This window comes from Flavobacterium chungangensis (genome assembly GCF_042654045.1).
GTDB lineage: Bacteria > Bacteroidota > Bacteroidia > Flavobacteriales > Flavobacteriaceae > Flavobacterium > Flavobacterium chungangensis.
This window is the reverse complement of the sequence record NZ_JBHSFY010000010.1, coordinates 173,015-222,673: the sequence shown is the minus strand read 5'-3', so window position 1 is coordinate 222,673 and position 49,659 is coordinate 173,015. Positions and strand designations below refer to the sequence as shown.

The following is a 49,659-nucleotide window of genomic DNA, read 5'->3' as shown; positions in this document are numbered from 1 at the left end:
AATAATTCATACAGCCAAAGAAAGACAATCCTGCCTTAACTTAAACAATCTTTTAAAATCCTGCATAAATTTTGTAAATTTATATATCAGTTTAATGCGATGGATCAATTGAGTTTTTACAATTTTTGCATCAATCCTACTCAGGACATCCGAACCAATTTTTTAACGCCAATGAAAGACAGACATTACATATAGAAAGCCAATCTCTTCAAATCATCCAAAAATGATGTTGAAATTTGTCCTGTCCCTGTCACTCTTAAAGAAACGTTAAAACATTAGTTTTAGCGTTTTTTTTTGCCTTTTGATAGAATTTAATCCACTATAACTAATAAATCTGAGCGGTTTTTAAATCCTGTACAGTTAACTCTACAAAACACAAACCTTACTTAGAACTCTGTAAACATTAAGCTCAAAGAAATTTAATTATCATTATATTAAAAAATAATTTATGCTCACGGAAAACTGCTTTGAATTTAGGTTCAGTATCGGCGCATCTAGATTTAACACCAACTTAAAACCGCAACAAAACCATTTAAATGCTTAGGCTCTAAACATTACTAGCTTGTAACCCACATATCAAAAAATGAAAGTAAACTTGGTCAGTAAGAAAATTTAAAAGCCAAAAGCCTTTAAACATCACTGTTTAAAGGCTTTTTCTTTTAGGGAAATCTTAAAAAAAATACATACTTTCACAAAGGATAGTTACCTATTTTTATTATATTATGGTAGGTCTTAATTTAACGGAAAACCTCAAATTAAAACTTATTTTATAATAATTTGCCGAAAATATATTTCCAGCATCAAATATCAACGGACTAAAGGATATACTTGGATGCAGCGATCTTAATTTTATCTCAGCAGCAAATTTCACAACAATTATTTAATTCTGTTCTCCGCTTGCAATGGCAGCACTAAATTCATATTGTTTTTTATGTTAAGGTCAAAAATAGTGCGTAGTTTCTTTAGTATTTCTCCATTCCCACCGATCGTGGCTTTGCCACCGGATATTAACTTATCCAACTCCACTTTTCCAGTCATAAGAGAAAGCAAATCACTCTTGGAAATTTCAAGTGTCGCCATCGGATTTTTACTTTGGTAATCTGATACACTATTCAACACACCATTATGCAATTCCAAACCGAATTTGGCTTCTCCTTTTATTATAAGGTTAATATTTAAATTGCCAAGTGCTAAAGCCTTTTTTGGATCAACTGCCATACTCAAATAAGAAATAAGCAGTTCTGGCGGTAATGCCCCGACAACCTCAGGCGAAATTGTACTAAGATCATTCGGCACATTCCCACCAATCCTTAGTTCATAAGCACAAGAAAGATAAAGGTTTCGATAAAGCGCATTTTCTTCCTGATAACCAAGCTGTTCCAAAGCATCAGCCATCAAATAATTTGCTTCTGTATTGCCACCATTGTATGCGACAATATTATTTAGCAAATCAATAGTAAAGCGATAGTCGCCTAGGTTAAATGATTTAAACGCAGCATCCACCACTTTTTTCTCTCCCCCCATTACTTCTACATAACGCTTCCCTCTTGCATCATCAGGGTAGGTAGCAAGCTTGGCTGCATTTCCGTCAAACCACCCAAGATTAAGAATATATGTTGCCTTTAGGTTATTTTTGAGATGACCATAGTATGGGCGATTATACCAACTATTCGATACCGGATCGGGTAACTTTGCTTCTTCAGCAATTTCATCCGGACCATAACCATAATTGGCGTAGCGTAATACTGTATTATAAATAGATTGATACAAATCTCTTTGAGTTTTCATATATTCTATCACATTTTTATTATCCCAAACTGGCCAGGTGTGTGGTCCAAAGTTTACCTCCACATCATCTCCCCATCGAGCAATAACCTCGCCTAAGTAATGTGCCCACAAGTTTGCATCTCTTGATTTTGCACCACGCAAGGTGTAGATGTTGTGTTGCAGATGGTTAAGATCCTCGGCCATGGACAGCGCTTTCCATTTTCTGATAAAAAACACCATTTCCGCTGGAGCCTCCGCATGGGGCGTTAAAAAGAATTCAAAATTCACCCCATCAATATCGACAGTTTCCCAATTCTTTTTAATCAGCTTATTAGGAATCGGAAGCCCAGAAGCTCCATCTGCCAAAACTACTCCAAGAGCAGCGGTAACCTTGCCTTTTGGCCCAGATTCAAGGATATTACCATATTGATAACCTGCTCTACGAGCCATCACATTACCAGCCATTACGTTTTCGCTTACAGCTTCCTCTACAAAATTTTCAGGTGCTATCAATGGAATGCGACCACTGGAAAAGTCTTCGGGAGTAGCAAGTCCTGCTTTAAATATACCGTCAATTCCTCCAAAATGGTCTGCATGGCTGTGGGAAATGATAACAGCTTTTAGCGGTCGTTTCCCTCGATTTTTTTCATAAAGTTCGATTGACTTTGCCAAAGTCTCCGGGGAATACTCAATATCAAATAGGATAATTCCATTGTTAGTCTCAATTATTGAAAGATTAACCAAGTCCTGCCCCCTCACCTGATAAATATTGTCAATTACCTTGTACAAACCACCTCGATTTACCAATTGGGCATGACGCCATAAGCTAGGATTAACCGTAGCAGGTGCTTCCTTATTTTGCATAAAGTTCATCTTGGTTGCACTGATTACGTCTTTAATATCTCCATTGTTAATTAAAGGGGCAATAAATCCTCTATCAACATCCTTAAAAGCGGATTTATCATCAAACGCTAACTGCTTATATACAGCCTCATTAAGTTCTTTCGTAAATTTGGATGCCTCTTTTTGATTGGCATCTGTTAAATACTTTTCACTTCCTTTTTTAGTATTTTGACAAATAGCTGTTATTGTAAAACTTGCTGCTGCCATTAAAATTAGTCTTTTCATATTTTATTATCATTATATGGTTAATATTCATTTTTTTTAACTATCTAATAGATCTCTCAGAACAAGAAAAAAATCTAATTGCTTACTATTTTTTGAATCCGAATAGTAAAAAACGCAACACTATTTCGAAATTTTATCCTCTTTTTTTAGCAATTATCTTTAAAGTTTTCTATATACTTCAAAGAAAACTTGTTCTCTCATTTTTGCTTTAAAAGTTTGTGGTATTAGTAAGGGTGAGGTTTCTCATGGAGACATTCCACAAAATTTTTAAACGTTTCTAAAAATCATGAAAATTTCCAAATCTGATTTCAGATAATAGTTAATTTGGCTCTTATTTAGTTTAAGTCAAATATCAAAAATGTTTGCATCTCTTGTTTGGTAAAAGCTTTAAGAAATTAACTTAAGCATTAACATAAGAATACCGATTAATAAGTTAGAATTCCTACGCTAGCTAAAATAAAAATTTGTTTATCCAACTCAAGAATATTAGGGTCGGTTTAATGTTCCAAATTGTAAAATGAAACAAAGTTGTAGAAAATGAAACGAAATCAAATGGACGCCCACCATATACTTAGCTTAACTAAAACAATTAATGGAGTTAAAACCTTATACATTTTAATAAATTTAAATATTAACATGTTTTAACATTTTTTAACGTTTAACCCTTACAATACATACAAACCGCTTACAAATGAAAATGCAAAATAATTATCTTACAAATTCAATTGAAAATAAGCCAATTTCTTTAAATCATTCATAAAATGGTTTGTAAATTGTTCAGTAAGGGTCACTTAAAAGGATTTGCGAATCATTTTCTTATTGTATGGTAAAACTTTGTTCTTGTTGAAAAGACATAAACGAACTATCTTTAAAAAAGATAAGTCCTTTACTTATTAGCGGCAAGAGGACTCGAACCAGCACCAAACAAATCAAATTAAATTATTCGCAATTTGACAACTATCAAATACATCTGATAGTAAAATCAACCACACTCTTTTCGCAACTCCACAATCGCCGGTCAAAACAAAAATAAAATAAACACAAAGCTAACTAACTAACTAACTAACTAACTAACTAACTAACTAACTAACTAACTAACTAACTAACTAACTAACTAACTAACTAACTAACTAACTAACTATAGCTATTTCTGCCAAATCTGCTTTATTATCAGCAATGTAAAACCTGCAGTGCTATTTATTATTTTCACACTCTATAGCACTAGTGCATCATTTAATTTTAATTTTAATTTAAGATGAAAAGAGTGAAAACTACTATCAGACCTTTTATTACAGTACACAATGCAGCCCCTGGTGAAGCAATAATAAAGAGCGAGGGACATTATTGTACGGATCTCCAAAATGGCTTTAGAGCTTTCCCAGCTTATCAGCTTGCATTTGAATAACAATGCCTGCAGCATTTTGTTTTGCAATGCTGCATCTATCTGCCTGTCTGTGTGATAGCTATTTTATAAATCGAATCCATTATTCTGTAAAAAAAAAACTGCCTATCCTCTTTACTTTTGTTAAAGGAGAAATAAAACGACAAAAAGCCGCGGAACAACTGGTGAACGGTCGCTTATTGAAAACGACATTGAAAAGTCAATTTAAAAATATAAAATGATGAAGGCAGATAAACATGAAAATTACGGTCAGGATGACAAGAATTTTCAAAATACAGACCCAGGCAAGCAGCTGCAGAAAGCTTCCCTCTCTTCAGCGAATCCCATTGCAGACAATACTGAACCGGCTGACGCAGATGATCTGAGCACCAGTGAGATCAGCAACCCTTATGATTCAGAGAATCTTGACAACGAATCGGACAGTGAATCCAAAGACATTACCGAGAAGGACATTGAAGAGGATCTTATAGAAAATGATCCCTCTGAAGGTTTTGAAACTGACATTGGCACTGCTGGAAACAAGGAGCGTGAAAACGGCGCCTTTCAAACAATTGAGCCTGATCTTGATAATCCCATAAACAGGGAATTCGAAATCGGGCAGCTTGGAAATGAAGAGCTTAAAGAAGACGAAATCATCAGAAATGCAACAGGTAATGGCGCGCCCGGCAGGAACAAACCTTCGCAGCGAAAATTTTAAAACCTTGATAACGTTTTTTTTTATGCAGTCCTGGGAATAATCCGCTTTACCGCGGTGCAATAATTCGCACAACCGCGTTAAGCCGCCTCCTCCAATGACAGGCAAGCGCACCTGCCCATTTTCTTCTTGAAGAAATTTCATCCTGTAATTTGAATTCAAAAGCAAATGCCTTAAAAATTTATATTACATACTAAATAAAATGCTGCATCAAAATATGCGCATTATATAGTTGTGGCAGTCAATGACTTTTAAGCTGACCCGTAAACATACATACATAGATAAAAGCGCCCGCTATCGCGAAAAGCATCTTTTTTAAATGCATCCCAATCAATACGCAAACTACATGAAAATAGCTACTTATAATGTAAACGGGGTTAATGGGAGGCTTAATGTCCTTCTCCGTTGGCTGGAGGAAACAGCTCCCGATGTTGTTTGCCTGCAGGAGCTCAAGGCACCGCAGGGCAAATTCCCGCTAAAAGCCATTAATGATGCAGGCTACAATGCCGTCTGGCACGGGCAGAAGCAATGGAATGGCGTGGCCATACTGGCACGTAACATGGAAATTGAGGAAATAACACGAACGCTTCCAGGAGATGAGGACGACAGCCAGAGCAGGTATATAGAAGTGCTGATAGGCGGCATTGTAATTGCCTGTCTTTACCTGCCCAACGGCAATCCGGCGCCTGGCCCTAAACTCGAATATAAAATGCTGTGGTTTAAGAGGCTGGCCAAGCGGGCCGCTATACTGTTGAGTTTAAACACCCCGGTCATACTTGCGGGAGATTTCAATGTGATGCCCGCAGAGCTTGATGTTTATAAGCCCGAACGCTGGGTAAAAGATGCGCTTTTCCTGCCCGAGGTCCGAAAATCATTTGCTGAGCTTGCCGCACAGGGATGGACTGATGCCATCCGCAGCTTATATCCCGATGAGGTCATCTACACCTTCTGGGACTATTTCAGAAATGCCTACACCCGCAATGCAGGGCTTCGGATCGACCATTTCCTCTTGAGCCCTCAAGTAGCTAAAAAACTGAAATCAGCCTCGGTGGACCGCCACGTGCGCGGATGGGAAAAAACCAGTGACCACGCTCCGGTATGGATTGAAATTGATCCTCTGTAAGAGAGATTACTGAAACTAAAAAGTAACCTTTTACCATAAGAAACAAATCCTATGGAAGATTTAATAAAGCAGTTCGAAAAAGATCTGAAAGCGCACATGGAATGTGCATATAACGCTTCCACAGAGCCTGATGATATCAAAAGGCTGGACCAGACCGAAAAAACAGTTTTGGATTACGTGGATAATTATCTTTTGGAATCTCCCCTGATCGCAAGGGATGCGGAACGTTCTACCCAGGATATGCTGGATGAATTTGCCCGATCCAAAATAAAAGGCATTGACTAGCAGCTCCCGGTTATTGGCTGCTCTATTTATTACGTGAAAACAACTCGTGGCCCCATCCAGCCTATCCATTGAAAATGCAATTATTGCAGGCACTGGCGTGGCGGATCCATACAGAAAATACAGAGCAGCGGCAGATTGCATCATTTAAATTCTTATCCCTTGTATTCGCTGGATCCCAACTGATTGGGCAACAGGCTTACCAGCCGCCATGACGGCAAAAATGGCAAAATTAGCGTCGACACGGACTACTTTTACGCAAAGGCCTAAAAAAAAAAAACCTGCACCATAAGAAAACGGTACAGGTTCCTTAAAAAAGCAAATCTAATCTTGGAATTGCAATTTGAAATTATTTTTGATCTTCTTCTTTAGCATCGAAGTTGATCGTATTATAAGCAGCTTCCGTCAGTGTCACATCCGCCTGTTTTTCTTCAGACAAGGTTTTCTCCAGCAGCAGCACCGCATCATCCTCTCCCAGCGTTGCAGCAAAGGCAGCCAGCGTGCCGTAGCTCGCAATTTCGTAATGCTCAATTTTTTGTGATGCGGCAATAATTCCGGCATCTCTTACGGGTCCTTTTTCAGTTTCCTCCATAATGCTTTCTCCCTCTTTGATAAGTCCTTCCATGGCGTCGCACTTTTTAGCCGCCGCCTTCTCGCCTACCGATGTAAAAACTTTTTCAAGTCTTGCAACCTGCTCCTGAGTTACCAATAGATGCTCATTGATAGCGCTGATCAGATTTTCAGAAGTCGCATTTTTGGCCATTTTAGGAAGTGCTTTAACCAGCGCCTTTTCAGCCCAGTAAATATCTTTCAGAGAATCCACAAATAATTCTCTGAGGCCTTCTGCAGCAGAAGATTTGGCTTTTACAGTTCCTTTTGAAGACGTCTTAGCGGCGGTGGATTTAGCCGATGCGGCTCCGGTTTTGCTTTTTGAGTCAGCTGTTTTTTTTATTGCAGTTTTCATAATTATTTTTTTTAGTTAATAAGCCAAATTTACAATGAGCGTGCCAACGATGCCTTACAGCTTTCCAACCAATTCTTACAGCATTTAAATATTGAAATGCAGGAAATTGCGATGATGAAGCGCATAACTTTTATGCGTTACCGCATGTGAGCGCATGAAATGCTGCTCACGAATTTTTATTCACTGCCTTGGCAAACTGTTTAGAAAAAACGGCTATAATATGATTAACTTTTTCATGCAGTGCGGAAAATCTATAAAAACTTGTATAAATTATATAAGAAAAAATGGCGGCATTTTGCAGAAATTTGCTGTAAATCAATCTGATGACAGAGGAATCTTTACAAAAATACGGCTTATTCATTTATTTGCTTCCGCTCTGGCTGGGAAAAGCAGCAAAGAGTGTAATACTCTTGAGCAAAAGCCTAATCCCATATAGGCTGTGGAATTGCAGCCACATCGTCCATAAATTATCAACTGGCTTTTGTATAAATTAAAAATGATCATAATGAATACAATTACACCTTGGAGCGCAACTGCACACGCAGATATTGAAAATAGTGAAATACTTTTAGAAAGAAAAGTTCTTGCCTACACCTATCAATTTTACAACACGGGCGATTCGCTTTGGATTGTGGCGGTTCTTCCTGGCAGCGGGCAGATAGCCTTCAGGGCTGCGTTTGCCATGAACAGCTGTTTTGAAGTTTCCAATCTTTTTGATGATCAGGACAGCGTTATTATTTTGTTGAATTCAAGGCTTGGGAATTACGAAGTGCGTGTGGATTTTCCCGATACAGTAACTCCAGTCTTACATTATACGACCTCTTTTACAGCAAACGTTCCGCTGATGATGCCGTTTTGGCCGCGTGATATAATTCCGCTGACACAGAATGGAAATATAGCCAATACTGCCGGCAAAATTCACATGGAACAATTCGGATCCCGTTCAGGACTGCTGTTTTCAAGCATAACAAAACCGCAGACAGGCTCATTTTTTTATTTTCAAAACCTTACCTCCTTATCCGACTACTGTGAATCCACGAAAACAGAATCCAAAAATACAGTCGGGGGAAACTGGCCAGAAATCGGTTTTCAGCTTCCAATAACTGATAAGCTTCCTCTGCCGCCGGACAGGGCTTTCATCATTTCAGATGCTTATATTATTTTTCATGCTGAGATATTTGAAGAAGCAGCCACAATTTGTGAGTACTTTTTAAACAATCTCGTAAAAATTTATAAAGTCCTGCATCAGCCCATAATTGAATATAATCACTGGCCTGATATTGCCCAAAAAGTTATAGCAGATCTAACCCAAAATAAAGGTGCATGGACGCAAAAAGATGGCCTTTCGTATTTAAATGCCTATTTATGCGATTATGAAACGCCGCCAGAAAGCATGGTACAGCTTGCAGTACTGGCTCCATTGAAAGAATATGAAAAATGGAGCGGGGAAAAACAGCCTGTCTGCGAAGATCTAATAAAGGGGCTTTCTGCATTCTATGATAAAAAAATAAACTGCATTAACCGCTGGCTTCCCTCAATGACCGACAAGCTGGACGAATCAGAAGAGCAGAAAAAAGAAATGGTGATGGATTCCTGGTATCTGCACCATCCATTGATGAATCTGGCAAGACTTGCTTTACAGGGCGACAAAACTGCAGAGAAACTGGTGCTGGATTCAATCGAATATGTTATAAAGACGGCACATCATTTTAATTATGAGTGGCCGGTATTTTATAATATGGAAACCCTTGAGGTCATCAAAAAAGAAACGGCTCCCGGAGCCGGCGGAGAAAGGGATGTTCCTGGTGCATACGCGCACTTGATGCTGCTGCTTTTTAAGATAACCAAGGAAAAATGCTACCTGAATGAAGCAGAAAAAGCAGCAAAGAAACTGGAAGACCTTGGATTGAACATTCTATATCAGGCCAATAATACTGCTTTTGCAGCCGGCGCTTTATTGGAATTGTTCAAAATCACCAATAAAAAGCTATATCTCGATTTAAGTTATGTCTGTCTGGCGGGATTGTTTAAAAACATTCAGCTTTATGACTGCAGATACGGGTTTGGCAAAAATTACACCAATTTCTTCTCCATATTTCCTTTAAATGATGCGCCATATACGGCTGCCTATGAAGAATTGGAAGTCTATGCCGCTTTATCAGAATATCTGATTCAGGCACGAGATGTGGCAATTTTACCAGCTGTAAAAACATTGATTGCCGAATTCGTCAAATACGCTATCGGCAGAATTGCCTTTTATTATCCCCCGCTGCTGCCAAAAGAAATGCTGTCGGAACAAGTCAAAACAGGAGAAATACAGGCAGATTTGTGGGTTCCTTTAGAAGATTTATATAACGGCTGGGAGAAAAGCGGCCAAGTAGGCCAGGAAGTCTATGGCGCCGGAATGGCCTTTGGTGTCGTGCCAAGACAGTACATCAAAATTGGCGGTGAGTTTCTGCTTTTTGTTGATTATCCCATTATTCACCAAAGTAAAAGGGGAAATACAGTCACCATAAAATTAGATGGTGATAAAGACTTGAACTGCAATTTGAAAATTATAAAAATTAAAAACAGCAGCATTAAAATGGAGGTCTTTCAGGATAAGCAAACACAAAAACCTTTTACAGCAGATGCGAATATACACGAGTATAAAATTTCAGGTCGGGGTACCATAAAAATTCAGTGGTAATTCTTGATCCTGCAGTTTAAAGGCTCAGAATGTGGAAAATGAACATAAAGATCTACAGGAAAGGATGATCGCAAATACGGTTTTTTTTTTAATATGCGCATCTGCCTATAGTAAAATGGCATAGATAATACCAGATTTGCGGACTAATTTTCATACTAAGACACTGTATTACCGTGACATTTCAATTTGGTATGCGGACAGAATAGGAAATAATAACTATAAAAAAAAAAAACATGGAAAAATTAACAAATTACTTTGGGCAGAACATCAAGGATAAAAAAATAGTTATAACGGGGGGAACAACCGGAATAGGAAAAGCAATTGCCGACGTCTTGGTTTCTCTCGGCGGGCGCGTACTTATTTTTGGAAGGGACAAGGAAGATTTTGAAAAAGCCGTTGCAGATATAAAAAAGCAGTTCCCGGACAGTGAACTTTACGGCACTCCCGCCGATGTTACCAAAAAGGAGGACATTGACAAAATACTTTCAATAGCAGATACCAAGCTCGGTGGAATAGACATCCTAATCAATAATGCGGCCGTTGCAGCCCCGGGACTAACAGAGGAAACTTATGAGGATTACAAATACGCGATTGATACCAACATTACCGGTTATCTTGCCTTTGCCCAGGCAGCTGCTGCACGAATGAAAAAACACAAATCAGGACATATCATCAATATCGGGTCAATGAGCGCGGAGAGCCGCACGGCGGAAAGCACCATTTATGTAGCCACAAAAACAGCCATTCGCGGATTCAGCACCTCACTGCGAAAGGAACTTAATCCACTGGGCATCAAGGTTACCCTTATTGAACCGGGCGCTGTGTCAAGCGACATGCAAACCGATCCGAAGAAAGTACAGCACGAGAAAGTCGAAAAACTGGAGATGCTGGAAGCTTACGATATTGCAATGAGCACTTTGTTTTGTCTCTCGCAGCCAAAAAGATGCGATATCGTTACGATGCAGATCCGTCCGCACCTGCAGATCATTTAATAGAAATACATTTATTCAAGCTTTTGATAAAGATCCGTAAATATATATTTTATGGATACAGATACAGTTTTTTAATAAGTACTAGAATACTGGAGTTGCCTCCAGAAGTGCCACAAAAATCTAAGGCGAGTTTAATAGATTTTTTTCCTTCTTAAGTTTTGTGGCATAATCATGGCACAAGAAATTTTGAACAATCAAGAATCCAGTAAAATCAAAATCTAAGATGTAAAACTATATTGAAGGCTGTTTTTATTTTATTTTATTCATTCAATTTCGTTATCAGGTTCGAGTCCCGTTCCCGCTACTAAAAAAATATAAAACCTGAGAAATCTATATTTCTCAGGTTTTTTTGTGGTTCGATTCTAGCAACTTCAATTTTGCAGAATATATAAATTACAGTGTTTGCAGCAGAACAAGGTTCGAATCCCGTTATGGTAAAATGCCTTTTGCTTTTTAATTTACTCGACAATTATTTTTCTAACAACAGCATAACCTTCACTTTCTAAATACACTAAAAAAATTCCTTTTGGGAATCCTGATAAATTGATGCTGTTAGTGTTTGAGCCATTAGCAAATTTGACAGTTTTTACCAACTTTCCTGATGTTTCGTACACATTTGCCTTTTCTAGCACAATGTTGTCAATATGTAATTCTCCTTTGGTCGGATTAGGATAAATGGCGATTTTGTCAAAAATTAAATCTTCGATTCCTAAAGTGCAAGTTGTTTTCGAATAAATTGCTAATGCATCTTTGGCTGTTGACCAATTGGCATTAGCATAAGCAACATCATCTACCTGAATACAAGATAGTAAAGCATTTGTTTTGAAATTGACAGTAGCTAGTTTGCTATTTTTTCCATTGTTTAAATTCAAAGAGATCAATTTATTATTGGAACAATTCACATCTGTAAGAAGAGTATTCTGAGAAAGGTCTAAACTTACTATTAGATTGTTAGAACAACTCAATTTAGTCAACCATACATTTTTAGAAACATCTAAGGCCGTTAGTTGATTAGAAACGCTGGTTTTGGCATTGATTTTTTTATTGGTTGTTACCATACCATCACAATACAGTTCTGTAAGCTGGGTGTTTTTAGAAACATCTAAAATCGATAGTGGATTCTTTGAACAATCTAAATATTTCAGTGCCATGTTAGAAGATACATCTATTGAAGTCAATAAATTTCCTTGACAGTTTAAGGTTTCCAGGTTTGAAAAATATTGGATACCTGATAAACTGGTAATACCGGAATTGGAAATATCTAAACTGGTTACATTTTTTATGCTGGACAATAAAACCGAACCGTCTTTAATAGTATCAATCCCTAAAGCGATTAACTTGTTCTCGAACTCACCATTAACTTCAATAACGGCAGGGCAACTATGCGAATAACTTGCAGTAGCATCTTTGGCTGTAGCCCAATTTGCGGTAGAATAACTAGCATTATCCACCTGAATGCAGGTTAAATCAGGGTTGTTTGTAAAGTTATTGGTGCTTACAAACCAAGCATTCTTTCCATTCTGCATATTTAGACTTCTTAATTTATTATTATAGCAATAAAAAGTTCCTAAGCTGGTATTCTTAGAAACATCTAAAGCCGTTAATTGATTATCATAACAATCTAACTTTGTTAATCTAATATTTTTTGAAACATCTAAAGCCGTTAATTGATTAGAATAACAAACTAAATATACTAAACCGGCATTCTTTGAAACATCTAAAGCCGTTATTTGATTCTGATGACAATATAATTCTACCAAAGCAAAACTATTAGCAATATACAAACTCGTTAATTGATTATTTTCACAATGTAAAGTCTGTAAATTTCTAAAATCTTGAATTCCGGTTAAATCACTAATAGAACTGGAGGAAACATCCAAGTCGTTTAACCAATAAACGTTGGATGTTAACACTTTTCCGTCAGGAGTTCCAAAATCAATTCCTAATGAGATTAACTTCTTTTCAAAATTCACATCAGGAATAACGGTGTATACTGAGCAATCTCTGCTATAACTTGCAGAAGCGTCCTTATATGACTTCCAAGTGTTATTCGAATAATAATCGCTATCTGCCTGAATGCATCCTAAATCAGGGTTACTTTTAAAGTTTTTGGTATTGAGATATTCATTGCGTCCATTCTTCAAATTTAAACTCATTAACTGATTCGAACTGCAGTCTATATTTCTTAAACCCATATTCTTAGAAACATCTAAATCTGTTAATTGATTAGAATAGCAATACAGGTCGGTTAAAGCAGTATTCTTAGAAACATCTAAAGTTTTTAGTTGGTTGGAATAACAATATAATTTGGTTAAAACACTGCTTTTAGAAACATCAAAACTTATTAATTGATTATTATGGCATCTTAGTTCTGTCAGCGAAACATTTTGCGAAACATTTAAGCTTGCCAATTGATTGGAATAACAGTATAATTCTATTAAAGCCGTATTCTTAGAAACATCCAAAGCCGTTAATTGATTAGAATAACAATACAGCAATGTCAGAGCTAAACTATTCGAAACATCTAAAGCTGTTAATTTGTTGGAATAGCACGTTAATTGCTCTAAAGCGGTATTCTTAGAAACATTTAAACTCGTTAATTGATTCGATTCACAATATAATCTTGTTAAAGCAATATTCTTGGACACATCTAAAGACGTTAATTGATTGCCATTACAATTTAAAAACTGTAAAGCCGTAAAATCTTGAATTCCAGCTAAATTAGTAATAGAACTGCTTGAGACATCTAAAGAAGTTAATGCAGCAATCTTAGCTGTTGGCACTTTTCCATCAACTGCTCCAAAATCAATTCCTAAATAAATCAGCTTCTTCTCAAAATTCACATCAGGAATAAGGGTATATTGAACAAAAGCTGAGCAGTCTAAACTATAACTTGCCTCAGCATCTTTGGCTGTCCAATTGGCAGTAGAATAAGCCACATTATCTACCTGAATACAGCTTAAGCTATTACTATCAAAGGCACTATTGGTCGATAATTTAGAATTATTTCCATTTTTCAAATTAAGACTTACCAATTGATTATCAGAACAATCTAGATATGTCAAAGCAGTATTCTTGGAAAGATCTAAGTTCTTTAGTTGATTATTATAACAATGTAAAATTGTTAAAGAAGTATTCTTAGAAACATCTAAAACTGTTAGTAGGTTATGATAACAACGTAACTCTGTTAAAGCAGTATTCTTGGAAACGTCTATAGTTGTTAAGTAATTGCTTCCAAAACTCAAGTAGGTTAAAGCGGTATTCTTGGAAACATCTAAAGACGTTAATTGATTGCTATCACAAAACAAAGATTTTAAAGCAGTGAAATCCTGAATACCGGTTAAATCGGCAATGAAACCGACTCCCCTAACATTCAAGGTAGTCAGGGTGTTTATTTTTGAAGTTAAAACTTTACCATCTGGTGTGCCTGAATCAATTCCCTGACGGATTAGTTCTGCTTCAAAATATGCATCGGGAATCAGGGTGTATTGTTGAGCAAAAGAAGATACGCTGACAAAGAATATTAAATAAAGTAGTTTTATTTTCATAGGTAATGTTTTGTTAATATTAAAGCTCCTCAAATATATAGAATATTAACTACTATCTTACATAGACTGTTAAAGAAATCAAAAAATGTTTTAATCAAAAAAAACTCTACAAGTATATTTTTAAAAATTTCAAAGGAGATTATCCCAGATATTTAGAACCAGAAAATTTAGTATCAGTGATTTTTATTTTCTTCAAATCATCAAGAAAATGATTCGAGAATTGTCCTGTTAGGGCTACTATAAAAAAGGTAAAGTCTGAGAAATCTAGATTTCTTAGGCTTTTTTTGTGGTTCGAAAAATCTCGTTTCATTTTTTTTAAATAAAAACCACCAGTGTTTTCAGGGAAAATTGGTTCGAGTCCTGTTTAGTCAAATAAAAGACTCAAATTCAAATCCAAAAATAAATCTTCAAAACAGCAGTAAAAACAGCTAAACTTCTGCTAAAACAGATTGTACGTCTGTTGAGCCTTTTCAGATGTGTTCTCAGTGTCAGATTCTTTCTTTCAATATGATTTGTCCCGAAACGTTTTACTGAATGCATTTTCTTATCAATCAAATACCTGTAGTTTTTAAGCCTGTCCGTAAATATCTTTTTTGCTTCTGCCAATTTCAGAGTTTCCAAAACACGATTCAGAGTTTTATTGGTTCGTTTGCCAACATTAAAACTAACCACATTTTTAGAATTCTTTTCCAAAGCATAAACCAGCCAGATATAATTTTTCTTGTGTCTGATATAAGTGCACAGTTCATCTACTTCGTAAGTTTTGCCTCTGCTGACAATTGGTCTTGTTATATTCCTCGCAATGCAGACAATTCTTTTCAATAAGGTTGTCGTTGATATTTTCAGTATTCTTGCCGTGCTCCTTATTCCCAAACCTTCTTTGGTCAACAGCACTATTTCCTGATTGATATCTCCTTTGTAAGCGTTATATCTATAGGTAATCTGCTGTCGTTTTTGACAAATAGTACATTTATAACGCTGATTACCGTTAGATTGAAATCCATTCTTTATGCATTTACCATTGCAAAAATTACATTTTATTTTCATGACCTAATTTGAAACACTAAGGTAAGGCAAAAGCATTTTGAAGCTTATTAAAAGACAAAAAACGAAAGAGACGACCTGCTGGCCGTCTCTTTTCTATTCAATAATTTAATTTCAATATTCTTTTTCAGTTAGTTACACGCGTATGTTATCAAAACACCTAATCTGTAACACTACCGGCGCATTACCAGCTTGCCGAAAAAAATAAAAAACCTGCTGAGGTCTATTGCGAGACCGGATTTGAGAATTTATCGCATTTTTCATTTGCCTTCAAAAAACAATTCGGCTATCCGCCAACCGAATTGCTGAAAATAGACAAGAACTGCTAAAGAGAATGCATTAGTGCTTTCTTTTAAGCGGGCTATTGCCATATCGGGAAGACGGCCCTACAATTTTAAAAATTGGCATTTGATCTGCTTTGGATTCCTCTGGCCAGTTTTAAACATTCTGAAGGCGTCTGTCCCGCAAGTTTTATAAACGCCCTCCAGCAGGTAGCTCTGGATTTAAATCCGCAGGCCGCTGTCATTTTTTCGAGCGTTAAGTCTTTCCACTCATAATCATTTAACCTTTCTTTGAAATGCCTGATTCTCCATAAATGCATATAATCGCTGAAACTGAGCCCCCTTTCCGAATTAATCAGATAGGAAAGATTGTGGAGCTTTATTCCCGTTTCTTCCGCAAGATCAGCGAGAGAAAAATTGCTTTTCAAATAAAGCCTTCTCGAAGTTAGAGCTCTTTCTATATCTGCCAAATAAGCCTGTTTCTGCTCTGGCGCCAGTTTTTTAAAATCCATGTTTTTTTTGAATTGCAGTAATATGAAAATCAGTAAAGCAAAATGATACGCTAAAGGATGGCAGCGCTGTGCTGGCCCATCCGAAAAGCAGAAGGCCGAAAACAGAAGCATAAATTTAGAAATTATTTTAAAAGAAAGCTTATTTTAAGCAAAAAAATAAGCAGTTCTCCATCTGCGATGGAATTCTATTTAATTTCTATACAAAATTTCAAGTAAAGCTTAATATCACGCCGCTGCATGCCAATAGCATACTTGCTTTGCGGCTCCGGAAGCAATTATTTGGAAGACTGCTGCCTGGAAAATCTGCAACCGGATCATCTGGCCCAAAACCTCAGCGCTTCATCACAACCAGATGCTTCAATGCAGGATCATGGAGCAGCCTGTCCATTTCGGTATGGATGATATCCTGCACATCGCGTTTGATCTGCATGTAGTTCTGCTGGACCATTGCATGATCCAGCGTTCTAACAGGCGGTATTTCCCTATAGCTTTCCTCCTCTTTTCGAAGCGCCTCATGATCGTTTAAAATCTCAGAATGAAATATTTTAAGCTTGATTCTGCACTGCGGATCATCGGCTGCCAACCCGACAAATTCCCCCGAGCTCAATGATGAGATCTTCGATGGGGGAACGGCCGCTTCAAGCTGTCTGGAACGGCTGATGGAGGTATCGGCACTGCTAATCGAAATGCTTTCCCGATCCTGCATGATCTTCCCGAAACGCTCCGAGAGCTGCTTGGCCGTATCTCCTGTGACCTGTCCGGAAATGATATTTCCGGTGATGTTCATAATCACATCGGCCTGCTCGCGCCCATAGTCTTTGCGCAGCTGGCTGAAGTCCTGAACCCCCAGGCAGGTGCTCACCCTGTTGCTTCTGGCCGTCGCAATCAGGCCGTCCATATTATTGAGGTAGATGGTCGGAAACTCATCGAAAATGAGGCTGGATTTGAGCTTTCCCTTTTTGTTGACCAGCTTCACCAGACGGTTCACATACAGCGACAATACGGCTCCGTAAATCTGCATCTTCTGCGGATTGTTTCCCATGCAGACTATCTTGGGCTCCACAGGATTATTGATGTCAAGCGTAAAATCATTTCCCGACAGCACATAATAGAGCTGGGGAGAAGACAGCCTCGCCATGGCTATTTTTGCCGAGGCAATCTGCCCTTCGAGCTGCTCCATGGCATCATTGAGATAGGCATTGACAAAAGGGTTGATGAGCACCTCGATTTCCCTGTCGGTGCGCAGCAGGGTGAAGAGGCTGTCGTAGTCTGCCTGCATGAGCTCAATGACATGCGGCAGGGTGCAGAATTCCCCTTCTTTATACCTTCTGAGATACCAGATCACCGCCGACAGAAAGTTGATCGGAGACTCCACAAAAAAGTCCCCCTGCCTTCTGATCCACTCGCGGTTGAGCCCTAGTAAAATGGTGCGAGCCGATTCCGAAGCGTCCGTAATGTCTTCCATGCTCTGCGGATCCAGAGGATTGCATCGGTGCATGATGCTGTCAAAATTAATGAAGTAGCATTTCGGCATCACCTCATATGCATGCTTATATTTTTCAAAGGTATTGTAGACCATTTTGGAAAGGTCATCGTACTTGAAATCATAGACAAACATGCTGAATCCTTTGGCGATGTGCTGGGTGATGACATGGCGTATCACAAAGTAGGATTTGCCGGAACCCGGGCTGCCTAAAACCAGCAGTCCGCGGAAGGGATTGATGATGTTGATCCAGCTGCTGCGCAGCTTATCCTTCAGATAATACTTCGCAGGAAGATTGATCGAATATTCATTTTCCAGCAGCCGCTCCTCCTGCGGGAAGGTCTCGTTTTCATTGTTGAAAATATCGGCCACGGCCAGCCTGTTTCTAATGATGCGGGACAGCAGCGTGCCTCCCGAAAGCACCAGCAGAAATCCCAGAACCGTAACCGCCATATAGAGCATGGCATACGTTGAATCCGCACCTCCACAATGCAGCAGCAGGCCGCTCAGAAAATAGGCCGCAAGCCCTGAAGCCATAAAATAAAGCGCCGTTTTAAGCCGCAGCTTCTCCTCCTTTCTCCCCTTTGCTCCCAACAGCGAAATCAGCAGAAGTCCAAGCGCTAAAATCTTGGACATATGAAAACTTTCAAACAGTCCCGTCCTGTAAACCGCTGCTAAAATTTTATCCCCAAAAGCCCCCGTAAGCTCCCAAAAACGGAATGCCCCATAGCAGCAATAATAAAAATGCAGCATCAGCGCCATGATGCCCATCAGTCTTGTCATATCGAGTATTTTTCTCAGCGCCTGTTCGTTTTCTCCTGTCTGCATAGCTGTAGTTTTTCCCGTTAATGATCTGGATCAGTTCAGATCCGAACGCCCTTTTCTTTTTCTCTTTTTCCTTCTTCCCTTAAACTTTGCACTCGCATAATCGCCCTGCCATTCGGGTTTCATAAGCCCCTCCAGCACTTTTGCATTCATGCCTTCAGATGCCTCTTCTGAGGACTGATGGCTGCCGCCAGCCATACGCTTCTGAAGGGCCTCTTCAGGCGATGCCGGCTGCTGCTGCTCTGCTGGTTTCCCGCAGCGTTCCAGTACCGCTTTGGCGCTGTAATTTCTTCCCAGCGAACTGCCGTTAAACACGCATCTGGTCACATGATCCACATAGGTCACACCATACGCCAGACCTGCATCGCTCTTTCGCATCACGGCATTGATTCCCTTCTTTTCGAGCAGCAGAACCAGCCTGTCCAAAGTCAGATTCCTTCCGAAAAAAGCGCTGTCCAAAGCACTGCGGATCCTCTTTTTTTCAAAAGCCCTTTCGGCATTGTTCACAGCAAATTTTCTTTCCAGAAAAGCCAGTGTGGGACGCATCGGAAAGTCGCTTGCCTTTATGGGAACGCCTATCGGTTTTCCCTTCTCATCCACTATGCGGTACAGCAGCCCTCCTGAGGTGAACACGCGCGAGTTTTGGCTTCCCCTGTCCGCCTTAATATTGTAGAGCCCCAGCACCGCGTTGAGCTCGGCCAGCGATGTGTATTTGTAGGATGGCAGCACCGAATGCAGCACTGCGGAAATGGCTTTTTTGGCTTCCATTTTCCCGTACTGCGCTTTAGCGGCGGGCACCGGCTTCAGGGAAGAAAACAGCTCCCTTTTTGCATCCTCGGCCCGCACCAGTCCGAAGCCTTTCTCAATCTCTTTCCTTGCCTTTTCCGACTGGTTTCTTCCGATGTTCTGCATGTCGATCCTCGAGCCGTCTGGCCTCACTTTTATCGACACCAGATGAATGTGCGGATGTCCCGCATCGTGATGCCGGTAGACCAGATAGGGCTGCTCTGCAAAACCTATTTTCTCCATATAGGCATGGGCGATTTCCATGAGCCTTTCCGGGGAGTAATTCTCGGACGGGTGAAAGTTTAAGGAGATGTGCACGCTGCCTCTTTTCACATTCCCGTTAAGGGCATTCTGACGCAGCAGCCTGCCCAATTTCATCGCAGGATTCATGCGCGAAACATCCATCGGATAATTGCCCTCTCCGATGCACTCCGCCGCCCCTTCTCTGACCTTGTTTTCATTGTAATTGAAAATGCTCCGCACCGAATGCCCCGTGTTTATGACTGCAACCATTTCCCGGCTGTTTTTTCCATGACCTTCTGGATTTCTTCCACCTTTTCCAGCAGGGCTGCACGCTGGGCTTCACTCTGCATGATCCAGTCCCTGAACTCCTGAATCTGCCTGAGGGCATGGAGCTTTTTAACCGCCTGGTTAAAGTTGTTTGCAAGGGCGTTGAGCTCTTTGCGCAGGCGGATGGTTTCCAGCATCATCTCATCAAGGGATGCATTGCGGTATTTGACGGTAATAGGCATTCCCAGAATGCATTTTCTGAGATATTCGCTCATCTGCCGGCAGTCGGTCCCCTTAAGCCTTTTCACTAGTCTGCCGTATTCTTCAGCGGTAAAGCGCACCGCGGCAATGCGGTTTCTGTTCAAACTCTTTTTCTCCATCTTCTCTCCTTTTCATTTTTAAACTTCATTATAGCCAGATCGCCTTTGAGAATCACTGCCGCGAGTTCCGAGCATAAGGCAGCCGGATGCGTTTGTTAAACAAACGGACATCTGGCCGACTGCAGGAACGGGGCAGTCCGCTTGAACCCTTAAAGCCATGCAGCATTAAAAAGCATCCTGCAGCGATTCTTCAGCTAATGTAGAAAAGCAGGATGGATGCCGCCTATCCCCGCCATATTTTGAACGGGGTGTTTTCAGCGCTTCACCGTATCTTTGAGAGAATCAATTATTAATTTAAAACGCGGGAATTATGCTGACGGAAAATGATGCGGTGAGGGTGTTCGATACGATTATGAGCAGCCCCGGAATGAATGAGATGGTGAGAATGGATCTGAAGATTTCGCGAAAAAATGTGCTGCTGCTCCACCATGCGATTGGGCGCGGCATTGCGGAAAATGGCGGCAGCCTTTCGGCGCTGCTCCAGAGCACTTCCAAGGAAAATGCCCAAGAGCTCAAACAGCTCTCCGAGGAGTGCCTGCAGCGCGCCGGACTTACCGAACTGAACCAGAAGCTCTCTGAATTGGGAGCGGGCAAGAAACAGTAGGGGAACAAAAAAAGCCGCTGGCGCACTCATGCTGGCGGCTTTGCCATTTATGGGTCTCTCTTTTTCAACCAGGCTTTAATTATTCTCTTTTTACAGGGGTCGGAAAAACTGCCCCATAAAAGCCTAATTTAAATCCAGCCCAGCTAATCCGCACAAAAAAGCCCCTTAAGATTAAGGGGCTTCTTGGCAGCCGGCGGGTGCCTGAAAAGGTATGCGGCAATTAACTAAATCATTGTACAGAACCTTCAGACGAACCCCGCCGGTCCCCTGTTTTTTTTTCTGCCTGACTATAAGTTTTACCGTACCATAATAAAGCAAAATTACGCAATGCAGCCCATCAGACCCTTACAGCATATGATCCAAAAATTACAGATTTTTAAGCTCAGCGGCAGAAGCCTATCCGAATCGCAGCGCCAGATTAAAATTTATCAGGGCATAAAGGCATTCTTACCGCATAAAGCTTTATAAAGAGCTCAAAAACTGTATCCCCGTAAGCCCGTTCCCGCACAGTCTATTTCTTCTTTCTGAAGAGAATCAGAAAAGAAAGAAAGAATAATGAAATAGAAAAGGCGCTATAAAGCGCCTTCATCCGCAAAGGAGTAATAGCTTTCCTCTGTAATGATCAGATGGTCCAGCAGCTTGATATCGAGCAGCTCGCCTGCCTTTGCAATTTTTGCGGTAATGCACCTGTCAGGATTTGAAGGCAGCAGAGATCCCGATGGATGGTTGTGGGCGATGACCAGTCCTACTGCGCCTGCTTTAAGCGCAGCGGCAAACAGCAGCCTGATATCTACGACGGTTCCCGTAATTCCTCCTGAGGAGGCTTCATAAATGCCCAGCACTTTATTGGACTGGTTGAGCAGCAGCACTTTGAACTGCTCCAGAAATCCGATCTTTCCGGGATCCCAGCAGCCCTTCAAAAGCGTAAAGGCATATGATGAGGATGCAATATGCGGCCTTTCTGAATTCTTAACTTTTGTCTTATAGATCAGATCGATTTCTGAAACGATTTTCCAATTGCTGTTTTCTGCTGTTTCCATGATGCTAAATATTTAAGATTAATTTTAGCACCGCCTTCGGGCAGAAGGGAGCAAGCGCAGAAAGCAACGCAATAAAGCAGGGCGCATGCCCTGCATTTATGGGGGAATTTTGTGCGGCGCCCCGAACCGCTGTGCCCGACCTTTGTGATGGAATTAAACGGTATTTACATCCCCTCTATTTCCCTCATCCGTGAGGAAAAAAGAATCGGGGAAGACCGAAAAAGCCGCATCGCAGAAGAGCCTCCGCATTAAATGCTGCAGTTAAGGTGCCGGCACATATCTGGTTCCCAGCACGGTGATAAAACACTATGGAAAATGAAGTGTTAAATATGCGGTAAAACCAATGCCTGCCTTGCCTGATGTGGTGTTTTGAATTATTTTTGCAGCATGAATTATGAAGATATAAAACGCCATTTTGAGAACACCCCCCCTCCGAAAGAAGTCGTGTGGACAGAATGGGCAAAGATCACCGATACGCAGGTTTTCCTTAAGAGCTGCTATATCGGCATCAGAAACTTTAACGGTCCTCCAGACCGCTGTCCGGCATGGTGGCATCTGAGGGATTTCTATCTTCTCATGAAAAAAACTGCCCAGCAGACTGCCGCCAGTGAAAGTGCTGGGGAAAACGCCGCCGGAGAAAATAGGAATGAAGAAAATGATGGGCAAGCTGCTGCCGAACACACTGCAGCGGGAGCCCATTCCGGAGCAGAAAGCCAACTTTAAAAAGCATCCATTCTTCTGCGGGACAGGAGAAATTTTGATCGGTCTGCCGTGCCTCTGCTTCCGCCTTCTTCCAGTATCTGCTGCAGGAGATCTTTAAGATCCTGAAAAAGGCCCGGCTTAACCGCATAAAAGTCCGCTCCCAGCTTACGGGACATTTCAATATGAATGCTGCTGCTGCTGGTGGAAAGCATAATCACCTGCACGTCATCAAAACAGCTGGCGCTTCTAATTTCTTTAAGACATTCAAATCCATTTTTGCAGGGCATATTAATGTCAAGAAATATGATTTCAGGCTTGCCGCAATCCGTTTTATCGAGGTTATCTAAAAGCTGCTGTCCGTCTTCGGATACTTTCACAGCAATTTCAGGATGGATTTCCCTTAAAGCTTCCATAAATAAAATTCTGTCATCCTCATCATCTTCTGCCAGATAGATAGTCTTACGGGAGTTCTGTTCTTCTTGTGCCATAGCTTAAAAAAATTATGCAGGTTGATAGAAATTTTAAAAATCCGCAAAAATTTATACCCGAGAAAATATAAGCTTTTGTAAAAGCTGCAGAAAACGAAGGAATGTTTCTCTGCAGCACTATAAATGTAAGAAAAATTTCTTGTGAAAAATACCAGAAAATCAAGAAATCAGTCTGCAGACTGTTGGACAAACAAAACTCCTCAGGAAAAATGCATCCGTTTTCGCCCATAAAAGCCTCTGCGAAATTTCTGAATAAAGATTAAAAATGTAAGACAGCTGCTGTCAGAATCCCTGAAAAATAAGGACACTTAAATTTTGCTGCTATTTGTAACATATGATTCTTTTAAAATTGTTCTTATCTGCACTAATTTTGTCAGATAGAAAATGAAAAAACAATAAGCTGTGCGCTTGCAGCCATAAGCCCGTTTCAGTTCTCTGCTAAAGTATGCCCCGTTCGCAGCATAATTGCACGCCGCACGGCTAATCCAAGGAGACAGAAAATTAAACCGCGAGGACACAAAATGGGATCCGGCCGCTTCTGAAAGCCTTTTATAAATAAATGCAAAGCAGAGCCACAAGCTAAAATATGTAAAGAAATGATTCTTTTTGATGACACTGAAATTTTTTCATCAGGAAATGGCGGCAGAAAAATATTTGACGCCCCTGATGCCGATCTGCTGCTGATTGACAACTTTTTCAGCAAGCAGGAATCCGATCATTATTACAATGTTTTATACCAAGGCACCCAGTGGAGGGAATATGAAATGCCCATGTATGACAAGGTGGTTACGGCTCCCCGCATGATCTCGTGGTACGGGGACAGCAGCAGGCCTGAGCGCAAATCCAATCCGGATTGGCCTTTGGAACTGCTGCAGATCAGGGAGCGTGTGGAAAACGAAACCCGAATAAACTTTAACGGCGTGCTGCTCAATCTCTACAGGGACGGTACTGACGGTGTGGGATGGCACAGCGACAAGACCTCATCAAGCAATAAGAATATGAACATTGCTTCTGTGACTTTCGGGGAAACGCGTCTGTTCCGTCTCCGCCATAAAGTGCTCAAAGGTATTGCGCCAATTGAAATTCCGCTGCACCACGGAACCTTTCTTCTCATGGCAGGAAGCACCAATACCTACTGGGAGCATCAAGTGCCTAAGACAGCCCGTCCCGTTCTGCCCAGGATCAACCTTACCTTCCGTCAGGTCAGGGAAATATAAAATGGAGATTCCTTTTTAATTTATTGAAAACCATAGCAATCCTATAATAATCCTGTTTTATAATATAACAGCTTTGTTTTATGTCACAGTAACTTTGGGAATAGCTATAAAAATTTAAAAATCATGGAAAATGTGCATAACAACGGAAAAGAGCAAAGCGCTCATATCGATATTTCGCAGCAGGCTGAAATCCAGCAGTGGGCTGAAAAGTTAAATGTCCCAGAGGAGATATTAAAAGATGCCGTAAGGGCGGCGGGCACTACTGTAGAAGAAGTAACTGAGCACCTGAATGAAACTCCTCCTTCCAGAGAAAGCGCCTCAGAAACCGTTCGTTTGAAAGACGGTCCCTGGCATGATGAAAAGGAGAATAGTGGGCAGCACAATCCGCAGGGAAAGAGCATTGAAGAGGCAACAGACCCTTCAAAACTATCACAGCTTTAAGTTTCAAAAAACCCATTATCATCCATATTAATAACTGCTTTTTTATAATTGTTTTATAAAAAGGGAAAACGAAAATATGGAAAAAATCCTGAAGGGCATTTTTTTGATTAAACAATCAAATGATTTTCTTCAGGATTTTATTTTAAGATAGCCGCCGGCCGCATTAACGACAGGTAAAGCATCCTAAATATAACAATTGCTTCTTACCCTTCTTTTGAGTTAATTGCATAAATTTGTGCTGCAGACTCTTTGATCTGCCCCTGTGCTTTAAAAAATAAATAGAGATCAAAAACATTCCGTTTTAAAAATGAACGATCCAATTCTAGAGAACCTTAATCCCAGCCAGCTCCAAGCCGTGAAAACCACGGAAGGTTATGTCCGTGTCATTGCCGGTGCCGGCTCAGGAAAAACAAAGGCCCTTACCTCCCGCTTTGCCTACATCGTGGACAGGCTCGGCATCAATTCGTCCAACATCCTCTGCGTTACCTTTACCAATAAAGCGGCGCAGGAAATGAAAAGGCGCGTCAAGGCGCTGATTGGAGATCTTTTTGATGTGAGCTTCATTACCACCTACCACGGGTTCTGCGTGAGGTTTCTTCGTGAAGAGATCAACAAGATCCACTACCCTAAGAACTTTATCATACTGGATGCCGAGGACCAGAAAACCATTTTAAGGGAGGTATTCAATGAGCTGGACATCAATTCGAAAAACCTGACTTTCAAACAGGTGCTCCGCTTTATTTCCAAACAGAAGAGCACGTCTGATTATCTGGGATATATGCTGGATAACAAAAGCTTCGACCCTGACGAGAAGGACTCGCTTTCCAGCCGCGTGTACCAGAAATACCTCGACAAGCAGAAACGCAACTATGCGCTGGATTTCGATGACCTGATCCATTTTACGGCTTTCATACTCGACAGCAGTCCCGATGTGCTTGCCAAATGGCAGGAAATGCTGCATTACATACAGGTCGATGAGGCGCAGGACAGCTCCGACAGCCAGTTCCATCTGGTGGAAATGCTCTCGCGTGTGCACCAGAACCTGTTTCTGGTAGGCGATCCCGACCAGACCATCTATGAATGGCGCGGCGCAAAACCGGAATATCTGGTGGAATTCGACAGGATGTTCCCTGACACGCAGACCATCATCATGAACCAGAACTACCGCTCTACGCCAAATATTCTCAAAGTCGGCAACCATATCATTAAAAACAATAAGGTAAGGGTGGACAAGGATATGGTCACCGAAAATCCCGAGGGTGTTGAAGTGGTGCATTTCCATGGCAAAAATGATTACGAAGAAACGTTATGGGTGGCTTCGGAAATCAAGGAAATCCTTAAAACGGAAAATGCCTCCTATTCCGATATCACTATTCTTTACCGCTCCAACCATCTGTCACGAAATATTGAACAGGCGCTCATCAAAGAAAATATTCCCTATGCCATATTTGGAGGCGTGCGCTTTTTTGAACGAAAGGAAATCAAAGATGTGCTATCCTTTTTAAGGCTTATCGTTCAGGGGGATAATTTCTCTTTTCTGCGCCTGCACAACCATCCGTCAAAAGGGCTCGGTAAAAAATTCCTCGAAAGGCTGAGCCTTCTGGCAGGAGAACAGAACCTGTCGCTGCTTCAGGCTTTGGAAAAGAATATGGAAGATAAAGAGCTGAATAAAAAAGGAGCCGCTGATTTCCTTGCTCTGGTAGCTGCACTGAAAATAGAGGCCGAAACAAATTCGATTTCCGATCTGGTTAAAATCATACTCGATAAAAGCGGGCTTTCCGAGCTCTACCGAAAAGATGGCGATGAAGACAGGCTGGAAAATATAAAAGAGCTCGTAAGCTCCATGCTGCTGCTGGAAAAAGAAAACAACGGCCCTGTAAATATCGCTGAATACCTTCAGGAAGTGGCGCTTTACACCGATCTTGACAAAGACACGGAAAACCAGGACAAGGTGCGCCTGATGACCATCCATATCTCCAAAGGCCTTGAATTCCCCTACGTATTCCTTTGCGGTTTTACCGAAGGGGTGCTGCCAAGCGCGCTTTCGATTAAAGAAAGGAGAAAACGGGCCATAGAGGAAGAAAGAAGGCTGATGTACGTGGCAGTCACGCGCGCCGAGAAAAGGTTTTACATGACCGATTCGGAAGGCTTCAATTTTACCACGGGTCTTAATAAATACCCCTCAAGGTTTCTCTTTGAAATCAAGGAGGAGTTTTACGTTCGCAAAGGGAAACTCTCTCCGGAAATCCTCCAGGCTGCGCAGTCATCTGCAGCAGCTTCAAAAAATAGCGGAGATACTGCTTTTAGCGAGGGAGACCTTGTGCAGCATCCGGTCTGGAACAGAGGAAAAGTGGTTGCTGTGGACAGCGGGAAAAACCAGTACATCGTGCATTTTTTCGAGATGGGAAAAGAAAAGCCCATTGATTTTGCTTTCCGCCTTCTCACTGCCGCATCAGATTCCCCAGAAGAGGGCTCTTCTCCTGCCGATCTCTTAAATCTCCACGAAAACCTAAAAAACGCCCCTGATCCATTTTCGGATGAAATAGAAAAGGCTGGCCCGGAGGCCAATATAAATCAGAGCATTTTTAATGGCAAAGGCATAGATCCGGAGCAGGAAGAATGGTAAGGCTCCTGCACTAAAATGGATGCCGCCATACCCTTCAATTAAAAAACTTAATTCGCCTGCTTTACTGCAAAAGCCCACTGTTCAATTGAAGCAATGGGCTTTATCCTGTATCGGCATATAATCAAGGAATCCTTAAGCTTTTCAGCATCGGCATCCGGTCTATTGGAGTGTACTTATGCTATAACGCCGTAAAACGTCATTTTAGCGTGCAGCATAAGAGCCTATTCTTTCGGATTCTCCATGCTGCTGATAATTCTCCCCACCTCAGCTTCGGTCGCTTTCAGCCTGCTCTGGCAGAATTCAATGAGCTCTGATGCCCTTTTTACTTTTGATGCCAGCTCGTCCACCGAAATGGTTTCATTTTCAATTTCTTTCGAAATGGCGGTCAGTTCGGCAAAAGCCTTTTCATAAGTCTGGTTCTCTTCCATCGTATTGTATTTTTTCTTTAACGGTGCTTATCAGTCTGGCATCTTTCAGAATAACTTCAATATCATCACCCTGACGTATGCTTTCGGCGCTGCTGGCAATGGCATCTTTTACCCTGATAATGGCATAGCCTTTTCTCAGGATATTCTGCGGAGACATCATTTGTATGGTTTTATGGTGATGTTCCAGCGTAAGCTCCTGTCTGCAAAGATAAGCATTAGCGAATGTTTTAACGGCATTTCTTAACTGGAGCAGCTCGCCCTTCCGCTCCACCAGCAGCATCGCGGGGCGCTGAAGAGCCTTCTGGCTGGCAACGAGCAGCCTTTTCTGATTGTCATGCAGCAACGTCCCTGAATTTCTGCCAATCTGTTCCCTTATTATATCCAGCTGCTTTGCATGGCTTGCCGCAAGGGCAGCCGCATTATGCAAAACAGCATTTTTCATCTGGCTGAGCTCTTTATAATGCCCCAGAAACAGGTTTTGTGATTTAATTGCAATAGTCCGCTGCAGTGCGAGTATGCTTTCTTCAAAGCTGCGGTTGTGGGCAATGATGAATTCCGCCGCCTTTGTGGGGGTTTTGGTATGGGTGTGTGCCATAAGATCGGTGATGCTCACATTTTTCTGGTGTCCGATTCCCGTAATCACCGGAATGGGAAACTTCGCCACTGCCCTGGCAATGCTGTAGTTGTCAAAAATCAGGAAATCCGACTGCGAACCGCCTCCCCTTGTGATGACAATGGCATCATATGGAATTCCGGTATTATAAACATCGATAAGTTTATTGAGAAACAGCTTTGCATTATTGTCTCCCTGCACAACGGTATGATAATCATCAATCCGGAATGCATAGCCAAAATCATTGTGAACCATCGTATGACGGAAATCCTCATTTCCTGCGGAACTGCTCGAAGAAATCACAGCCACCCTCTGGATAACTTCCGGAAGCTTCAGCCGGCTGTTCAGCGTAGAATATTCTTCGCCCTCTTTCCAGATGTAGCCATTTTCCCTGACCAGTCTCGCAAGGGTGGCGTTGCGCTGCTGTTCCAGAATCCCCAGCATAAAACTGCTGTCGATATCCAGCAGGTTAACCGAAAGCCCGTAGAGCGGATGGAAATCCACACTGACCTGCACCAGCACATGAAGATTGTTGGTAAAACGCTGTCCCGTTGTGATTTCAAAATCAAGAATCCGCAGTGCCCCTGCTCCCCAGGACTTGCCCATTATTTTAGCTGTAATAGTACTGTCTTTTTCTGATTTCTCCACCAGTTCAAAATAATGGATCTTCTTATCGGCCTTAAAGGAATGGTTGGTAACATCAGCCACCACCCAGTGCGTCTGTCCCTTAAAACGCGAATTGATCGTGTCTTGGATCCGCTCGTTGAGCTGCGAGAGTCTGATATGCTGGTCTGGTACCATATAGCGGATGAAATGCGTCTTCTGTCTAAATTTTCTTCTCTGCTAAAGTACAAATTATCGCTCGGAATCTCAAACCGCCTCAAAACAGAAAGCGCCAAATTGATATTTTATAAAACCGCCTTTTAATCCTGTAAAAAAAAGTATGGCTTGTGCTTTTAATTTTATCGGAACGCATTAAAATTCAGAATTTATGATCCAGCCTATACCTACTTCGGGAAATGCTGCCGCTTTTAGGGCACGCGGCCCAATGACAGCAGAGGACTATTTCAATGTGCTTGTTCCTGCAGTCACCAGTCTAGCAGAAAGAATAAATGAAATTAACTTTCTCCTTGTAATGGATACGGAAATAAAAAGTTTTGCATCGGCACACTGGATGGAAGATGCCATACTGGGTCTGAAAAACCTTGGCAGATGGAACCGCGCCGCACTGGTCACGGATTCTGATACAGCAATTTCATTTACAAATGCTCTTACCGATCTTGTTCCAGGCCAATTCAAAGGCTTTAAAAAAGAAGCTTTTGAGGAAGCCATGCTGTGGGTGCAGACCGGTGAAAGCAGATAAAATTGACGCCGGCATAATATATCAAAGACCTAAAACCGACGCAATTCTGATCGGGACACAGCGCCGTCTATCTACCGGAAAGCGCTTCTTTACCTGATCGTAATGGCGTCCAGGAGGTTTTCCCGATTAATGAAAGCAGTAATATAATCCTCCACTTCATTTCGTTTCTCATCGGCGGTTTCAAAAGTATTGATATGAAAATCCTCATCCTGGTCCAGAATATGAATAATTTCGGTATATCCTCTGGAAATCAGGCTTCCCTTAAGTTTAATGACGGTGAGCTGCTGACGCGGGTTCAAATCTTTTCTCACCTGCAGCCGTATTGCTTTTTCCATTGTGAAAGATCTGTGAATTAAAATAGTAATAAATCTGTATTCAAATATAATAAATTTAGAACGAAGCGCCAATTCGCTGCAGTGTTAAAAAAAAAGTTTTTCAATTATTGGAACGAATCAGTAAAACATTAAAAAACAAACGCATAGCTAAAAAAAATCCCTTTATGCCAAACATGTTAATTTGATAATAAATCCCATTTTTTCTGTAAGAAAAACACTTGAGACATGAATTAATTTTAGGATATTAAAAATCTTAAAATAGAGCAACCATGGAAAATCAGCATAATTACAGTAAAGAAGAACTTCAAAAATGTCCGTACCACCAACAGCTGCGAGCTTCAGAGGATAAAGAAAGGGATGAAAATGCCAATACCGGCGACTGGCAAGATGAGCGCGATGAGGACGGAACCGATCCGAACCGCTACGATCAGGAAGACGGCAACAATAATTCAGGAGGAGCTGGCAGCACAGGCAGCGCAGCTGCTAACAGCTGACATTTAAATAAAAAACAAATTACGATGATAGCACACAACAGCACTACCGACAACGATACTGTTTACCGCCGTTATGCTCATAGCACCATAAGCACAGGCCAAAAGGATGATGTCAAAAAAGAAGCGCCCGATCACTCAGAATATGGTCAAGCTGCTTCAGGCACTACTTATCTTGACAATGAATTCTCCAGCTCCCTTGAAAGAGATGACCAGCAGTATGATGACGAGCCGCAGGAAGAAGATCGACCGGACGAAGATTCACAAGACGATCAAGAGCTTGATCCAGATGATCTTGATGACGATCTTGTAGAGCGCTATGATGAAAACGACCGCGAACCTGATACATTTTCTGACGACGGCTATAAAATAGATTAAAAGGCTTAATTAGCATAACACCAGTAAAAATTAAAGCTGGAATGAACGAGGCTTTACATAAATTTAAAAACTTAAAAAGAAAACAAATGCACACTTCAACAATATCCAATAGAAAAATCACTGCTAAAAGCAATGTCAATGTTTCGACATTTGAGCGCATCCTGATGACCGCAGCAGGTTCTTATCTGCTGTACAAAGGACTTTCGCAGGAAAAGAAAAATATCAGCCAGATTACCTCAGGAGGTGCAATGCTGGCCCGTGGAATAAGCGGCTACTGCCCTGTTTACAGCGCCGTTGACCACTTGAAAAATGATAAAGGCTCCAATGTGAATATCAGAACAAGCATTACTATTGGCAAACCCATAAGTGAAGTATATGCTTTCTGGCGCAACCTGGAGAACCTTCCTAAATTCATGAACCATCTGGAGTCGGTAAAAACCATCAGCAGCACAAAATCTGAATGGACTGCAAAAGGACCTGCAGGCATAGGGTCGCTGAGCTGGAAAGCCGAAATCATCAAAGACCAGAAGGAAAAGCTGTTAAGCTGGCAGTCTGTGGATGATGCGCCCGTAAAGAACTTTGGAAAAGTGCTTTTTAAAGCCAGCGGCAATTCCACTGAGATTGACGTTACGATCTCCTACCGTGCCCCTCTGGGAATTGCGGGGCAGGGAGCGGCAAAACTGCTGAACCCGATTTTTGAAAAAATAGTGCACGACGATATCAGCGGTTTGAAATCTTATCTGGAAAAATAACCAAAGGAAAAGCCTTCTTTGGATGCCTTACCGAAACCTTTTGGGATTTCAATTCCCAAAAGGTTATCATCGGCTTTAGTATTGGAATTATAAGAGGCAAATCTGCAGAAATTCATCTATTAAATTGTATCTTTATAAACATGAGAAGAAAAGGAGAAATTATTATAATTGAAGATGACGAGGACGACAGGCTGTTCCTTCAGGATATTTTTGATAGCCTGCAATATCCCAACAAAATTAAGTTTATTGAAGACCCCATGGAAGCGATACCGTATTTATCCAATCCGTCCGTTCTCCCTTTTCTCATAATTTCAGACATCAATATGCCTAAAATTAATGGATTTGAATTGAGAGAACAGATTATGTCTATCGGTGAGATAGGCACTAAATGCGTTCCGTATATTTTCCTGTCCACTTCCAAAAACCCTGAAAACGTTTTGAAAGCGTATAGCTGCAATGTTCAGGGCTACTTTAAAAAACAAGAAAATTTCGCTGATTATAAAGCAATGATTAAAAATATCATGGAATACTGGCTTTTGAGCCTTACACCATCCGTTTCAATCTAAAAACAAAAAACCATGGCAATCCATACCTGCCAGATAAAAGATACCGGCATTACTTGGATTGACATATATGATCCTTCAGAGAAAGATATAGAGTCGGTGAGCACCAGCTATAGACTGAACTCTTATGCCCTAATGGATTCCCTTGATCCTGACCATCTGCCCAAGTACGAAGAGCACAATGACACCCATTTTCTAATTATCAGGCTCTTTCATGAAGAAGACCAGAAACTGCCCACTATTCAAAGCCTGAGCAGCAAAATTGCTGTTTTTTTCAATAAAGACTTTATTATTACGGTACACCGTTCTGCCCAGCCGCTAATAAAAAAAATCATGGAAAGCCAAGTCTCTGAGGGCAAAATAAATTCTGCAGCAGGTATTGCTATCCATATAGTGGGGGAAGCGCTTCGGTCATTTGAAGATCCCGCGATGAAATTATCGGCTGATATTGACCGTTATGAATCCACGCTGTTTTTAAAGAAAAATATTCCCGATGATATGATCGAAGATATTTATTATCTTAAGAACCGCTCGGGACTTTACAAAAAACTGCTCCTGCTGAGCAATGAAGTCGTAAATTCGATAAAAGCCGAAGGTGAAGAGCGTCCCGCGCTGCATGATGTGCGTGATCTACATACTAAACTGGCACTGCTTTATGATCAGGTGCAGGAAGATGCCAATAATCTGCTCAATATTTACCTCTCGCTGTCTGCCAGAAAAACCAATGATGTAATGAAAATTCTCACTGTATTCTCGGTTTTTTTTATGCCGCTGACCTTTATTGCTGGCATTTACGGAATGAACTTTAAATTCATGCCCGAACTGGAATCTCCCCTGGGATATCCGGTGATAATAGTGGTAATGCTTGCAGTGTCGGTTTTAATTTTCTTCTGGTTTAAAAGAAAAAAATGGCTGTAATTATAAAATGGAATCCAGAAGCGCAACAAGATCCCTGTAACTGGCAGGTTTGCTTATGTACTGGATAAAGGTATGCTTTTCCAGGTGTTTCTCCATAAAATCCTGAGATGGCGTAGAGATCAAAATAACGGGTATATTACTAAGCCTGCTGTCATTTTCAAACTGTTCCAGCATTTCAAAACCGTTTATACGGGGCATATTGTAATCAAGAAAAATAAGATCCGGCAGATTCGCGCCCTCTTTAAGATCTTCCAGCGCTTGCTGCGGACTGCCGATCCAGCGCACTATAATTCCTTTTTTCACCGAATCTGCGGCCTCCATGAAGATCTCAGCATCTTCGGGATCATCATCTATTAATAAAATATTTTTATATAACATATATTTGATTTAAACCGCCTGGAAAAACAGCTGATGTCATAATATACGCATTTTACTCTGCTGCGGTTTAAAACTTCAACGGCAAAAATAATGAAAAACTTTTTTTTTCAAAAAATCATACCGCTTCTCCTGCCTGCTTTTTAAAATACCGCAATTTAAAACAAAACCAGGCTCAAAATTGATATCTTTGCCTTACTATAAAATTACTATGGCAGAAGCTTACACAACATTATTTTATGCTGACGATGATGAGGATGACAGAATGTTCTTTGAGGAAGTCGCCCAGCAGATCGGTGAAAGCATCAGCCTTTTTGAATTAGGCGATCATATGCTTTTGAAACTGCAGAATCCGCCTCCATCTCCCTCCTTAATTTTCCTTGACTTAAACATGCCCATAAAAGACGGTTTTGAAGTACTGGCAGAAATTAAAGCCTCTTCCAGTCTAAAACATGTTCCGGTAATCATCCTATCTACTGCAGGCAATGCCGAAACGGTAGAGAAATGTTTTAATCTGGGAGCCTCACTCTATGTAAGAAAAACAATGTCAATCGCTGATTTGAAAAAAGCGGTAGAGTATGTTCTTTCCATCAATTGGGAGAAACAGCATATCACTATGGACAGCTTTTTATACAAAGGATAATATTCCGGAAGCCTTTTCAGCAAAACACGCCCCTTAGTTATTTCACGCCTCATCAATTTTTGCAGGCAGATCAGGCAGATAGATATGAAAGGTGCTGCCCTGACCTTCTTTAGATTCTGCGTACATAAATCCCTGATGATTTATCACGATTCTTCTGCATAGCGCCAGTCCTATCCCGCTTCCTGGATAAATTGTCTGGATATGCAGACGCTTGAAAATTTCAAAGATCTGGTCTTCGTGGTCTTTTTCAAATCCGATTCCGTTATCACTAAATGATATGTGGCAGTAATTTACATTTAAAATCGGCGAACTGCTGAATCTGGCAGCCTCTTCACTGGAGACTAAAACGGACGTGATTGCAATTTGAGGCGATACCCCATCATTTATAAATTTTAGCGAATTGCTCACCAGATTGTAAAACAGCTGGTTCATCTGCAGTCCCACGGCCTGCAGCACGGGCAGTTTTTCAAAAGCAATGACAGCTTTCTTTTCTATTACAGCCAGTTCAAAATCATTCCAGACATTCTGGACCACTTCGGAAAGATCGACAGCCTGCAGACTTTTTTCGGGTTTAATGAGTCTTGAGAATGCAAGCAGATCTGTAATCAGACGGCTCATGCGTGCCGCTGATGATGCTATTTTTTCAATAATGGTTCTGGGATCTCTCTGAGAATTCCCGTCCTGCAGCATTTGTGCAAAAATCTGGATCTTACGCAGGGGCTCCTGAAGATCATGGCTGGCAACATAGGCAAACTGTGCAAGTTCTTCATTTGAATGCTGCAGCGCATTATTGGACAATTCAAGTTCCCTATTGGCTGCCGCAAGCTCTTTGGTCTGCAGGGCCACCTCGTTTTCAAGCGCCAGCTGCAGTTCTTTCTGGATGGTTATATCCCGCGTAGTGCCGCTGATTAGAACTGCTTTGCCCTGCTCATCAAAAAAGGTCTGCCCGACGGCATGAATCACCTTTTCTTTTCCGCTGTGTCCGTGGATAATTCTGTATTCTGCTTCATAACTCCCATTAGAACCTTCTTTCTGGGCAGCAAAAAAAGCTTGGGTCACCCTTTTAAAATCCGACGGCCTTATTAAAGCCCTCACCTTTTCTGATGGTATTACCGTGCCGTCGAGCCCAAACATATCGGCATGTCTCCGGGAAACCGTGCTGATGCCAGTGGCAATATCCAGAGACCAGGTGCCCAGCTGTGCCACATCTACAGCTGACTGCAGTTTAAATTCGCTCTCGCGAAGGGCTATCTCAGTTAATTTGCTCTGTGTGATATCAGTAGCATGCACAATCAAGCCAATCACTTTTCCATCCCTATCTTTGTGCGGCGTATATACAATGCTGAGCCATCTTTTAACTCCCATTCTCGAAGGCGCAAACATTTCATATTTCTCCTGCTGTCCTGCGTAAGCTATTTCGAGATGAGGAAATGTTTTGGCGTAAGCTGCTTCCCCCAGAAACTCCCTGACTGTCTTCCCGACTGCTTCTTCACCCTGGATCGAAAACCAGTCTTTAAAAACCGTATTATATGTAACATATCTCTGGTGCTGATCGAGATAGAAAATCATCGCCGGCACCGTATCTCTCAAAAGCTGCAGATGGGCCTCACTGGCCAAAAGCTTCTCTTCTTTTTCTTTTTCTGCAGTAATATCAATGGCTATTGCGGTAATGTATTTCTGCCCATGCCCATCCATGACTATCGAAATGCTGTTGTTGACCCAGATTATGGATCCGTCGCCGCACACGTAGCGCTTCGTTATCAAAAAGTCATTTCCATTTTCCATGCAGTCCTGAAGCATTTTCATATTCCGATCCAGATCATCGGGATGCGTGAGTTCGCCCAAATTCATTTTCAGTATTTCTTCGCGGCTGTAGCCCAGCATCTGGCAGTAGCGGTCGTTCACTTCCACCACGCGCCCTTTTATATCGGCCTGCGCAATTCCGGCATTGGACTGCATTAAAACGCTGTTAAGCTGCGATCTCACCGAATTAGATGCTATTATATCAGGGATTACGGCCGAATTTTCAATGCAGGTCGCGAAAACCCCCTCAATGCCATTGCTCTGACTTGAAATTATGCTGTATCCGATAGTAATGTAAACCTGATGGGCTTTTCCGCTTCTAGTAAGAGAAAGCACAATGTTTGACTCTGATTTAACTGAGCCGCCTTTCAATATCTCCGCTAATGAATCAGAAACTGATCTCCATTCTGAAGGCAGTGCTTTATTGAATTCTTTTCCCAGATAGTCAGGCTGTGCGCTGCTGTCCGCAAGAAAAGGACGAAAGGCATCATTGTAAAAAAAAGCGGCTGCCTTACCCCACACTACAAACATGGGAACAGGGGAAGAAAGCATTATTGCAAGTGTGGCTCGAAACCTCTCAGGCCATTGCTCTATAGCTCCCAAAGGCGAACTGCTCCAGTCCCTCTTTGCTATCATGGTTCCTGTTTCTCCTCCATTGGTTAAAAATAGATGTTCTGGCACTGGGTCTTCTAAATACACTTCTAATTGATTTGGTGCATCGAAGATAAGGCAATTTTCACAGTTCTCCAATTCTGACAGCAGCACACATCTTTGATTTCAGAATTTTTATCCAGATTTTTTACGTCTTTCAGAAATCAGATGAAAATTTTATAACAAGATAACGAAATGATATAAACGACATTCCAGTCCCTCCATTATTTTTGTTTTTTTTGTAAGTAATTATCCTATGGAATGTAAATTAAAAAACAGAATAACACAATGAAAACCATGTTGCTTTTTATTTACTGCCTGTCTGCCGCGCACTGCTGCTCGCAAACACGCTATCCCTCTGAAAAAGTGCAGCTTGCCATTGAAACATACGCCTATTTAAAAGGACAGAATGCCGCCTTGAAAAAAGTGGCCAGACAGTTCCCATCATTTACAAAACAAGTCAGTAAACTGAAGAAAAATGCGCATCCTGTTTTTGGCAGGGCTGAAAGAAATATAGAAGATTTTCTGCAGCAAGAGCTCAACGATTATCAATTTAATGCTGTGGAGAAGCATGTCGATTCTCTTATTAACGAACAGCTGAAAAACCCCATTGAAAAGAAAGAATATGCCGGAAGTTTTCTGGAGCAGGTCAAGGACAAAATAGCATTCAGCAGTAATGCCGCTGTTCCAAAAGGCGTTATCTCTTTTGCCTATCATGATGCGCCGCATGAGGAAATTACCAATGGCCATATCATAAACTTCAGCACAGAAAACCATCCAAAAGCAGAAGACGCAGTGCTCAGGCTTCCCATACCTAAAAGCTGGAGAGCGGCGGATGAAGCAGAGATGCCCGGAACTGTCCAACAGTTCACCAGCTGCGACGGCAAAGGAAACGAAAAAATACTTATTGTAATACATGAACTTTCTGAAGAAGATCAAAACATGATTCTTACCGAACAGTCTGTCTCAGAAATGATACCCCCGCAAAGCAGGCTCATTCGGACTGAAAATATCAAAATTGACGGCATGCCCGGAATAATGGTTGAAATCGAAGAGACTCTGGAACTAGCTTTAAAAAAAATGAAAGTGCGCATGCTGCAGTTTATGTGCACTGATAAACAGAAACTGTACTGCCTTCAGGGCAGTATTGGCCCGGTTGCCCTGAATCACAACCTGGATATTCACATACAGAAATACGAACCGCTGTTCCGGCTTGTTGCCGAAGGCATGGAAATAGAAAATTAAGTTCCGGCACATTCAAAACAATATGCATTTGAATCCTTTAGCCAAGCTGTAATTTTGCGAGCTCCAAACCGTAAAGACATTGGAAGAAACGCAGCCTGAACCGGTTCGAGATGCCGGAATTATTGCGGCTTCACAAAAAAATCGAACATTATGAGATTGCCACTGATGGAACTCTTGCAGCATTTGCCAAAACACTTGGTAAAAATTACGCGACAAAGCTGTTAAGGAAGCAGACTGTCAGCTAATGACATAGCGCTGAATGCTGTAAATACAGCGGCAGCAGAATAACGTAATAGCATATTCAAAAAGAATGTATGAATTATAAGCCTCAGCCACTAAGTTATTACTGTGCTGGGGCTTTTTCATTCACTGCAAACAAAGTTTTATAATCCAGTTAACTGGCAATGATATAACGCCCTCGTTTAAAGCTATAAAACCATTTACAATCAAATGTTTAACTTTAAACAGCAATACTTCAAAAGTCAATTCTAAAAAATATAAAAATGGAAAATCAAGATAAATTAAATGATGGGAGCATCTCTTCGGGCGAAAATGTTTCATTCTGGATTGATTCTGCCCCTATTGCAGCATTTGAAAAACCCAATGGTGATTCACATTCTGAAGTTCTCATCATCGGCGGAGGAATAGCAGGACTTACAACTGCTTATAATTTGGTTAAACAAGGAAAAAAAGTGGTGTTGGCAGAAGATGGTTTTATAGGCAGCGGCGAAACGGGACGTACAACGGCGCATCTTACGAGCGCATTGGATGACCGTTATTACTTTCTCGAAGATACCTTCGGAGAAGAAGGCGCTAAACTGGCCGCTGAAAGCCATACTGCAGCCATTGCCGCAATTGAGAAAAATGTCAATGATTTAAATATAGACTGTTCCTTTAAAAGAGTCAACGGCTATCTGTTCCTTCATCCCAGCGACGACGAAAAAAATCTGCAGAAAGAATTTGAAGCCACACAAAATGCAGGACTTAATACCGGTCTTTTAAAAAGCACTCCTTCGATATGCAATGGAGACCAGACATCCTGTTTAGCATTTTACAACCAGGCCCAATTTCATATACTGCGCTATCTTGACGGACTCGCAGCTGCTGTAGTATCTTTGGGAGGCCGCATTTACACGCAATCGCATGCAGAACAGATTACAAAGGAAGGCGCTCTTATCAATAATCACAAATTTACGGCAGACCATATCGTAGTGGCAACCAACTCCCCAATTAACGATCTGGTTACCATGCATACCAAACAGGCCGCTTACAGGACTTATGTTATAGCCGGTAAAATCCCTAAAGGAAAGCTTCCTTATGCTCTCTGGTGGGATACGGGAGATGCAGATTCCAAATGGGTTTCCCAGCCTTACCATTATGTACGGGTGGAAAATTTTGATGAGAATTACGATCTGCTCATTTCCGGCGGTGAAGACCATAAAACAGGCCAATCCGATCAGGAAAATATTGCGGAGCCTGAACGATATGAAAAACTGGAAGAGTGGACGCGCACTTATTTCCCTATATTGGAAGACATTACATACAGATGGTCGGGACAGGTAATGGAGCCTGTAGATTCATTAGGATTTATGGGAAAAAATCCCGGAGATGAGAATATTTATATCATTACAGGAGATTCAGGAAACGGGATGACGCATGCCACTATTGGCGCTGCCATTATTACTGATGCCATTATGGGCATTAAAAATAAATGGGAAGATCTGTACAGCCCTTCTCGAATTACGCTGAAAACAACTCTTGACTTTGCAAAAGAAGCCGTAAATATGGCTTCCCAGTATCTGGACTGGATTTCTTCTTCTGATTTAAAAAATACGGCTGATGTTCGCGCGGGAGAAGGCGGTGTCATTACGAAAGGCTTAAAAAAAATTGCCGTGTACCGTGACTATGACAACTCGCTGAAAGCTTTTTCTGCTGTCTGTCCCCATTTAGGCTGTATTGTCCATTGGAATAATGATGAAAAATCTTTTGACTGTCCGTGCCATGGTTCCCGATTTGCCTCTGACGGAACTGTCACCAACGGGCCAGCTCAGACCAATTTAAAACCAATAGATGTCAAATAGTGTTCAAATTAAATTTTTGCAGCATAAAGAGGCAATTCTATAATACCAGCTGCAAAGCCATGACCTAAATTTGAATTATTATCAATTTTTGATAAAACAGTGAAAAAAATAAATTATAAATCCGATTATTATGGAAAATAAAAACAATATACCGCACAACGCTGAGCTGACAGCTGTAGCGCCTGCACTTGGAGAAAGCGCTCTAAATGCCGGAAATACTGTAAATCCAGCCGCAGAACAAAGTAGCAATGCTACTGAAATACAGGATCCGACTACTAAATATGCAGTTCCGCCATTCAATGAGCAATCACAGCCATGGCCGGGACTTGTCAGTAAAATGGATCCGAGACCGGATCACGGTGAAGAAAGCTATAAAGGAACTGGACGTTTAAAAGGCCGTAAAGCACTTATTACGGGAGGCGATTCCGGTATGGGGAGAGCTGCCGCTATTGCTTATGCAAGAGAAGGTGCAGATGTTGCCATAAATTATTATCCAACTGAAGAAGAAGATGCTAAGGAAGTAATCCATCTGATTGAAGCTGCAGGAAGAAAGGCTGTTGCCATTCCCGGAGATCTACGTGACGAAGCATTCTGCATAGCGCTTGTCAAGCAGGCTGCCGAAGAACTTGGCGGACTTGACATCGTAGTAAACAATGCCGCCAGACAGCAGACACATGAGTCCATTTTAGATATTTCTTCAGAAGAATTTGACTGGACAATGAAAACCAATATTTATGCTCCTTTCTGGATCATTAAAGCCGCTCTTCCTTATCTCAAGCCGGGCTCATCCATCATCGGAACCAGTTCTGTGCAGGCCTATGCGCCTACAGAAGATCTGTATGATTACGCTCAGACTAAAGCTGCCACAACAAATTATATAAAATCACTGGCGAAACAGCTCGGACCTAAAGGAATCCGGGTTAATGGTGTGGCTCCAGGTCCTGTATGGACAGCGCTTCAGGTAAGCGGCGGTGCAACTATGGAAAAACTCAAAGAATTTGGTTCACAGACTCCAATGGGAAGACCTGGACAGCCAGCTGAACTTGCCTCTATTTATGTACAGCTTGCCGCTGAAGATGCGAGTTATGCAACAGGCCAGATATACGGTTCGAGCGGTGGTGAAGGGAATCCGTAATCGAAAAGAAGCTATAGATTTATTACGTATAAAAAAACCTCAACAGTACAAACTGCTGAGTTTTTTTTATTGCTAAAGACATCTTCATAATTCCGTTATTTATAAAAGCTTGTCAAAATGAATCGGCAGGTCGTTAATCCGTTTTCCTGTTGCATGAAAAATCGCATTTGCAATTGCAGGAGGCATTCCTACTACTCCAATCTCTCCAACCCCTTTCACGCCTAAAGCGTTTACAAAATCATCCTCTTCTTCTACAAAAATAACATCCAGATCATGAATATCTGCGTGAACAGGAATGTGATATTCTGCCAGATTGGGATTCATATATTTTCCAAACTGATTATCCAGTATTGTTTCTTCATGCAGGGCTTTACTTACGCCCCAGATCATTCCTCCTAAAATCTGGCTCTCTGCTGTTTTAGGATTAATAATCTTTCCAGCTGCAACGGCTGTAACTGCTCTGGTGACTTCAATAATCCCCAGTTCCTCATCTACTTCCACCTCAACAAAAACAGCACTGTGAACGAGTTTCACCTTTTTTCCGTATGTAAGCGGATTAGGCATTGAACTATTGGTTGTCTTAATTTCTTTTCCGCCGTTGGCAGCAAAAATTTCCTGCACGCTGTATTTCACTTCTGCACTATTTTTCAAAAACACAAAGCCGTCGCTGAAAACAACATCCTCAAACGAGGCAGCACCAAGACCAGAGTTCTTATCTCTTTTAGCTTTTTTAAATAATTCTTTATTTAGTGCCCTGCAGGCTGCCTGAACAGCTGACCCTACTGTGGCGGTAGTAAACGAACCGCCCTGTATCGGTGCAAATGGCATGCTGCTGTCGGCAAAGGAAAAAGTAATATCTTCTAACGGAAGCCCCAATTCATCTGAAGCAATCTGAGTCATGACAGTCATTGTTCCTGTTCCAATATCAGTAACAGCACTTTTAATTTCAACCTTCCCGTCACTTGTCATAATCGCTTGGGCGCGGGCCAGAATTCTGTTGGCATCCCAGATGCCAGTCGCCATTCCGTATCCGACCAGTTTATTTCCTCGCTTCATGCTTCGGGGCTCGGGACTTCTTTTCTCCCATCCAAATTTTGCCGCACCCTGCAGATAACATTTTCTTAGTTCTTTACTGGAGTATTCTTTCCCAGAGCTTTTATCTTTTTCAGCGTAATTAATAAGACGAAATTCAACAGGGTCAATGTTCAGCTTATAGGCCAGATCATCCATCGTAACCTCAACGGCATGCATGCCGGTGCTTCCCCCAGGAGCGCGCATATCCAGCGGAGAATAAACATCCAACGGAACGAGTCTATGCTCGAGTAGCGTATTTTCAGCAGGATATAGCATGCCAGCCCAGTTTACCACAATTTCTGTATAATCTTCAAACTGCGAAGTTTCTCCTATTGCCTTGTGATATACGGCGTTTAATTTCCCTGTTTCATCAGCTCCAAATTTCGTATACTGGACTGCCGGCGGCCTGTGCCCAAAAGTGAACATCTGCGCCCTGTCTAAAGTCACGCGGACATTTCGTTTTAAGGCAAGTGACGCCATAACGGCCATAAAAAGCTGGTACTGCGGACGTAGTCCAGATCCAAAAGCACCGCCGACAAAAGGTGCAATCACCTGAACGTTTTTCATTTTTAATCCAAAAACGTTTGCCACGTACATTTGAGAATTAACAGTCCCTTGGGTTTTATCATAAATTTTAAGTCTGTTTTTACCTTCATAAATCACAGTTGTGGCAAACATTTCCATCGGATTATGATGTTCCGTACCATGTTTGAATTCTCCCGAACTCTGCACAAAAGAGCTTTCGTAGGCTTTCTCGAAATCCCCTGCCGGTTTAGGCGGCGGAGGTTTCAGCATAGAAGCCATTCCTTTTTTTGGCGTTCTAGCTTTATCGATATTAGATTCTAAGTCAGTTTCGAATTTTTCTTCAACATAAGCCAGTTTAATCTGAGTGGCAGCATAACGTGCCATTTCAAAAGTTTCTGCTACAACCAATGCAATGGGCTGACCGTTGTATTTAATTGTATTATCTTTTAAAGGTTTGAAAACCGTTCCAGGCGGAGCATCCATATCTGCATATTGCAAATCAAACCACGCAGTTGAAGGCCTGTTTTCATGAGTGAAGATTTCAATCACGCCTTCCAGTGCTTTTGCATCTGTCGTGTCAATAATCTTGATTTTACCTCTTGTAATCGTGCTGTTTACCACATAACCATAAAGGAGTTCAGAAGCTTCATATTCTCCTGCATACTTCGCAGTTCCTGTAACTTTTAAACGGCCTTCCAGTCTGCTGATCGATTTTCCTATTGAGGGTAATTCTGTCATTTTTTTAAAGTTTTAATTTACCGTAAATCAGCGTGAGGGTTTTGCGCCGGGACGCTGTGATTCTGGATTTAATGCCATGATGCAGTTTCGGATAATTGCTCTGTTCGCCAGTTCAATTTTAAAGTTATTATGTTCATAACCAAAAGCCCCTTTAAGGATTATTTGTGCCGCTTGGGAAAAATTTTCGCGAGTTGGCTCCTTTTGTTTTAAAAAATCTTCAGCCTCCAAAACTCTCCATGGTTTGTGCGCTACACCTCCCAATGCAATTCGGGCATCTTTTATACTTCCTTCTTCCAATTCAAAAGCCGATGCTACAGAAACCAGTGCAAAAGAATACGAACTTCTGTCGCGAAGCTTTAAATAAGAATAGTTTTTCGCAAATCCTTCAGCAGGAAGATCTATACTGGTAATTACCTCGCCATGGATGAGATTGTTGTCGAGATGAGGCGTTTCGCCTGGAAGACGATGAAAATTAGCAAACGGCAATTTTCTTTCTCCATTAGGACCGCTGATATTGACTTCTGCATTTAAAGCTGCTAAAGCCACGCACATATCGGAAGGAAAAACAGCAATACAATTTTCGCTTTGTCCCAAAATAGCATGGATTCTGTTATGACCTGAAATGGCAGAACACCCAGAACCTGGATCTCTTTTATTGCAGGGCGTATTAATATCATAAAAATAATAGCATCTCGTACGCTGCATCAGATTGCCTCCATTGGTAGCCATATTTCTAATCTGGGCAGAAGCGCCTGCCAGAATAGCTTTTGACAGTAAAGGATAGCGTTCCTCAATTAGGGGATCATATGCGGTATCTGCATTCGTATGAAGGGCGCCTAGTCTTACTCCGCCGTCATCAAGCCTTATTATTGAATTGCTTTCCTGAATCGGATTAATATCTACCAGTTTATCGGCTTTGGTTACGAAGTATTTCAGAAGATCATTAATATTCGTACCGCCTGCCACTGCTTTATTGCGGATATCCCCGTTAAGCTCTGCAATAGCCTGCTGGGTATCTGAAACTTTAATATAGGAGAAATTATTCACTGCTGCCTCCTTCCATCACCTGCATTACTGCATTTACAATTCCTCTGCTGGCACCGCATCTGCATAGATTGCCGCTCATGAGCTCTTGTACCTCTTCCCTGGTTCTTGCTTTTCCTTCCTGCAGCATCCCAATAGCGCTGCAGATTTGGCCTGGCGTGCAGTAGCCGCACTGAAATGCATCATGGTTTATGAATGCCTGCTGGATCGGATGGAGTTTTTCACCATCGGCAATGCCTTCTATTGTGGTTATAGCAGAACCGTCTTTCATAACTGCGAGCGTAAGGCAGCTCAATATTCTTTTTCCGTCCACCAATACCGTACACGCTCCGCACTGCCCATGATCACATCCTTTCTTAGTTCCTGTCAAACCGATTTTTTCCCGGAGAACGTCCAAAAGCGTTACCCATGGCAAAATTTGCAAATGGTAATCACTGCTGTTTATGCTGAGATTAATGCCGTGTGTCTGAGTTAAATCCATAGCCTTATATTTTTTAGTTCTGCCGAAGCAATACGGCTCTCTAAATTAAATTTTATATGCCATTATCACTTACAGCATTCCCGAGCATTCTTACAAAACTTACAGCAGCCCTTCCAGTAAGACGAAGTTGTAATTCAGCAAGGCCACGCCCAAATTATATAACAAAACTGCCAGCAACCGTACTAACTTTGAGCTTTGTATTTTCACCAAAGAACATTTTTAACTCTAAACCGACAGATATGAAATTCAATCTTTACCTTAAGACAGCACAACAAGCGCCTACTTATGAAGAGCAGCTGCTCTTAAATTTTGACGAATTCTTAAAAAAGGGCTGTACAAATATTAGGAAAGCTATCAGTGTCAATACCTCCGGATACCGCATACTTAAGGATGATCTTACAGGTTATTTTCAGCCGGAGCGGTTCAAAAACCGCTGGGATGAAGAGCAGACGGAGGAAAATCCGGCAGAGCCGCAGGAAAATGAAGAAGAACCCGAAACTTTTGAAATGAAATCCAGCAATAAATCGATTTGATTTCCGTAAAGTTTTCTTTAGTGTTATTTTTAATTTTGAATGGATTATAAAACTAAAAACGCGATGAAAAATGCAGCAGAAAAAAAAGAAATTCATGATTGCCCAGCCAGCAAAAGCAGACTTCTCAGCGGCGAGAACAATGAATTGATTTACATCAAATTTTATAACGGAGACTGGGGAGACTGGGATGAAAAATCAATTAAGGAGAATATTTCAGCTAATCCTACAGCAGAAAATTCCAGCAGCAGGGATACCGAAATTAGTGATTTAGAATAAAAATACATTTATTAATATGTACAGCACAAATAAAAGGAATTATACGCCGAGTACGAGGACTTCCGATAAAAAGATACAGCCTAAAACTGTTTCCGCCAAAGCTGATGAGAAAGCAGGGTCTGACATCAAGAAATTTGCTCAAACCTGCAGCAGATTTTCTCTTTAAACACACCGTTTAGTAATATAATGTACTAATAACAAAAACATCCCATTAAAAATGAGACGTTTTTGTATTAGCCGAAATTGGCTGCAAACTTTAATTATTCCAAAGTAATTCTATTTGCCGCTTCTCTCTTCTTACCGTCAATTACTTTAGCATATATCTGGGTTGTTTTAACGCTCTTATGCCCGAGCATTTTTGAAATGGTGAAAATATCAGTTCCTGCAGTCAGCTGCAATGTTGCATAAGTGTGCCTAAAGCAGTGGAAAGTGATATGCTTATTGATGCCTGATAATGCCACCCATACAGGAAGCGCGCGATCAACATCCCACTTGTTCAACCCTTTAAACACCTTCTCATTTTCTCCGCGTCTCTTGCCAAGCAGTTCGAAAGCTTCATCGGAGATCGGTATGGATGCCGTACCTTCTGTTTTCTTCTGCCTGAAAATGATATAGTGGCCATCGCCCTCAATATAGTGCAGTTCAGACCAGGTCAGCTTGGCAATATCAGAATATCTTACACCTGTAAGAACAGAAAACATAGAAATCCTTCGTACAATCAATTTGGGGCAAGGAGTTGCAAACAGCCTGCGGGTTTCTTCCAGCGTCATAAAATTCCGCTGTGATTCCATTTCCTTTATCGATCCTATTTTTGCATTGATATCTGTTTTCAGCTTATCCTCTCTATAGGCTGCCTTCAAAGTAGTTTTAATCTTATTATAATAAGAGAGAGCAGTATTGCGTGAAAGCGTCTTTCTATTCTTCCTCAAACTCTTGGCTTTAAGAAGATGATCTCTGTAATCCTCAATTAGAGTCACTGTTACCTCATTAAATAACAGATCTTTTCCCTTCAAAAAAGTTTCAAAATGAATAAAAGCTGAATTCCAAATACATAGATTTTTTCCAATTTTCTTGTGCCCTAAATTTTTGTAATATTCTAGAAAAGATTCTTTTCCAATTGCTTGTATTCGCAACTGTTCTTTTTCAAACGCAGAATAAATCTCCGATTTATTGACTTCATTCTGTCTTCTTGCCCGAATCAGTTCTGCCGTATGCAGATTTTCAGAATTGGACAGCTTCTGATGCTGATCTGCCGGTTTCTGATAGATATAGAGCTTCAAAAACTCGCGTCTGGTATAGTCGTTTGCTGCTGCATTCCACACGGGAGGATAGAAATCTAAATAGAGAGACATTCTTCCCTGAGAAATGGCTTTCTTTCTTAGTGTGATAATAGTTTTACTCATGATCAATACCTTTTAAATAAACATCTAAATCCTTTTTCTGCACGTATGTATATTTACCTGAAGTAATTTTTTTTATATCATACTTTTTCATAATAAGATACAAGCCGCTTTGGCTAATATTATAAGCTGCCTGGGCCTGGGCAATGGTGTAGCATCCATCCAGATCGAAATCAATTGTCTTGTTTTCATCATCTTCGGCTACAGGTTTCTGAACAACGAATAAACTGCTTATGCTCTCTTTTGATATCAGGGTCCTTCTTCCAAGCTTCACAATATCTAAATCATTTCTGGCAATCATTCTGAAGATGGTCCTTCTGCTGATTCCAAAAATCTCGCAGCACTGCATTACGGTAAAAAAATCCTGCTTTTTCAGCACCTCTAAATCATAGCTTCTCATGCCTTCAGATGTCTCTTCCGGGACATCATTGGTCATATCTCTTTTTCTGGCCTTGTAGCTCTTACTCCCGCATTTCTGGGAGCAGAAGCGGGTTTTAATTGTCTGCGCGATAAAATCATTACCGCAAAATTCGCAGATTTTGTTAATTCGAATGTTTGAACTCATAATTTTCTTACTTTTTTACGTTATGTGTCCTACTTTGTCCGTTCTTCTGTGCCATGAAGTGCCGCAAGGTGCGTTTATGCGCCACTATGTGTCATTGGGTGCCATAATTTGTCTTTTGAGGTACAAAAATTTGTACCTCGAAATTCGAGGTACAAATAAGGTACAAATTTTAGCAAAACAACACCTAAATATTCCAAAAAACATTTCAATAAAAAAATAGCTAAAATGTTAATTACCAACATTTTAGCTATTTTTGTTATTTTTATTTTGTATTTTTTTGCCCTTTCTATTTCCCAATACAAAAGTTTGCAAAGATATTCCCTAGCAATTCGTCATTAGAAACCTGACCTGTAATAAGTCCAAATTGGTATAAAGCTTCACGAATATCAAGCGCCATAAGATCACTTGAAAGTCCAGATTCTAAACCGTATTTTACTTTTTGTATTTCATCTAAAGCTTTCAATAATGAATCGTAATGTCTAGTGTTAGTGACAATTGTTTCGTTATTGCGAAGTGCTCCTGTATTAACAAAAGATAACAATTCATTCTTTAAATCCTCTACTCCTATTTTTTCTTTTGCAGAAATCAATAAAAGTTTTGCATTTAAGTTTTCTAGCTGATTGGTAATATTGGCTACTTCATCAGCAGACAAAATATCTTTTTTGTTTACTACAATAAGCAGTGGTTTTAACGGATATTTATTCTTAATCTGCTCAATCTCATTTACGAATTCAGAACTTGAAGCCTGAAATTTCAATCCGTCAAATAAATAAATCACAACTTGCGCTTGATCTATTTTTTCGAATGTTTTCTTGATTCCAATACTTTCTACAACATCTTTAGTATCACGAATTCCAGCGGTGTCAATAAATCTAAATCCGATACCACCAATTACCAATTCGTCCTCGATAGTATCACGAGTTGTTCCAGCAATGTCCGAAACAATTGCTCTTTCTTCATTCAACAAAGCATTCAATAGCGTCGATTTACCAACATTCGGTTCACCAACAATTGCAACTGGAATCCCGTTTTTAATCACATTTCCAACAGCAAATGAATCAATTAACCGTTTTAAAACAAATTCGATTCGGTTTAATAGCTCATGAAACTGCGTTCTGTCAGCAAACTCTACATCTTCTTCTGCAAAATCCAATTCCAATTCAATTAAAGAAGCAAAATTTAAAAGCTCTTCTCTAAGTTTTGCAATTTCATTACTGAATCCTCCACGCATTTGCTGCATCGCGATTTGGTGAGAAGCTTCGTTATCTGACGAAATCAAATCTGCCACCGCTTCAGCCTGCGATAAATCTAATTTTCCGTTTAAGAAAGCTCTTAAAGTAAACTCACCTGCATCTGCCATTCTACATCCATTTCGAAGCAACAACTGAATAATCTGCTGCTGAATATAAGTAGATCCGTGGCACGAAATTTCAATCGTATCTTCACCCGTATAAGAGTTCGGACCTTTAAATACCGAAACCAAAACTTCGTCTAGCGTTTTGCTTCCATCTACAATATGCCCTAAATGCAGTGTATGCGTTTTCTGTTTGGTTAAATCTTTGTTTTTAATAGATTTAAAAACCGAATTACCAATTGTAATAGCTTCAGCTCCAGAAATACGAATTATGGCGATAGCTCCAGCTCCCGAAGGCGTAGCCAAAGCAACTATAGAATCTTGATTTATCATGCTGCAAAGGTATAAAAAAAGGCTTAATTTCTTT

Annotated in this window: 45 protein-coding genes and 1 pseudogene; 25 read left to right on the top strand and 21 right to left on the bottom strand. The window is 40.9% G+C overall.

Features of this window, described 5'->3' with window-relative positions; genetic code table 11:
- Window positions 1–876: 876 nt before the first annotated feature.
- Entirely contained in the window at window positions 877–2,895 is a 2,019-nt protein-coding gene (locus ACFO3N_RS16625; RefSeq protein ID WP_379799547.1) for an alkyl/aryl-sulfatase, read from the bottom strand.
- A 1,619-nt stretch (window positions 2,896–4,514) separates the two neighbouring features.
- Between ACFO3N_RS16625 and ACFO3N_RS16620 the strand changes: the two genes are divergently transcribed.
- The 3 genes from ACFO3N_RS16620 to ACFO3N_RS16610 all read left to right on the top strand — a co-directional run bounded on the left by ACFO3N_RS16620 (window position 4,515) and on the right by ACFO3N_RS16610 (window position 6,399).
- Window positions 4,515–4,994: a hypothetical protein gene (locus ACFO3N_RS16620; RefSeq protein WP_379799545.1), complete on the top strand. Its 480-nt coding sequence runs from the start codon at window positions 4,515–4,517 to the stop codon at window positions 4,992–4,994.
- A 343-nt stretch (window positions 4,995–5,337) separates the two neighbouring features.
- Window positions 5,338–6,114, top strand: coding sequence for an exodeoxyribonuclease III (xth, locus tag ACFO3N_RS16615; protein ID WP_379799543.1), 777 nt, complete (start codon window positions 5,338–5,340; stop codon window positions 6,112–6,114).
- A 51-nt stretch (window positions 6,115–6,165) separates the two neighbouring features.
- Entirely contained in the window at window positions 6,166–6,399 is a 234-nt protein-coding gene (locus ACFO3N_RS16610; RefSeq protein ID WP_379799541.1) for a hypothetical protein, read from the top strand.
- 346 nt (window positions 6,400–6,745) lie between these two features.
- Here ACFO3N_RS16610 and ACFO3N_RS16605 read toward each other — a convergent pair whose 3' ends face one another.
- A complete protein-coding gene (locus tag ACFO3N_RS16605; RefSeq protein ID WP_379799539.1) occupies window positions 6,746–7,360 on the bottom strand; it encodes a YciE/YciF ferroxidase family protein in 615 nt (204 codons plus the stop codon).
- 220 nt (window positions 7,361–7,580) lie between these two features.
- Here ACFO3N_RS16605 and ACFO3N_RS16600 point away from each other — a divergent pair, with 220 nt between their 5' ends.
- The 3 genes from ACFO3N_RS16600 to ACFO3N_RS16590 all read left to right on the top strand — a co-directional run bounded on the left by ACFO3N_RS16600 (window position 7,581) and on the right by ACFO3N_RS16590 (window position 11,041).
- The gene (locus ACFO3N_RS16600; protein ID WP_379799537.1) at window positions 7,581–7,796 is read left to right on the top strand and encodes a hypothetical protein; all 216 of its coding nucleotides are present in this window, start codon (window positions 7,581–7,583) and stop codon (window positions 7,794–7,796) included.
- A gap of 69 nt (window positions 7,797–7,865) precedes the next feature.
- Window positions 7,866–10,049: a hypothetical protein gene (locus tag ACFO3N_RS16595; protein ID WP_379799535.1), complete on the top strand. Its 2,184-nt coding sequence runs from the start codon at window positions 7,866–7,868 to the stop codon at window positions 10,047–10,049.
- A 233-nt stretch (window positions 10,050–10,282) separates the two neighbouring features.
- Window positions 10,283–11,041, top strand: coding sequence for an SDR family oxidoreductase (locus tag ACFO3N_RS16590; protein ID WP_379799533.1), 759 nt, complete (start codon window positions 10,283–10,285; stop codon window positions 11,039–11,041).
- Window positions 11,042–11,499: 458 nt separating this feature from the next.
- Here ACFO3N_RS16590 and ACFO3N_RS16585 read toward each other — a convergent pair whose 3' ends face one another.
- A complete protein-coding gene (locus tag ACFO3N_RS16585) occupies window positions 11,500–14,589 on the bottom strand; it encodes a T9SS type A sorting domain-containing protein (RefSeq protein WP_379799530.1) in 3,090 nt (1,029 codons plus the stop codon).
- Between the two features lie 387 nt (window positions 14,590–14,976).
- On the bottom strand, window positions 14,977–15,636 hold the full coding sequence (locus ACFO3N_RS16580; protein ID WP_379799528.1) for an IS1 family transposase: 660 nt from the start codon (window positions 15,634–15,636) through the stop codon (window positions 14,977–14,979).
- 176 nt (window positions 15,637–15,812) lie between these two features.
- Between ACFO3N_RS16580 and ACFO3N_RS16575 the strand changes: the two are divergent.
- Window positions 15,813–15,962: pseudogene (locus tag ACFO3N_RS16575) on the top strand (helix-turn-helix domain-containing protein); the annotation flags it as partial.
- A 65-nt stretch (window positions 15,963–16,027) separates the two neighbouring features.
- Here ACFO3N_RS16575 and ACFO3N_RS16570 read toward each other — a convergent pair.
- The 4 genes from ACFO3N_RS16570 to ACFO3N_RS16555 all read right to left on the bottom strand — a co-directional run bounded on the left by ACFO3N_RS16570 (window position 16,028) and on the right by ACFO3N_RS16555 (window position 20,410).
- The gene (locus tag ACFO3N_RS16570; RefSeq protein ID WP_379799525.1) at window positions 16,028–16,426 is read right to left on the bottom strand and encodes a helix-turn-helix domain-containing protein; all 399 of its coding nucleotides are present in this window, start codon (window positions 16,424–16,426) and stop codon (window positions 16,028–16,030) included.
- 331 nt (window positions 16,427–16,757) lie between these two features.
- The gene (mobC, locus tag ACFO3N_RS16565; RefSeq protein WP_379799523.1) at window positions 16,758–18,737 is read right to left on the bottom strand and encodes a conjugal transfer protein MobC; all 1,980 of its coding nucleotides are present in this window, start codon (window positions 18,735–18,737) and stop codon (window positions 16,758–16,760) included.
- A gap of 30 nt (window positions 18,738–18,767) precedes the next feature.
- Window positions 18,768–20,033, bottom strand: a complete 1,266-nt coding sequence (locus tag ACFO3N_RS16560) for a relaxase/mobilization nuclease domain-containing protein (protein ID WP_379799521.1) — start codon at window positions 20,031–20,033, stop codon at window positions 18,768–18,770.
- Window positions 20,018–20,410, bottom strand: coding sequence for a plasmid mobilization protein (locus ACFO3N_RS16555; protein WP_379799519.1), 393 nt, complete (start codon window positions 20,408–20,410; stop codon window positions 20,018–20,020). Before ACFO3N_RS16555 ends, ACFO3N_RS16560 begins: the two co-directional genes overlap by 16 nt.
- A 310-nt stretch (window positions 20,411–20,720) precedes the next feature.
- Between ACFO3N_RS16555 and ACFO3N_RS16550 the strand changes: the two genes are divergently transcribed.
- Complete coding sequence (locus tag ACFO3N_RS16550; protein ID WP_379799516.1) at window positions 20,721–21,014, top strand: hypothetical protein; 294 nt, start codon at window positions 20,721–20,723, stop codon at window positions 21,012–21,014.
- Window positions 21,015–21,586: 572 nt separating this feature from the next.
- On the opposite strand, the gene ACFO3N_RS16545 is transcribed toward ACFO3N_RS16550, so the two are convergent.
- Window positions 21,587–22,054, bottom strand: a complete 468-nt coding sequence (locus ACFO3N_RS16545; RefSeq protein WP_379799514.1) for a JAB domain-containing protein — start codon at window positions 22,052–22,054, stop codon at window positions 21,587–21,589.
- Between the two features lie 387 nt (window positions 22,055–22,441).
- Here ACFO3N_RS16545 and ACFO3N_RS16540 point away from each other — a divergent pair, with 387 nt between their 5' ends.
- Window positions 22,442–22,777 carry a DUF6965 family protein gene (locus tag ACFO3N_RS16540; protein ID WP_379799512.1) on the top strand — a complete coding sequence of 112 codons (336 nt, stop codon included), beginning with the start codon at window positions 22,442–22,444 and terminating at the stop codon, window positions 22,775–22,777.
- Here the strand turns inward: ACFO3N_RS16540 and ACFO3N_RS16535 are convergent.
- On the bottom strand, window positions 22,774–23,244 hold the full coding sequence (locus ACFO3N_RS16535) for a response regulator (RefSeq protein ID WP_379799510.1): 471 nt from the start codon (window positions 23,242–23,244) through the stop codon (window positions 22,774–22,776). The two genes, ACFO3N_RS16540 and ACFO3N_RS16535, sit on opposite strands and share 4 nt — an antisense overlap.
- A gap of 596 nt (window positions 23,245–23,840) precedes the next feature.
- Here ACFO3N_RS16535 and ACFO3N_RS16530 point away from each other — a divergent pair.
- The 3 genes from ACFO3N_RS16530 to ACFO3N_RS16520 all read left to right on the top strand — a co-directional run bounded on the left by ACFO3N_RS16530 (window position 23,841) and on the right by ACFO3N_RS16520 (window position 27,528).
- Window positions 23,841–24,461, top strand: coding sequence for an alpha-ketoglutarate-dependent dioxygenase AlkB family protein (locus ACFO3N_RS16530; RefSeq protein ID WP_379799508.1), 621 nt, complete (start codon window positions 23,841–23,843; stop codon window positions 24,459–24,461).
- Between the two features lie 123 nt (window positions 24,462–24,584).
- Entirely contained in the window at window positions 24,585–24,902 is a 318-nt protein-coding gene (locus ACFO3N_RS16525; RefSeq protein ID WP_379799506.1) for a DUF3606 domain-containing protein, read from the top strand.
- Between the two features lie 307 nt (window positions 24,903–25,209).
- Entirely contained in the window at window positions 25,210–27,528 is a 2,319-nt protein-coding gene (locus ACFO3N_RS16520) for an ATP-dependent helicase (protein WP_379799504.1), read from the top strand.
- 221 nt (window positions 27,529–27,749) lie between these two features.
- Here ACFO3N_RS16520 and xseB read toward each other — a convergent pair whose 3' ends face one another.
- Both xseB and xseA read right to left on the bottom strand, forming a co-directional pair.
- A complete protein-coding gene (xseB, locus tag ACFO3N_RS16515) occupies window positions 27,750–27,956 on the bottom strand; it encodes an exodeoxyribonuclease VII small subunit (RefSeq protein ID WP_379799502.1) in 207 nt (68 codons plus the stop codon).
- On the bottom strand, window positions 27,934–29,370 hold the full coding sequence (gene xseA, locus ACFO3N_RS16510) for an exodeoxyribonuclease VII large subunit (RefSeq protein ID WP_379799500.1): 1,437 nt from the start codon (window positions 29,368–29,370) through the stop codon (window positions 27,934–27,936). Before xseA ends, xseB begins: the two co-directional genes overlap by 23 nt.
- A gap of 190 nt (window positions 29,371–29,560) precedes the next feature.
- Here xseA and ACFO3N_RS16505 point away from each other — a divergent pair, with 190 nt between their 5' ends.
- Complete coding sequence (locus ACFO3N_RS16505; RefSeq protein WP_379799497.1) at window positions 29,561–29,932, top strand: SpoIIAA family protein; 372 nt, start codon at window positions 29,561–29,563, stop codon at window positions 29,930–29,932.
- Window positions 29,933–30,021: 89 nt separating this feature from the next.
- On the opposite strand, the gene ACFO3N_RS16500 is transcribed toward ACFO3N_RS16505, so the two are convergent.
- Window positions 30,022–30,267, bottom strand: a complete 246-nt coding sequence (locus ACFO3N_RS16500) for a hypothetical protein (RefSeq protein WP_379799496.1) — start codon at window positions 30,265–30,267, stop codon at window positions 30,022–30,024.
- A 269-nt stretch (window positions 30,268–30,536) separates the two neighbouring features.
- Between ACFO3N_RS16500 and ACFO3N_RS16495 the strand changes: the two genes are divergently transcribed.
- From ACFO3N_RS16495 to ACFO3N_RS16475, 5 genes are all read left to right on the top strand, one after another.
- Window positions 30,537–30,761 (top strand): hypothetical protein, encoded by a 225-nt coding sequence (locus tag ACFO3N_RS16495; RefSeq protein ID WP_379799494.1) that lies wholly within the window; start codon window positions 30,537–30,539, stop codon window positions 30,759–30,761.
- 24 nt (window positions 30,762–30,785) lie between these two features.
- Window positions 30,786–31,136, top strand: coding sequence for a hypothetical protein (locus tag ACFO3N_RS16490; protein WP_379799491.1), 351 nt, complete (start codon window positions 30,786–30,788; stop codon window positions 31,134–31,136).
- A gap of 41 nt (window positions 31,137–31,177) precedes the next feature.
- Window positions 31,178–31,888, top strand: coding sequence for an SRPBCC family protein (locus ACFO3N_RS16485; RefSeq protein WP_379799489.1), 711 nt, complete (start codon window positions 31,178–31,180; stop codon window positions 31,886–31,888).
- Window positions 31,889–32,028: 140 nt separating this feature from the next.
- Window positions 32,029–32,454 carry a response regulator gene (locus ACFO3N_RS16480; RefSeq protein WP_379799487.1) on the top strand — a complete coding sequence of 142 codons (426 nt, stop codon included), beginning with the start codon at window positions 32,029–32,031 and terminating at the stop codon, window positions 32,452–32,454.
- 12 nt (window positions 32,455–32,466) lie between these two features.
- On the top strand, window positions 32,467–33,369 hold the full coding sequence (locus ACFO3N_RS16475; protein ID WP_379799484.1) for a magnesium transporter CorA family protein: 903 nt from the start codon (window positions 32,467–32,469) through the stop codon (window positions 33,367–33,369).
- Here the strand turns inward: ACFO3N_RS16475 and ACFO3N_RS16470 are convergent, their stop codons facing one another.
- Window positions 33,370–33,747, bottom strand: coding sequence for a response regulator (locus tag ACFO3N_RS16470; protein ID WP_379799482.1), 378 nt, complete (start codon window positions 33,745–33,747; stop codon window positions 33,370–33,372).
- A 187-nt stretch (window positions 33,748–33,934) separates the two neighbouring features.
- Between ACFO3N_RS16470 and ACFO3N_RS16465 the strand changes: the two genes are divergently transcribed.
- Window positions 33,935–34,387, top strand: coding sequence for a response regulator (locus ACFO3N_RS16465; RefSeq protein WP_379799480.1), 453 nt, complete (start codon window positions 33,935–33,937; stop codon window positions 34,385–34,387).
- Window positions 34,388–34,429: 42 nt separating this feature from the next.
- Here ACFO3N_RS16465 and ACFO3N_RS16460 read toward each other — a convergent pair whose 3' ends face one another.
- Window positions 34,430–36,955 carry a PAS domain S-box protein gene (locus ACFO3N_RS16460; protein ID WP_379799478.1) on the bottom strand — a complete coding sequence of 842 codons (2,526 nt, stop codon included), beginning with the start codon at window positions 36,953–36,955 and terminating at the stop codon, window positions 34,430–34,432.
- 174 nt (window positions 36,956–37,129) lie between these two features.
- Between ACFO3N_RS16460 and ACFO3N_RS16455 the strand changes: the two genes are divergently transcribed.
- The 4 genes from ACFO3N_RS16455 to ACFO3N_RS16440 all read left to right on the top strand — a co-directional run bounded on the left by ACFO3N_RS16455 (window position 37,130) and on the right by ACFO3N_RS16440 (window position 41,302).
- Entirely contained in the window at window positions 37,130–38,086 is a 957-nt protein-coding gene (locus tag ACFO3N_RS16455; protein WP_379799476.1) for a hypothetical protein, read from the top strand.
- A gap of 110 nt (window positions 38,087–38,196) precedes the next feature.
- A complete protein-coding gene (locus tag ACFO3N_RS16450; RefSeq protein WP_379799474.1) occupies window positions 38,197–38,331 on the top strand; it encodes a DUF892 family protein in 135 nt (44 codons plus the stop codon).
- Window positions 38,332–38,589: 258 nt separating this feature from the next.
- Window positions 38,590–40,167, top strand: a complete 1,578-nt coding sequence (locus tag ACFO3N_RS16445; protein WP_379799472.1) for an FAD-dependent oxidoreductase — start codon at window positions 38,590–38,592, stop codon at window positions 40,165–40,167.
- Between the two features lie 130 nt (window positions 40,168–40,297).
- Window positions 40,298–41,302, top strand: a complete 1,005-nt coding sequence (locus tag ACFO3N_RS16440) for an SDR family oxidoreductase (protein ID WP_379799470.1) — start codon at window positions 40,298–40,300, stop codon at window positions 41,300–41,302.
- Window positions 41,303–41,401: 99 nt separating this feature from the next.
- On the opposite strand, the gene ACFO3N_RS16435 is transcribed toward ACFO3N_RS16440, so the two are convergent.
- From ACFO3N_RS16435 to ACFO3N_RS16425, 3 genes are read right to left on the bottom strand one after another with little or no spacing between them, the layout of a single operon-like run.
- Window positions 41,402–43,639: a xanthine dehydrogenase family protein molybdopterin-binding subunit gene (locus ACFO3N_RS16435; protein WP_379799468.1), complete on the bottom strand. Its 2,238-nt coding sequence runs from the start codon at window positions 43,637–43,639 to the stop codon at window positions 41,402–41,404.
- A gap of 27 nt (window positions 43,640–43,666) precedes the next feature.
- On the bottom strand, window positions 43,667–44,686 hold the full coding sequence (locus ACFO3N_RS16430; RefSeq protein ID WP_379799466.1) for an FAD binding domain-containing protein: 1,020 nt from the start codon (window positions 44,684–44,686) through the stop codon (window positions 43,667–43,669).
- The gene (locus ACFO3N_RS16425; protein ID WP_379799464.1) at window positions 44,679–45,164 is read right to left on the bottom strand and encodes a (2Fe-2S)-binding protein; all 486 of its coding nucleotides are present in this window, start codon (window positions 45,162–45,164) and stop codon (window positions 44,679–44,681) included. The genes ACFO3N_RS16430 and ACFO3N_RS16425 overlap by 8 nt, the downstream gene beginning before the upstream one ends.
- A gap of 56 nt (window positions 45,165–45,220) precedes the next feature.
- Here ACFO3N_RS16425 and ACFO3N_RS16420 point away from each other — a divergent pair, with 56 nt between their 5' ends.
- Together ACFO3N_RS16420 and ACFO3N_RS16415 are read left to right on the top strand one after the other, a co-directional pair.
- Entirely contained in the window at window positions 45,221–45,697 is a 477-nt protein-coding gene (locus ACFO3N_RS16420; protein WP_379799462.1) for a hypothetical protein, read from the top strand.
- A 63-nt stretch (window positions 45,698–45,760) separates the two neighbouring features.
- Window positions 45,761–45,973, top strand: coding sequence for a hypothetical protein (locus ACFO3N_RS16415; RefSeq protein ID WP_379799460.1), 213 nt, complete (start codon window positions 45,761–45,763; stop codon window positions 45,971–45,973).
- 260 nt (window positions 45,974–46,233) lie between these two features.
- On the opposite strand, the gene ACFO3N_RS16410 is transcribed toward ACFO3N_RS16415, so the two are convergent.
- The 3 genes from ACFO3N_RS16410 to mnmE all read right to left on the bottom strand — a co-directional run bounded on the left by ACFO3N_RS16410 (window position 46,234) and on the right by mnmE (window position 49,625).
- On the bottom strand, window positions 46,234–47,376 hold the full coding sequence (locus ACFO3N_RS16410; protein ID WP_379799458.1) for a site-specific integrase: 1,143 nt from the start codon (window positions 47,374–47,376) through the stop codon (window positions 46,234–46,236).
- The gene (locus ACFO3N_RS16405) at window positions 47,369–47,938 is read right to left on the bottom strand and encodes a helix-turn-helix domain-containing protein (RefSeq protein WP_379799456.1); all 570 of its coding nucleotides are present in this window, start codon (window positions 47,936–47,938) and stop codon (window positions 47,369–47,371) included. The genes ACFO3N_RS16410 and ACFO3N_RS16405 overlap by 8 nt, the downstream gene beginning before the upstream one ends.
- Before the next feature lie 286 nt (window positions 47,939–48,224).
- Complete coding sequence (mnmE, locus tag ACFO3N_RS16400; protein ID WP_379799454.1) at window positions 48,225–49,625, bottom strand: tRNA uridine-5-carboxymethylaminomethyl(34) synthesis GTPase MnmE; 1,401 nt, start codon at window positions 49,623–49,625, stop codon at window positions 48,225–48,227.
- Between the last annotated feature and the right edge of the window lie 34 nt (window positions 49,626–49,659).

What these genes read in the sequence shown, in the direction of transcription:
- ACFO3N_RS16625 (WP_379799547.1), bottom strand. Translation starts at nt 2,895, where the DNA reads ATGAAAAGACTAATTTTAATGGCAGCAGCAAGTTTTACAATAACAGCT.
- ACFO3N_RS16620 (WP_379799545.1), top strand. Translation starts at nt 4,515, where the DNA reads ATGATGAAGGCAGATAAACATGAAAATTACGGTCAGGATGACAAGAAT.
- xth (WP_379799543.1), top strand. Translation starts at nt 5,338, where the DNA reads ATGAAAATAGCTACTTATAATGTAAACGGGGTTAATGGGAGGCTTAAT.
- ACFO3N_RS16610 (WP_379799541.1), top strand. Translation starts at nt 6,166, where the DNA reads ATGGAAGATTTAATAAAGCAGTTCGAAAAAGATCTGAAAGCGCACATG.
- ACFO3N_RS16605 (WP_379799539.1), bottom strand. Translation starts at nt 7,360, where the DNA reads ATGAAAACTGCAATAAAAAAAACAGCTGACTCAAAAAGCAAAACCGGA.
- ACFO3N_RS16600 (WP_379799537.1), top strand. Translation starts at nt 7,581, where the DNA reads ATGATTAACTTTTTCATGCAGTGCGGAAAATCTATAAAAACTTGTATA.
- ACFO3N_RS16595 (WP_379799535.1), top strand. Translation starts at nt 7,866, where the DNA reads ATGAATACAATTACACCTTGGAGCGCAACTGCACACGCAGATATTGAA.
- ACFO3N_RS16590 (WP_379799533.1), top strand. Translation starts at nt 10,283, where the DNA reads ATGGAAAAATTAACAAATTACTTTGGGCAGAACATCAAGGATAAAAAA.
- ACFO3N_RS16585 (WP_379799530.1), bottom strand. Translation starts at nt 14,589, where the DNA reads ATGAAAATAAAACTACTTTATTTAATATTCTTTGTCAGCGTATCTTCT.
- ACFO3N_RS16580 (WP_379799528.1), bottom strand. Translation starts at nt 15,636, where the DNA reads ATGAAAATAAAATGTAATTTTTGCAATGGTAAATGCATAAAGAATGGA.
- ACFO3N_RS16570 (WP_379799525.1), bottom strand. Translation starts at nt 16,426, where the DNA reads ATGGATTTTAAAAAACTGGCGCCAGAGCAGAAACAGGCTTATTTGGCA.
- mobC (WP_379799523.1), bottom strand. Translation starts at nt 18,737, where the DNA reads ATGCAGACAGGAGAAAACGAACAGGCGCTGAGAAAAATACTCGATATG.
- ACFO3N_RS16560 (WP_379799521.1), bottom strand. Translation starts at nt 20,033, where the DNA reads ATGGTTGCAGTCATAAACACGGGGCATTCGGTGCGGAGCATTTTCAAT.
- ACFO3N_RS16555 (WP_379799519.1), bottom strand. Translation starts at nt 20,410, where the DNA reads ATGGAGAAAAAGAGTTTGAACAGAAACCGCATTGCCGCGGTGCGCTTT.
- ACFO3N_RS16550 (WP_379799516.1), top strand. Translation starts at nt 20,721, where the DNA reads ATGCTGACGGAAAATGATGCGGTGAGGGTGTTCGATACGATTATGAGC.
- ACFO3N_RS16545 (WP_379799514.1), bottom strand. Translation starts at nt 22,054, where the DNA reads ATGGAAACAGCAGAAAACAGCAATTGGAAAATCGTTTCAGAAATCGAT.
- ACFO3N_RS16540 (WP_379799512.1), top strand. Translation starts at nt 22,442, where the DNA reads ATGAATTATGAAGATATAAAACGCCATTTTGAGAACACCCCCCCTCCG.
- ACFO3N_RS16535 (WP_379799510.1), bottom strand. Translation starts at nt 23,244, where the DNA reads ATGGCACAAGAAGAACAGAACTCCCGTAAGACTATCTATCTGGCAGAA.
- ACFO3N_RS16530 (WP_379799508.1), top strand. Translation starts at nt 23,841, where the DNA reads ATGATTCTTTTTGATGACACTGAAATTTTTTCATCAGGAAATGGCGGC.
- ACFO3N_RS16525 (WP_379799506.1), top strand. Translation starts at nt 24,585, where the DNA reads ATGGAAAATGTGCATAACAACGGAAAAGAGCAAAGCGCTCATATCGAT.
- ACFO3N_RS16520 (WP_379799504.1), top strand. Translation starts at nt 25,210, where the DNA reads ATGAACGATCCAATTCTAGAGAACCTTAATCCCAGCCAGCTCCAAGCC.
- xseB (WP_379799502.1), bottom strand. Translation starts at nt 27,956, where the DNA reads ATGGAAGAGAACCAGACTTATGAAAAGGCTTTTGCCGAACTGACCGCC.
- xseA (WP_379799500.1), bottom strand. Translation starts at nt 29,370, where the DNA reads ATGGTACCAGACCAGCATATCAGACTCTCGCAGCTCAACGAGCGGATC.
- ACFO3N_RS16505 (WP_379799497.1), top strand. Translation starts at nt 29,561, where the DNA reads ATGATCCAGCCTATACCTACTTCGGGAAATGCTGCCGCTTTTAGGGCA.
- ACFO3N_RS16500 (WP_379799496.1), bottom strand. Translation starts at nt 30,267, where the DNA reads ATGGAAAAAGCAATACGGCTGCAGGTGAGAAAAGATTTGAACCCGCGT.
- ACFO3N_RS16495 (WP_379799494.1), top strand. Translation starts at nt 30,537, where the DNA reads ATGGAAAATCAGCATAATTACAGTAAAGAAGAACTTCAAAAATGTCCG.
- ACFO3N_RS16490 (WP_379799491.1), top strand. Translation starts at nt 30,786, where the DNA reads ATGATAGCACACAACAGCACTACCGACAACGATACTGTTTACCGCCGT.
- ACFO3N_RS16485 (WP_379799489.1), top strand. Translation starts at nt 31,178, where the DNA reads ATGAACGAGGCTTTACATAAATTTAAAAACTTAAAAAGAAAACAAATG.
- ACFO3N_RS16480 (WP_379799487.1), top strand. Translation starts at nt 32,029, where the DNA reads ATGAGAAGAAAAGGAGAAATTATTATAATTGAAGATGACGAGGACGAC.
- ACFO3N_RS16475 (WP_379799484.1), top strand. Translation starts at nt 32,467, where the DNA reads ATGGCAATCCATACCTGCCAGATAAAAGATACCGGCATTACTTGGATT.
- ACFO3N_RS16470 (WP_379799482.1), bottom strand. Translation starts at nt 33,747, where the DNA reads ATGTTATATAAAAATATTTTATTAATAGATGATGATCCCGAAGATGCT.
- ACFO3N_RS16455 (WP_379799476.1), top strand. Translation starts at nt 37,130, where the DNA reads ATGAAAACCATGTTGCTTTTTATTTACTGCCTGTCTGCCGCGCACTGC.
- ACFO3N_RS16450 (WP_379799474.1), top strand. Translation starts at nt 38,197, where the DNA reads ATGCCGGAATTATTGCGGCTTCACAAAAAAATCGAACATTATGAGATT.
- ACFO3N_RS16445 (WP_379799472.1), top strand. Translation starts at nt 38,590, where the DNA reads ATGGAAAATCAAGATAAATTAAATGATGGGAGCATCTCTTCGGGCGAA.
- ACFO3N_RS16440 (WP_379799470.1), top strand. Translation starts at nt 40,298, where the DNA reads ATGGAAAATAAAAACAATATACCGCACAACGCTGAGCTGACAGCTGTA.
- ACFO3N_RS16435 (WP_379799468.1), bottom strand. Translation starts at nt 43,639, where the DNA reads ATGACAGAATTACCCTCAATAGGAAAATCGATCAGCAGACTGGAAGGC.
- ACFO3N_RS16425 (WP_379799464.1), bottom strand. Translation starts at nt 45,164, where the DNA reads ATGGATTTAACTCAGACACACGGCATTAATCTCAGCATAAACAGCAGT.
- ACFO3N_RS16420 (WP_379799462.1), top strand. Translation starts at nt 45,221, where the DNA reads ATGCCATTATCACTTACAGCATTCCCGAGCATTCTTACAAAACTTACA.
- ACFO3N_RS16415 (WP_379799460.1), top strand. Translation starts at nt 45,761, where the DNA reads ATGAAAAATGCAGCAGAAAAAAAAGAAATTCATGATTGCCCAGCCAGC.
- ACFO3N_RS16410 (WP_379799458.1), bottom strand. Translation starts at nt 47,376, where the DNA reads ATGAGTAAAACTATTATCACACTAAGAAAGAAAGCCATTTCTCAGGGA.
- ACFO3N_RS16405 (WP_379799456.1), bottom strand. Translation starts at nt 47,938, where the DNA reads ATGAGTTCAAACATTCGAATTAACAAAATCTGCGAATTTTGCGGTAAT.
- mnmE (WP_379799454.1), bottom strand. Translation starts at nt 49,625, where the DNA reads ATGATAAATCAAGATTCTATAGTTGCTTTGGCTACGCCTTCGGGAGCT.